Here is a 55,689-nt window from a genome sequence, read left to right as displayed (position 1 = left end):
TCGCCGCCACCCGCGACAGCGGTCAGCAGCTCATCGGCCGTGGGCGTCTGAACGAGCGGCGCGTCGTGGTTGCGCTCGACCTCGGCGGCGAACGGCGCGCGGGCGACCAGACCCTTCAGGGCGGTGCGCTCGGCGGCCGAGAGGCCCGACAGCGGGTCCCACTCCTCGCCCTCCACGACACCGAGGCGCTCGCGCAGCTCGGCGATCTGCGAGGGGGTCATCAGGCCGGCGTGGTTGTCCTTGTGCCCCTGGAACGGCAGGCGCAGGCCCTTGACGGTGTAGGCGATGAAGAAGCGTGGCCGGTCGTCCTGACCCGCCTTCTCGAAGGCCTCCAGCAGGGTCTCCAGGCAGTGGCCGCCCAGCTCGGTCATCAGCTCGGCAAGGTCGACGTCCTTGTAGGACGCGATCAGGGCGAGGGTCTTGGGACTGTCGGCCAGGTCGGCGTTCAACCGTTCGCGCCAGGCCGCGCCGCCCTGGTAGCTCAGCGCCGCGAACAGGTCGTTCGGCGCCGTCTCGATCCAGTCGTGCAGCTTGTCGCCGCCCGGCTTGGCGAAGGCCTCGCGCTGGCGCTTGGACCACTTCAGCGTCTCGACCTGCCAGCCGGCGGCCTCGAAGATCTCGCCATAGCGGGTGAACATCCGGTCCTGGGTGGTCGCGTCCAGGCTCTGGCGGTTGTAGTCGACGATCCACCAGGTGTTGCGGATGTCGTGCTTGCAGGCCTCGATCAAGGCCTCGTAGATGTTGCCCTCGTCCAGCTCGGCGTCGCCCAGCAGCGAGATCATCCGTCCCATCTTCTCGGGCTTCACCGAGCCGCGGGCGGCCAGGTAGTCCTGGGCCAGCGAGGCGAAAGCGGTCATGGCCACGCCTAAGCCCACCGAACCGGTCGAGAAGTCGACGTCGTCCACGTCCTTGGTGCGCGAGGGATAGGACTGAGCCCCCCCCATCGCCCGGAACCGCTGCAGGTTCTCCAGGCTCTGGCGGCCGAACAGATGCTGGATGGCGTGGAAGATCGGGCTGGCGTGCGGCTTGACCGCCACCCGGTCCTGCGGCCGCAGCGCCTTCATGTAGAGGGCGGTCATGATCGTGGCGCACGAGGCGCTGGACGCCTGGTGCCCGCCGACCTTCAGGCCGTCGCGGCTCTCGCGGAGATGGTTGGCGTTGTGGATGGTCCACGCCGCCAACCAGAGAATCCGTTCCTCGAGACGGCGCAGCAGAGCGATTTCCTGCCGCTTGGCCGTCAGAGAGCCGTCAGCCATGCTTCCTCACCGGTTTATGCCGGTGAGGTTTGCCCCTCACCGCTCTTTTCCCGGGCTTCATACTCTTCGATCTGCCGGGCCGTCCACTCCGGCGACTTCGTGAAGCGCGCCAGAAGGTCATAGAACACCGGAACGATGAAGAGCGTCAGCAGGGTCGCGAAGATCGAGCCGGTGAAGATCACCGCGCCGATCGTCTGGCGGCTGCCCGCGCCCGCCCCTGCCCACAACATGAGCGGCAGGGCGCCCATGGCGGCCGAGATCGAGGTCATGATGATCGGACGCAGGCGCAGGGCCGAGGCCTCGATCACCGCCTCACGCACGGTCAGGCCCTCGTCGCGCAGCTGGTTGGCGAACTCGACGATCAGGATGCCGTTCTTGGTGGCGATGCCGACCAGGATGATCAGGCCGATCTGGCTGTAGGTGTTGATGGTCGAGCCCATCACCAGCAGGCCGAACAGGCCGCCCAGCGCCGCCAGCGGCACGGTCAGCATGATCACGGCCGGGTGGATCCAGCTTTCGAACTGCGCGGCCAGCACCAGGAACACCAGCAGCAGGGCCAGGCCGAAGGCGATGGCGATGCCGCCCGAGCCTTCGAGATAGTCCTTGGCCTGGCCGCCCCACTTGATGCTGATGCCCGGCGTCGGACGCTGGTCGGCTTCATCGCGGAGGAAGCGCACGGCGTCCTCGACAGTGTAGCCGGGGTTCAGCTGGGTGGTCAGGGTCACCGAGCGCAGGCGATCGACGCGCGGACGATCCGGAGTGTCGCCGCGCAGCTGCGTGGTCACCACGGTCGACAGCGGCACCAGCGCGCCCGAATTGGTGCGCACCTGCAGCTGGTTCAGGTCCGCGACGCTGCGGCGCTGGTCCAGGTTGGTCTGCAGGATGACGTCGTATTCCTGGCCGTTCTTGATGTAGGTCGTGGCCTTGCGCGAACCGAACATGGTTTCGAGGGCCCGGCCGATCGACTGGGCCGAGACGCCCAGGGTGGCGGCCTTATCCTGGTCGATCTGCACCAACAGGCGCGGCGAAGTGGGCTCGTAGTCCAGGCGCGGACGCGAGAAGCCCGGATTGCCTTGGGCGTCATCCAGGATCGGCTTCAGCCAGTTGGCCAGCTGGACATAGTCGTTGCCCACCGCGATCAGGTCGACATTGGTGCCGCCGCCCCCACCGCCGCCACCGCCACGCTGGAAGGGCCCCCGCACGCTGGCGATGGCCCGGACGCTGGTGATCTTGGAGAGGTCCTTGTTCAGCTCGGCGGCGACCTGGTCGGCGGTCTTCTTCCGCTCGCCCCACGGCTTCATGACCACGACGCTGCTGCCGCTGTTGAACGAGTTGCCCCCGAAGCGCGGGATGGTCAGCAGGATGCGCTCGGCGACACCCTCCTTGCGGTACCGATCGACGATCTTCTCGACCTTCAGGCCGATGCCCTCGATGTAGTCGTAGCCCGCGCCTTCCGGCCCGTTGATCGCCACGTCCACCCGGCCGCGGTCCTCCGGCGGCACCAGCTCCTTGGGCAGGCTGACGAACAGCAGCGCCGCGAAGGCGGCCAGGATCACGACCATGCCGCCGGCGATCGCCGCCGACCAGCCGCCCAGGATGCTCTCCAGCGAGGCGCGGTATGAGTTCTTCAGCGTGTCCATGGCGCCATCGACGCGCTTGGCCAGCCAGCCCTCGCCATGCGCGGGCTTCAGCAGCTTGGACGCCATCATCGGCGACAGCGACAGGGCCAGCAGGGCCGAGAAGCCGACGGCGGCGGCGATGGCCACGGCCAGTTCGACGAACAGACGGCCGATATAGCCGGGCAGGAACATCAGCGGCGCGAACACCGAGATCAGCACGATGGTGGTGGCCACGACGGCGAAGAACACCTGGCGGGTGCCGCGCTCGGCGGCCACCAGGGCCGGCTCGCCCTCGTCCACGCGACGCTGGATGTTCTCGACCACGACGATGGCGTCATCGACGACCAGGCCGACGGCCAGCACCAGGGCCAGCAGGGTCAGCAGGTTCAGCGAGAAGCCCAGCGGGGCCAGGACGATGAAGGTCGACAGGATACAGATCGGCGCGACGATCGAGGGGATCAGCGCCGAACGCCAGCTGCCCAGGAAGATCAGGTTGACCAGCACGACCAGGCCGATCGACATGCCCATGGTGATCCACACCTCGTGGATGGCCTCGGCGGTGAACACCGAGTTGTCCACGGCCACGACCATCTTGGTGCCGGGCGGCAGGCTCTCGTTGATGGTCGCCACTTCCTTGCGGACGGCTTCCGAGATGGCGACGTCGTTGGCCTGCGATTGGCGGGTCAGGCCGATGCCGACCTGGTCCACGCTGTTGCCGCGGAACAGGCGCCGGCGCTCGTCCGCGCCCTCCTCGATCCGGGCCACGTCACCCAGGCGCAGCACGAAGCCCGAAGCGTCGGCCGACCGCAGCGGCAGGCGGGCGAAGTCCTCGGGCTTGGCGTAGCTGCGGGCCACGCGGATGGTGAAGTCCTTGGCGTCGCTTTCCAGCGAGCCGGCCGGCAGTTCCAGGTTCTGCGAATTGAGGGCGTTCTCGACGTCGTCCACCGAGACGCCGCGCGCGGCCATCTGGTTGGCGTCCAGCCAGATCCGCATGGCGTAGATCTTGGCCCCGAACAGGTTGGCCTGGGCCACGCCGTCGATGGTCGACATCCGCTCGACCAGGTAGCGGTCAGCGTAGTCGGCCAGCTGCAGCGGATCCAGCGTGGTCGAGGTCAGGTTCAGGATGATGATCGGCGAGGCGTCGGCATTGGCCTTGGCGATCTGCGGCGGGTCGGCCTGGTCGGGCAGGTTGGCCGTCACCCGGCTGACGGCGTCGCGCACGTCGTTGGCGGCCGCGTCCAGGTCGCGGTCGAGATTGAAGGTGATGGTGATCTGCGAGCGGCCGTCGCGGCTGCTGGAGTTCACGCGATCGATGCCCTGGATGCCGGCCACCTGGCGCTCGATCACCTGGGTGATGCGCTCTTCGATGACTTCGGCCGAGGCCCCGCGATAGGTGGTCGAGACCGACACCACGGGCGGATCGACACTGGGCAGCTCACGGATCGGCAGCGACGTATAGGCCGCCAGGCCGATGACGCAGAGGATGATCGCCGCGACCGCGGCGAATACGGGACGACGGACGGAAAGGTCGGACAGCATCAGCCGGCCTTGCCTTCGGTCTTCTTGCCTTCGCCCTTATGGCCCTCGCCTTCGCCCTTCTTGTCGCCGGGCTTGCCCTTGCCGCCGCCGACGGCCGCGCCGTCCTGGATGCGGTTCAGGCCGTCGGCGACGATCTTGTCGCCCTTCTTGAGGCCGGTGCGAATCTCGATGAAACCGCCCTCGCTGAGGCCGGTGTCGACATCGGTGCGGCGAGCGATCAGGCCCTTGGGGCCCTTGGCGATGCGGAACACCGAGGCTTGGTTGCCTTCGAACTGCACGGCCGCCTCCGGCACCGCGATGCCGTTGCGCGTGCCCTGGTCGATGGAGACCTTGACCAGCATGCCGGGTTTCAGGCGGCCACCGGCGTTCGGGAACTCGGCGCGGGCCTTGAGGGCGCGGGTGGTCGGGTCGATGCGGGTGTCGATCTGGGCGATCTTGCCCTGGAAGGTCTCGCCCGGCAGTGCGTCGGGACGCGCGGCGATCGGCAGGCCGATGCGCAGCGTCTGCAGATAGCGGTCAGGCACGGCGAAATCGACACGGATGACCGAGGCGTCGTCCAGGCTGACGATCGGCGTGCCGGCGGCGATCAGCATGCCCGGCGCGACGTCCGAAATGCCCACGCGGCCCGCGAACGGCGCGCGCAGCACGCGGTCCAGCTTCTGGGCGTTGGCGGTGCCCACGGCCGCCTTGGCGACATCGAGCGCCGCCAGATATTGCTCGGCCGTGGCGCGCGGGGCGATGCCCTTGTCGGCCAGGGTCTTCCAGCGGGCATAGTCGCGCTCGGCCTGGGCCAGGCGCGCCTTGGCTTCCGAGATGCCGGCGTCCTCCTGATCGGCCTTCAGCTCGACGAGCACCTGGCCCTTGCGCACGGCTTCGCCGTCCGAGAAATGCACCGCCGTGATCAGCTCGGGCGTGTTCGACGTGATGGTCACCGACTGACGGCCCTTGGCCGCGCCCAGCACTTCGATGCGGTCCACGAACGGACGCTCGCCGACCACCATCTGCGAGACATTGGTCGCACGACCGCCGCCGCCCGCCTTGTTGGGGTCCTTGTTGCCGAAAGCCAGCTTCAAGCCGCCCACAACCAGCATCACGACAACGGCGACCAGGGCCACCACGAGGAAGAAGTGCCTACGGATCAAAGAACGGCTCCAGCGCGCCGGGAGGAGTCGGCGGAATTCGGCGAAGATATGACCGCAGCCTAAAGCGACGTCCAGTGACAGCCGGATGACCGTGTGTTGCAAAGCTGAAACAAGCTACAGCCTGCGCCACACAGCGAGTACGACACCGCGATCTCGGGTTGTCTCTCGCCCCACGGGCGTATCGCGCCAGCCGGCCTGCGCGCTCCAGCCCCCGAAGGCGCGGACGATGGAGAGCTCGCTCTTCAGCCAGCGCGAACGCACGGGGCTGCGGTCGGCCTGGCCGGCATAGGTCTGGGCCAGGATCAGCCACTTTCTCGCGGGCCTGACCCCAAGGGTGGCGTCGATGCGCGTTTCGTCGGCAAGGCCCTGGCGCTTCAACCGCGCGGCCTCCAGATCGACGAACACCTCGCGCCCTTTCCACGAGGCCGATCGGCCGTAGAGGACCCGTGCTTCCAGATCCAGGCTCCCCTGCCCTGGCGCGGCATAGCCGGCGTTGCGGCCGACCCCGGCCTCGCCCGCGCCCAGATAGACGGCCAGGGACGAGCGGTCGTCCCTATGCGCCGCCCAGCGCAGGCCCAGCTCGATCGGTCCGCGTCCGGAATAGTCCACCCACTTGTCGTGGCCACGTGTGACGCCGGCCTTGGCCTGCAGGGTCAGGCGCGGCGTCAGGCCATGCTCGACGAACACCGACAGGGTCTCGTCACGGCGCGGGTCGATGGCGACGAGGACGCCGTCCGGGTCATAGCCCTGCCTGGCGTCGGACCGCTCGTACTTGGCGATCGCCTGGGTGCGACCCGGCGCCATCGGCCAGGCTCCCGCTCGCGCCACGCCGGCGTCCAGGCACGAAAAAGCCTCCGCGATCGCCAGGACCGCGACGGCTCTCGTGACGACGGAATAGGCGCCTAGTCCGCGTAGCCGGGCAGCTCGCGGTCCAGCTTGCGCAGGCAACCCGGCCAAGCCAGGCCGCCGATCATGCCCATGCCCATGCCGGTCTGCTTGCGCACCTCGTCCTGGGCCCCGTCGGGCGCCAGCAGGACGTTGTCGCGACCGATCGAAAGCGCCATCACCTGCTGCGCGCACGCCCGCTCCAGGAAGAACATCCCCAACCAGCACTCGGCCGCCGTGCTGCCCACCGACAGCGTGCCGTGGTTGCGCAACATCATCAGCCTCTTGGTCTCGCCCAGGTCGGCCACCAGCCGTTCCCGCTCGTCCAAGTTGAGAGCAATGCCTTCATAGTCGTGATAGGCGAGCTGAGGCAAGACGATTAGCGCGTGCTGGGTCAGCGGCAGCAGGCCCTCGGCGTGCGCCGAGACCGCCACGCCCTGGTCGCTGTGCAGGTGCATGACGAAGTGGGCGTCCTCGCGCGCGGCGTGGATGGCCGAGTGGATCGTGAAGCCCGCCGGATTGATGAAGTACGGCGTCTTGTCGACGACATTGCCTTCCAGATCGACCTTGACCAGGCACGAGGCGGTCATCTCGCCGAAGAACATGCCGTACGGGTTGATCAGGAAGTGATGCTCGGGTCCCGGCACGCGGGCCGAGATGTGGGTGAAGATCATGTCGTCCCAGCCGTGCAGGGCCACGAGACGATAGAGGGCGGCGAGATCGACGCGCGCCTGCCACTCGGCTTCGCTGACCTTGCCCTTGAGGGACGTGATGGGCAGAGCACCGTCGGCCATGGTGAGCCTCCCTAGGTTATCATTGTTGACTTAGCGTCGCGCCGGGGCGTTCCAGCGTCAAGAGGGCCTTTGATCGGCCTCATCGCTTGCCAACCGCCCGCCGCCGTCGGACCGTCCCCGCGAACACGGGGGAATCGAGACCGATGCTGACGCTGCTGGGCGTGGCGGTGATCGTGCTGGGCTTCGCCCTGCGCTTCAATCCGCTGCTGGTCGTCATCGCCGCCGCCCTGACCTCGGGGCTGGCCGCCGGCCTCGCGCCGCTGGAGGTGCTGGCCGCCTTCGGCAAGGCGTTCAACACCAACCGCTACGTCACGGTCGCCTGGCTGGTGCTGCCGGCCATCGGCGTGCTGGAGCGCGCGGGCCTCAAGGAGCAGGCCCGCCGGGCGATCCAGAGCCTGACGGCCGCGACGGCGGGGCGGCTTCTGATCGTCTACCTCCTGATCCGCCAGCTGACCGCGGCGATGGGCCTGCCCACGATCGCCGGCCACGCCCAGACGGTCCGCCCGCTGGTCGCGCCGATGGCCGAGGCCGTGGCCGAGCCCCACCTCCAAGGCCCACAGGCCGCGGACCGCCGCGAGAAGGTCAAGGCGATGAGCGCGGCCACCGACAATGTCGGCCTGTTCTTCGGCGAGGACATCTTCCTGGCCATCGGCTCGATCCTGCTGATCGTCGGCTTCCTGGACCAGAGCGGCATTACGGTGGAGCCCCTGCATCTGTCGATGTGGGCCATCCCGTCGGCCATCGCCGCCTTCTTCATCCACGGCGCGCGGCTGCTGCTGTTCGACCGCGCCCTCGCCCAAAGCGCCAGTGGGCCGGAGGCCGAACAATGATCGGCCTGCCGCTCGTCTACCTGCTGGCCGGCCTGATGTTCGGCGCCTTCGCCGTGCTGAGCGCGCTCGACCGCGAGAACAAGAAGCGCTTCGGCAACGCCGCCTTCTGGGGCCTGTTCGCCTTGAGCTTCCTGTTCGGCGACCATTTCGGCGACCTGGGCAACGGCTTCCTGGCGGTGGCCCTGGCCCTGATCGCCGGGACGGGCCAGCTGGGCGTCGGCGCGCCGAAAACCACCTCGCCCACAGAACGCGAGAGCCTGGCGGCGACCTATGGCGCGCGGCTGTTCATCCCGGCCCTGGTCATCCCGGTGCTGGTGTTGGTCGGGACCCTGGTGTTCAAGCGCCTGACGCTGCACGGCGCGCCGCTGGTCGATCCCAAGCAGGCGACGCTGGTTTCCCTGGCCCTGGCCGCCGTCGTCGCGGCGATCCTGGCCCAGGTGATGTTCCGCCAGCCGGCCTCGGCGCCGCTGCAGGAAGGCCGCCGCCTGATGGACTTGGTCGGCTGGGCCGCCCTCTTGCCCCAGATGCTGGCCGCCCTGGGCGCGGTCTTCGCCCTGGCCGGGGTCGGCAAGACCATCGGCGAGCTGGCGGTGATGATCACGCCCGTGGACAGCCGTTTCGCCGCCGTGGCCGCCTACTGCCTAGGCATGGCCGTGTTCACGGTGATGATGGGCAACGCCTTCGCGGCCTTCCCGGTGATGACCGGCGGCATCGCCCTGCCCCTGGTCATCGGCCGTTTCGGCGGCGATCCGGCCGTGGTCTGCGCCATCGGCATGCTGTCGGGCTTCTGCGGCACGTTGCTGACCCCACTGGCGGCCAATTTCAACCTTGTGCCGGCCGCGCTCCTGCAGTTGAAGGACCGCTACGGCGTGATCCGCGCCCAGGCGCCGACGGCGATCCTGATGTTGCTTGTGAACGTGGTCCTGATGAACGCCCTGGCTTTTCATAAATGAGCCTCGCCCGCTCCACCGCCTCGCGCTTCGCCAAGATCGCCCTGGGCCACCTGACCCGCGAGTATCCGAACAAGCTGGACCACGTGATGGCGGGGCCGGACGACGTCCGCTCGCCGCGTGACCTGCACCCGATTTTCTATGGCAGCTTCGACTGGCACTCGTGCGTGCACGGCTACTGGCTGCTGGCCACCCTGCTGCGCCTGCGCCCCGAGATGCCGGAGGCTGATCAGATCATCGCCCTGTTCGACGACGCCTTCACGGCCGAAAAGGTTGGCGCCGAGACCGCCTACGCCAACCGCCCCGAGAGCCGCGGCTTCGAGCGCCCCTATGGCTGGGCCTGGAGCCTGATGCTGCAGGCCGAACTGCTGCGCCACCGGCAGCGCCCCTGGGCTGGCGTCCATGCGCCCCTGGCCGCCGCCTTCAAGGCCCGCTTCGACGCCTTTCTGCCGATCGCCGACTACCCGGTCCGTACCGGCACCCACTACAACACCGCCTTCGCCCTGGTGCTGGCGACCGAGTACGCGGTGATGACCGACGACCAGGCTTTCTTCGACCTGATGCAGAACCGCGCCATCCTTTGGTACGGCCAGGACGCCGCCTGCCAGGGTTGGGAGCCGTCCGGCGACGACTTCCTCTCGCCCGCCCTGATCGAGGCCGAGGCCATGCGCCGCCTGCTGCCGCGCGAGAGCTTCGACATCTGGTTCCCGCGCTTCCTGCCGGACCTGGCCGAGAAACAGCCCGCCACCCTGTTCTCGCCCGCCCGGGTCAGCGACCGCACCGACGGCAAGATCGCCCACCTGGACGGCCTGAACCTGTCGCGGGCCTGGTGCTGGCGGCTGCTGGCCGGGGCCATGCCCGAGGAGGATCCGGCCAAGCCGCTGGCCGTCAACGCCGCCCTCGCCCACTTGGCCACGGCCATCCCGCACATCGCCGGCGACTATATGGGCGAGCACTGGCTGGCCACCTTCGCCCTGCTGGCGCTGGAGAACGGCTAGACTTAAGGGCGCGGCGCGACCGTCCGCCCACTGTTTACATTCCTTGACAATGAACCCGAAGCGGCTCGCGTTAAGGAAGTTCTCGCGTCCAGCGAAGGGCGCGAGTCGCAGACAGGGAGCTGTCGTCATGCCCGACGCCGCCCGTATCGAGATCGCCCCAGAAACCGACGGCTGGGTCGTCTCCGAAGATGGCCGCCCGACCGGCCTCTTCGACAATCGCGAAACCGCCTACAAGCGCGCGCTGGACCTGTGCGGCGCCCTGTTCGAGCGCGGCGTGCGCTCGCGGGTCTATGAGCTGCCGGCGGCGGCCTGAGCCACCTTTACAATCCTTGACAATGTTCCGCCCACGTTAGGGCTAACATTTTCATCAGGGACTGATTTGTCGCAACCCTGGGAAGGCGCGACTTGCGGGAGCCACATCATGGCCCAGACGACGCGTAACCACCTGCGTAACGAAGTCCGGACGTTCCTGATCGTCAGCGCCGGCGCCTTCGCGCTGGGCCTCGCCATCGGTTTTGGCGTGATGGGCTTCCACTAGCCCCCGATCAGTCGTCGCGACCGCCGCTCTTCATCAGGCGCGCCTTGTCGCGCGCCCAGTCGCGGGCCGCTTCGGTCTCGCGCTTGTCGTGGTTCTTCTTGCCCTTCGCCAGGCCGATCTCCAGCTTGGCCAGGCCCTTGTCATTCCAATAGAGCTTCAGCGGAATCATCGTGCGACCGTCGCGCTGCACGGCGCCGATCAGCTTGTCGATCTGCTTGCGATGCAGCAGCAGCTTCCGGTGCCGGCGCGGCTCGTGATTGAAGCGGTTGGCGTGGCCGTAGGGCGGGATGTCGGCGTTGATCAGCTTGATCTCGCGCCCTTCGACCGAAGCGTAGGACTCAGCGATATTAGCCCGGCCGACGCGCAAGCTCTTCACCTCGGTGCCGGTCAGCATGATGCCGGCCTCGAAGACCTCCTCGATGAAGTAGTCGTACCGGGCGCGCCGGTTCTCCGCGATCGGCTTGGTCATTACGACAGGCCAGCCTCGCGCATGGCTTCCAGGATCGTGGGACGCACGGCTTCGGCGCAGGTGGTGATCGGCAGGCGCGCCTCGTCCGAGCACAGGCCAAGGTGGGCCATGGCGAACTTGGTCGGAGCCGGCGAGCTGTCCAGGAACAGCGCCTTGTGCAGGCGCACCAGGCGATCCTGCCAGTAGAGCGCGGTTTCCCACTGGCCGGCCATGCAGGCGTTCATGAAGGCCGCGCAGGCGTCCGGGGCGACGTTCGAGGTCACCGAGATCACGCCGTGTCCGCCGTGGGCCATGTAGCCCAGGGCCGAGGGGTCGTCGCCGGTCAGCAGCACCCAGTCAGGGCCGCACAGCAGGCGCTGCATGCTGATGCGGGTCAGGTCGCCCGTGGCGTCCTTGATGCCGACGATGTTGGGCAGCTTCGAAAGGCGCGCCAGGGTCTCGTTGGAGATGTCGACGCCCGTGCGGCCCGGCACGTTGTAGACGAACACCGGCAGCTCCACGGCGTCGTTGATCGCCTTGTAGTGCTGGTACATGCCTTCTTGGCTGGGGCGATTGTAGTACGGCGTCACCACCAGGCAGGCGTCGGCGCCGACGGCCTTGGCGTGGGCGGCCAGCTCGACGGCCTCGGCGGTCGAGTTGCTGCCGGCGCCCGCGATCACCGGCACGCGGCCGGCGGCGGTCTTCACGCACAGCTCGACGACGCGCTTGTGCTCGTCGTGCGACAGGGTCGAGGTCTCGCCGGTGGTGCCGACCGGCACCAGGCCGTGGACGCCGCCCGAAATCTGGCGCTCGACCAGGGCCACGAACGCTTTTTCGTCCACCTCACCGTCGCGGAACGGCGTGACGAGGGCCGGAATGACGCCCTTGAAGTGAGACTGGACCATGACCTGCAAATTGCCGTGAGGAGACGCCGCGGGTGTTGCGGCAGGAGAATGGGGGCGGACAATATGTCCGTGTCCCATGGCGCCGCAACCGGCGCTTGGGAGCAGTTGCGGATTTGATGGCGGAAAGCAGCGCGGTCAAGCCCTGGGAACAGGACTTTAAACCCTATTGAGGCCTGAATCGTCGCATAGGGCCTCGCGTGAGATTCGAGTACAAGGCCCTTCGGGGTCGGTTGATGGAGAGCGTTTTGGCTTCAGTGATGCGTCGGATTCTGCTCGGTGGAGCTTGCATCGTGGCCGTGGTCGGGGCGGCGGACGCCCAGACGACGACGGGCTATGCGACCTCGTATTCGAGCCAGCCCGGCCTGATCACCACCCCGCCGACCGCCATCCCCGGCGCGCTGTCCGACACCGACAGCGCCAACCTGCAGACCGCCCTGGCGGCCGCCAAGCGCGGTGACGTCTCGGGCGCGCGCATGGCCATGGACAGCCTGCAGGACCCGGTCGCCAAGAAGATCGCCCAATGGGCCCTGATCGACAGCAACGCCGAGGCGATGAGCTTCTTCGAGCTGGACGCCGCCCGCCGCGATCTGGCCGGCTGGCCGCGCGGCGCCCGCCGCGACGCCGCCGCCGAGAAGGCCCTGTCGACCTCGGGCCTGGATCCGGCCCGCATCATCGCCTGGTTCGGCGGCGCTCAACCGGCCACCGCCGACGGCGCCATGGCCCTGGCCAGCGCCTGGCAGGCCACGGGCCGCACCCAGGACGCCACCAACCTGATCCGCCGCACCTTCCGCGACAAGGTGTTCGAGGCCGACGCCCAGCGCAGCATGATCGCCCGCTTCGGCGGCATGCTGACGGCCGACGACTACGCCCGCCGCGCCGATATCCTGTTGTACGGCCAGCAGGGCCCAGCGGCGCGCGACATGGTCGCCATGCTGTCGGAGACCGGTCAGGCCACGGCCCGCGTGCGCATGGCCTACCGGTCGAACTCGGCTAACGCCAACGCGCTCTACAACAATCTGACGCCCGACCTGCAGGCCTCGCCCGGCGTGGTGTTCGAGCGCGCGGCCTATCTGCGCCGCGCCGGCATGGACACCCTGGCTCTGCCGATGGTGGTCAACTTCCCGGTCCCGCCGACCGAGGAAGCCTCGACCGTCATCTGGAAGGAGCGCAAGCAGCTGATCGTCTCGGCCCTGAAGGCCGGCAACAGCACCGGCGCCTATGCGGCCGCCGACAACACCCAGGCCCTGGCCCCGGCCGACATCGCCGAGAGCGAGTTCTACGCCGGCTGGATCGCCCTGACCCGCCTGCGCAATCCCGACGCGGCCGCCGCCCACTTCGCCCAGATCGCCGCCGTCGGCGCCTCGCCGATCACGCGCGGTCGCGCCCTCTATTGGCAGGGCCGCGCCGCCGAGGCGCAAGGCGACCCGATCGCCGCCCAGACCTTCTACGCCGAGGGCGCGCGCCACATCACCACCTTCTACGGCCAGTTGGCCGCCGAGAAGGCGGGGCTGAAGGAACTGCGCCTGGAGCGTGATCCGGTCATCACCCAGGCCGACCGCGCCCGCTTCTACGGCCGCGAACAGATCCGCGCCGCGCGCATCCTGGCCGACACCGGCAACCGCGACCTGTTCCGCAGCCTCGTCCTCTATATCGACGACACCCTGCCCAACGCCGAGGAAAGCGCCCTGCTGGTCGATCTGGCTCGCGGCTATGGCGACCAGGACCTGGCCATGCGCGCCGTCCGCACGGCCGCCCAACGCGGCTTCATCCTGCCCGAGCGCGGCTATCCGCTGCTGGACCACCACTTCACGCCCGGCGCCGGCGCGGCGGAGACGGCCTTCGTCTATTCGATCTCGCGCCAGGAGAGCAATTTCGACCCCGCCGCCCGTTCGGGCGTGGGCGCGCGCGGCATGATGCAGCTGATGCCGGCCACCGCCGCCATCGTCGCGCGCAAGCTGGGCGAGGCCCATTCGGTCGAACGGCTGGGTGACGCGCCGTACAACATGCGCCTGGGCTCGGTGTATCTGGGCGACATGGTCCGCAGCTTCAGCGGCTCGTACATCATGGCGGCCGCCGCCTATAACGCCGGCCCGGGCCGTCCGGCCCAGTGGGCGGGCCTGTGCGGCGACCCGCGCGGCGCGACCACGGACCCGCTCGACTTCATCGAGTGCATCCCGTTCTCCGAGACCCGCAACTACGTGATGCGGACCCTGGAGACGACCATGGTCTACCGCGCCCGCCTGAACGGCGGGGTGAGCCCGCTGACCCTGTCGTCGGACCTGAAGCGCGGCGGCTACGTGTACTCGCCGTCGGTCGCGGCGGCGGATACGGCGGTCACCCAGCCCTAGGCTCGGCGGGCCGCCAGCACCGGCCCCGCCGAGGTCTCGACCAACTCGCCGTCCAGCCGGAACACGCGGCCCAGGACCTCCCGCGACAGCGCCTCGCGCGGCGGCCCTTCGGCGACGATGCGGCCGTGATCGACCACCACGATGCGGTCGCAGGACCGGGCGGCCAGGCCAAGATCGTGCAGCGTCACCACCACGCCCGCGCCCTTGGCGGCCTCGGCGCGCAGCAGATCGAGCGTCAGCAGCTGGGCGTCGGGATCAAGGCCCGCCACCGGCTCGTCAGCGACCAGCAGAGGCGCTCGGGTAGCCAAGAGGCGCGCCAGCAGCACCCTCGCCCGCTCACCGCCGGACATGTCCAGCACACCGCGATCGGCCAGCTCGGCCGCGCCGACGCGGGCCAGGCAGTCCAGCGCCAGGGCGTCGGCCGCCTCGTCGGCGAGGTCGGTCGCGCCGAGGGCCGCGACCATGCGGGCCGGCAGATTCCAGGCCACGCGGCGGTCTTGCGGCAGATAGCCGACCAGCTTGGCGCGCGCGTCGGGCTTCATCTCGGCCAGGGTCTTGCCCGAAAGCCGCGCCTCGCCGGCCGAGATCGGCAGCAAGCCCAAGCCCGCGCGCAACAGGCTGGTCTTGCCCGCGCCATTGGGACCAACGACGCCGACCACCTCGCCGGCCGCGACGGCCAGGGACACGGTCTCCAGCACCGTCTTGCGGCCTTGCCGGGCGATGACGCCCTCGAGGGTCCAGAGCGCGCTCACGACCGCCAGCTCCGCGAGGCCCGCCAGGCCAACAGGGCGAAGGCCGGCGCGCCGAACAGGGCCGTGACCACGCCCAGCTTCAGCTCCTGCTCGGTCGGGATCAGGCGGGCGGCCAGATCGGCCAGCACCAGCAGCAGCGCTCCCGCCAAGGCCGAGGGCCACAGGATGCGCTTGGGGTCGTCCTTGACCAGCGCCCGCACCAGATGCGGCGCGGCCAGGCCGACGAAGCCGATCACGCCCGCCGCCGCCACGCCCGCGCCCGTCAGCAGGGCCGAGCCGGCCACCGCATAGACCCGCAGGCGCGCCATCGGCAGGCCCGACATCCGCGCGGCCTCCTCGCCCAGGGTCAGCATCCGCAGCCCCTGCCCGGCCCGCAGGCACAGCGCCGCGCCGATCGCCATCGGGACAAGGGCCCGCAAGGCGTCATGCCAGTCGCGGTTCTCGACCGAGCCCATCAGCCAGGCCAGGATCTCGGCCGTCGCCACCGGCGAAGGCGAGAGGTTGAACACCAGCGCCGTCAGGGCGCCGCCGAACGCCGACAGGGCCACGCCGAACAAGATCAGCGCCTCGGGCTCGCGGAAGCGCGCGGCCAGCACCACGACCATGCCCCCGGCGACCAGGGCTCCGGCCAGGGCCGACAGCTCGATCGCGCCGGGCAGCACCGCCAGGCCCGCGGAGATCGCCACGGCCGCGCCCAGGCCCGACACCGCCGAGACGCCCAGCACGCCCGGATCGGCCAGCGGATTGCGCAGCAGCCCCTGCATGGTCGCGCCCGACAGGCCCAGGGCCGCGCCGACCAGGGCGGCGACGGCCACGCGGGGCGCGCGGATGGTCCACAGCACCTCGCCCGGGGGCGAGGCTGGATGGCTCAAGCCTTGCGCGTACTGGGCCAGCGTGAACGGCGTCTCGCCCAGCGACACGGCCACGATCGCCGCCAGCGCCAGGACCAGCAACATCAGGAGACAGAGGCGCAGCAGGCTCATCGCGCCGCCTCGGCCAGGGCCAACGAGCCGTCAGCGGCGAACCAGCCGGCGCAGCCGACCACCTTGGCCGGCAAGTCGGCGACGGTCCGGGTCTTGATCGCATCGCGCAGCGCCGCATGGCGGCCGGGTCCCCAGCGATCGGAACCGGCGCGGGCCAGGTCGAACAGGCCCAGCACCACCGCCGCCGGCGGGGTCATCACCATCCGTTCCAGCGACACCGGCGCGAAGTACGGGCTTGTCGTGGCGTTGGCATAGCCCGCCGCCTTCAGCATGGCGTCGACCAGGGTGTTGGAGCCGGCCGTATAGCCGCCGGGCGTCAGGTAGAGCGCCGAGCGTCCCCGCCCCGCCCCGGCCGAGCGGGCCAGCTTGGCGTCCATCTGCGCGATCAGCGCCTCCCCCTGCGGCTTGCGATCCAGCGCCGTGGCCACCTTGCGGATATTGCCGCGCACGCCCTCGAAGTCGGCCGCGTCGTCCAGCGCCACGGTCGCCACGCCCTTGCCTTGCAGCGCCTTGGCGAGCCGCGCGTCGCCGCCCCACAGTCGCACCACGACCTGGGGCCTGGCCGCCACCAGGCTCTCGAACGTCGCCCGCCGCAGCGGCAGGCCCTCGGCCGAGGCGCCTATGTAGCTGTCGGGCGAGACGGCGCGGTGCGAGAGCCCGACGATGGCCTCGCGCGGCGCCAGGGCCAGCACGTACTGGTCGGCGCAGGAGTCGAGCGACATCACGCGCGGCCCCGCCAGCGCGGCTGCAGGGACAAGCGTCATCGCCGCCAGAAGCGCGCACAAGGCCTTGGCGGCGCTCATGAAATCAGTCCGTGACCAGGCCGTACAGCAGACCGTCCAGCATGATCTTCATCAGCTCCTCGGCGTCGGACCAGCCGCGCGAGGGCTTGGTGATCAGCAGCGACACCAAGCCGTGGCAGCCGCTCCACAGCACCTCGGCGGCCTGCACGGCCGAACCCGAGCGCAAGCGCCCCTGGGCGGCGATCTGGTGCACCGGCTCGCTGAACTTCTCGAAGCAGCGATCGCCCAGCGCCAGCACGTCGGCGGTCTTTTCGGCCGAGATGTGGTCGCCGGTGCTGCAGAACACCAGCTGGTAGGTGTTGGGATTGTCGAGGGCGAACTTCATGTACGCCTCCAGCATCACGCGCACGCGCGACACCGGGTCGATCGGCTGGGCCGCGATCTCGGTGTTCAGCTCCAGCAGACGCTCGATGGCGTCATTGCTGATCTCCAGCAGGATCTGGTCCTTGTCGCGGAAGTGCATGTAGAGCGCCGTCGACGACACCCCCACCGCATCGGCGATCTTGCGGATCGTCGCGCCGGCATAGCCCTCGGCGATGAAGATCTTCTCGGCCGCCGCCAGGATCTCGCCCCGGCGCAAGTGCCCGTCGCCCTTGGGCTTTCGGGCGGACTTGTGAGGCTTTTTCAGAACGACCGTCACGGACTTGGCTTCCCCTGCATTTCCCCGCTCCGACACTAAACGGGAATCACCCAGCCGTCGCAAGAACGTGCGTGCCAGGAGAATTTCCGAAAAGCCCGGCCTCGCGCGCGCGAGAAAACAGCCCAAAACGTGCATTTTTGCCGATTGACACCTTCAGGTTGAGATTCGTTTATCGGCGCCGTTGAGGGCGAGCGGCGTATCCAGGGGCATCCATGGCGCGTGAAGACAGACGGCTGGAACCGGCGTTCGCGCCGGCGTGCGGACCTGTGTCCGAAGGACTGGGCGCAGGGCGGCTCGAACAGGCGACCGCCGCTCCGACCGGGCGCGATGGCGCACACCGAACCCTGTCGCACGGCCAGGCGGCCTGCGTCGCCGTCGCGGGCCTGCTGGCCGCGATCGGCGTGGCGCTCTCACCATCCGGCGCCCTGACCGTGGCGCATCACCTGTTCTTCGCCGTCTTCCTGCTGGGCGGGCTGACACGGCTGGCGGCGGCCTGTACGCCACTGCCGCCGATCATCGCGCCGCCGCTGGCCGACGTGGACCTGCCGACCTACACGATCATCGCCCCGCTCTATCGCGAGGCCGAGGTCCTGGCCGAACTGGTCCAGAACCTGGCGGCGCTGGACTATCCGCGCGATCGCCTGCAGGCGCTGATCGTGCTGGAGGCCGACGACGACCTCACCCAGGCGGCCGCGCGCGCCCTGGACCTGCCCGCCTTCGTCCAGGTGCTGATCGCGCCACCCGGAACGCCGAAGACCAAGCCCCGCGCCTGTAACCACGCCCTGGACCGGGCGCGCGGCGAGCTGGTGGTGATCTACGACGCCGAGGACATGCCCGATCCGGGCCAGCTGCGCGAAGCCGCCGCAAGGTTCGCCGCGTCGGACGCGCGGCTGGCCTGCCTGCAGGCGCCGCTGCGGATCGAGGACCCCGGCTTCTCGCTGTTCCTGCCCAGCCAGTTCCGGCTGGAATACGCGGCCCATTTCGAGGTGCTGCTGCCGGCCCTGGCCCGCTGGGGCCTGGCCTTTCCGCTGGGCGGGACCAGCAATCACTTCAAGACCGCCACCTTGCGCGAGATCGGCGGGTGGGACGCCTACAACGTCACCGAGGATGCGGACATCGGCTTCCGCCTGGCGGCCGCCGGTTATCGGCTAGGCGTAATCGAACGACCGACCTGGGAGACCGCCCCGACGACTTGGGGACAATGGCTTCCGCAGCGGGCGCGCTGGATCAAGGGGCATATGCAGACGCTGGCGGTCAGTCTGCGCGGCCCGGTCCCGCGCCAGCCACGCAATGCTGTAGCCCTGGTGCTGACCCTGGCCCAGTCGGTGGCCTCCTCGCACCTGCATGGGCCGGTGATGGCCGTCGCCATTGTACTGGCGGCGATCGATTTCGCCCCAGACTTCCGGTTCAGCATCCCGCCCTGGGATTTCCTGCTCTACGTCCTGGGCTGGAGTTCGGCCGCCGTCGCCGGGGCGCGCGGCGTGATGCGCGCCGGCGCCCAGCCCAAGTCGCTGCATCTGTTCGGCATGGCCGGTTATTGGCTGCTGCAGAGCCTGGCGGCGATGAAGGCGCTCTACCAGTTCGTCACCGCGCCGCACCGCTGGGACAAGACCCAGCACGCCCCTCGCTCTGGACCACCCGGCCCCTAAAGCGGTATGGGCGGGCGATGGCACCGAAGATCGCTCCCACCCCTCTCGTCATGCGCACCACCGGCTGGGCCGACTACGCCCTGCTGGACAGCGGCCACGGCAAGAAGCTGGAGCGTTACGGCCGCTACACCGTCGTGCGCCCCGAGCCGCAGTGTTTCTGGGCCCCGCGCCTGGACCAGAAGATCTGGGACAACGCCGACGCGGTCTTCGACCCCACCGACGAGGACGAGGCCGGCCGCTGGCGCTTCAAGGGCAAGCCGATCGAGAAGTTCGATCTGGCCTGGGGCGGCGCCAAGTTCCACGGCCAGTTCACGCCGTTCCGGCACCTGGCCTTCTTCCCCGAGCAGGCGGCCAACTGGGCCTGGCAGGACGAGCGTGTCCGGGCGCTGTGCGCCGGCTCCGGCCCGCAGCCCAAGATCCTGAACCTGTTCGGCTATACGGGCGTGGCCTCGCTGGTCTGCGCCGCCGCCGGCGCGGCCGTCACCCATGTGGACGCCTCCAAGAAGTCGGTCGGCTTCGCGCGCGAGAACGCCGCCTTCGCCGGCCTGGCCGACAAGCCCATCCGCTGGATCGTCGAGGACGCTCGCAAGTTCGTGGCCCGCGAGGTCCGGCGTGGCAACAAGTACGACGGCATCATCCTGGACCCGCCCAAGTTCGGCCGCGGCGCCGACGGCGAGGTCTGGCGCCTGTTCGAGGACCTCTCGGCCCTGACCAAGGACTGCGCCGCCCTGCTCTCGGACGACGCCTCGTTCCTGCTGATGAACGCCTATGCCGCCCGCGTCTCGGGCGCGGCGATGTCGGGCCTGCTGGCCCAGGAGCTGGACGGCCGAGCCGGCGTCATCGACTGGGGCGAGCTGTCGTTGGTCGAGGAAAAGGGCGACCGCCAGATCGGCCTGTCGTTCTTCGCCCGCTGGTCGTCGGAGGCCTGATAATGAACGCCCCCAACCAAGCAAAGACCGTCACCTCCCTGACCAACAACACGGTGAAAGCCGTCCGCGCCCTGCACATGCGCAAGGAGCGCGAGGAGAGCGGCCTGTTCCTGGCCGAAGGCCTGAAGATCGTCATCGAGGCGATCGACTGCGGCCACGCGCCCAAGATCGTCATGTACGGCCCCGACGCCGCCGACCACCCGATGCTGAAGAAGGCCGTCGCGTCCTGCCTGAAGGCTGGCGGCGAGGTCATCGAGGTCAATCGCGAGATCCTCGAGAAGGTCTCGCGCCGCGACAACCCGCAAGCCGTGGTCGCGGTCTTCAAGCAGGTCTACACGCCCCTGTCGGCCATCGTCCCCGAGAGCGCGCCGTGCTGGGTGGCCATGCAGGCCGTCCGCGATCCGGGCAACCTGGGCACGGTCATCCGCACCGCCGACGCGGCCGGCTGCGGCGGGGTGATCCTGGTCGGCGACTGCGTCGATCCCTACTCCGTCGAGGGCGTTCGGGCGACCATGGGCTCGATCTTCGCCGTGAAGATCGCCAAGGCCACCATCCCCGAGTTCCTGGCCTGGCGCGAGACCTGGCCCGGCAGCGTGGTCGGCACCCTGCTGACCGCCACGGTCGACCACAAGAGCGCCGACTATGTGAAGCCGTCGCTGATCCTGATGGGCAACGAGCAGCAGGGCCTGCCGCCTGAACTGGCCGCGGCCTGCGACGTCAACGTCAAGATCCCGATGCGCGGCCGCGCCGACAGCCTGAACCTGTCGGTGGCCACCGGGATCATGATCTACACGGTCACGGGGTAGAACGATGAAGCCGAGACTGCTGACCGGCGCCCTGCTGGCGCTCATCCTCTCGGCTCCGGCCTTCGCCAACGACACCTCGGCCGAGCTGGCGGCCGGCGGGCTGGTGATCACCAAGAACGACGCCATCGAGATGCGGTCCGAAGACCTGTTCATCTCGCAGGAGGCGGTGCGGGTCACCTACAGCTTCGTCAACACCAGCGGTCGCGACGTCACCATCCGCGTGGCCTTCCCGATGCCCGACCTGGGCGGGCCGGACATGTTCAAGAGCGACGTCTCGGTCCCGGTCGATGCCCCCGCCAACATCCTGGCCTTCGCAACCACCGCCGACGGCAAGCCGGTCAAGACCGAGCTGGAGCAGAAGGCCCTGGTCGACGGCGTCGACCGCACCGCCTGGCTCATCGCCAACCACATCCCGCTGGCCGTGCACCAGGGCGCGGCCTTGGAAGCGATCGCGAAACTGCCCAAGGCCAAGCGCGACGAGGCCCTCAAGCTTGGCCTGATCGACGAAGAGGGCGAGACGGTCTGGGTCCTGCGCTCGACCTATCACTGGATGCAGACCTTCCCGGCCGGCAAGCCCGTGACCATCCAGCACCGCTACACGCCCTCGGTCGGGGCCACGGTCGGCACGATGCTGGGACTGGGCAAGGACAGCGACGCCGAGACGGCCAGGAAGTACTGCGTCGATCCCTCGATCCAGACCACCGTGGCCCGCAGCGTCCGCAAGGGCGAAAGCCCGCGCTACACCGAGCACTGGATCGAATATGTCCTGGTCACCGGCGGCAACTGGAAGAAGCCGATCGGCGACTTCCGCCTGACGGTGGACAAGGGCGCGGCCTCCACGCTGGTCAGCTTCTGCGGTGACGGGGTCCGCAAGACCGGCCCCACCCGCTTCGAGATGCGCAAGACCAACTGGCGGCCGGAAAAGGACCTGTCGATCCTCTTCCTGAAGCCGTACGGCGACTAGCTACTTGGCGGCCGGCTTGGGCGGCTCGGCGATGCCGGCTTCCTTGGCCAGCGCCTCGAACTTTGTCGCATCGACATATTCGCCCAGCTTGGTGAAGTTCTGGGTGACGGCGGGATCGCCCATCAGGCCGCGCATGGCCACCTGGCCCAGGACGCCGAACGACTGCTCGATCGCCGACGGGCCTTCGTACTTCAGGGCCTCGACCGTCTCCTTGCGGCAACTGGTGATCAACAGCCGCTCCATCAGGCCCGAGGCCTTGCGGGTGATCGCCTCGCGCTGCGGCTCGGTCATGCTGGCATAGGCCTTCACCGACGGGTGGGCGCTCATCGCCGCGAACACCCAGACCACCAGGTCCGACTGGTCCTGCGGCGTGGCCGAGCGCACCAGGCACTTGGACATCTCGTCCGTATAGACGCCCGCATGGGCCAGGCCGGGCGCGCAGACGGCGGCGGCCATGGCGAAAGACATCAGAAAGCGACGCATGACGATACGAGTCCCCGGAGCCCGCGGAATCCCAATCCGCAACCTCTAGTCACACTGGATACGCTCGTAGGCAAGACCGCTCTCGCTCACGTCCCGCGCGGCTTGGCCCGCGTCGTCGGGGCGGTGTTAGCCGGGTCGTCCGGCCAGACGTGGCGGGGATAGCGGCCCTTCATCTCGACCTTCACCTCGCGCCAGGAACCCTTCCAGAAGCCGGGCAGGTCGCGGGTGATCTGGATCGGCTTGTGGCCCGGCGACAGCAGCGACAGCACCAACGGCACCTTGCCGCCGGCGATGCTGGGATGCTTGGTCAGGCCGAACAGCTCCTGCACGCGGATGTCGATGCGCGGGCCGGCCTCGGCGGCGTAGTCGATGGCCACGGTGGTGCCGGTCGGGGCCGTGAAGCGGGCCGGCAGCATGGCGTCGATCTTCTGCTGCAGGTCCCAGGGGACGAGCGACCGGATCGCGCCGTCCAGGCTGCTCTCATCGACGCTGGCCAGCGAGGAGCGGCCCTGCAGCAGAGGCTCCAGCCATTCGTCGAGGCGCGCGATCAGGGCGGCGTCGGACAGGTCGGGCCAGGCCGCCTCGTCCAGCGCCCGCAGGAAGGCGACCCGGTCGCGGAAGCCTTCGACGCCCTTCCCTAGCCGCAGGCCTGACAAACCGTCGGCGCGGACCTGGTCCATCAGCGCGCCGGCGATCATCGCCGGGTCCGGATTCTCGATCAGTCGCTCTTCCAGCACCAGCCGGCCCAGGCGCAACAGACGCTTGGCGCGGACCTTGCCGCCGGCGGTCTCCAGGCGGTCCTCGGCGACCAGGCGGTCGGCGAAGGTCTCGCGCAGGTCGGCCTCATCGACGGCGGCGGCCAGCAGGATACGGTCGCGGCTATCGCCGCCGCCCAGTTCGCCGACAGCCAGCCAGGCCTCGCGGGCCAGCGGATCGGTCGGCTCCAGATAGACGCCGCGCCCGCCGGCCAGCTGGAACTCCCCAGGCTTGCCCCGCGCCTTGGCCACCCGTTCGGGATAGGCCTCGGCCAGCATCAGGCCGGTTTCCAGCACCTTGGCGCCGGATGGACGGCCCGCCGCGCGGCTCCAGCGCTCGACCAGGGCCATGGCGTCGCGGCTTCTCGGCGAACGATCGCGGTGCAGGTTTTCCAGCCGTCGGCGCAGGTCGATATCCTTGCCGCCCAGCCCCTGCTCGGTCAGCACGGCGGCGATCTCGGCGGCCTCGCGCGCCTGGCCCGAAGCGGCGGCGCGCACGACCATGTGGGCCAGGCGCGGCGGCAGCGGCATCTCGGCCAGGGCCTTGCCGTGAGGGGTGAGATCGCCCTGCCCGTCCAGCGCCTGGATACGAGTCAGCAAGGTGCGCGCTTCGGCGAAGGCGGCCGCCGGCGGCGGGTCCAGGAAGGTCAGGCCCGACGGATCGCGCGAGCCCCAGCGAGCCAGGTCCAAGGCCAGGCGCGAGAGGTCCGCCTCCAGAATCTCGGGCCGCGCGAAGGCCGGCAGCGACCGGGTCTCGGGCTCGTCCCACAGGCGGTAGCAGACGCCGGGCTCGGTGCGGCCGGCGCGGCCCCGGCGCTGGTCGGCGGCGGCGCGGCTGACGCGGACGGTCTCCAGCCGCGTGATGCCCGAGGCTGGATCATAGCGCGGCACGCGGGCCTGGCCGGCGTCGATGACCACGCGGACGCCCTCGATGGTCAAGCTGGTCTCGGCGATCGAGGTGGCCAGCACCACCTTGCGGCGGCCGGCGGGCGCGGCCGAGATCGCCCGGTCCTGCACGGCCGGTTCCAGGGCGCCGTACAGCGGGGCGACATCGACGTCGGGCCGACGCAGGCGCTCGTTCAGCCAGCTCTCGGCGCGGCGGATCTCGCCCTGCCCTGGCAGGAAGACGAGGATCGAGCCGGTCTCCTCGGCCAGAGCCCGCTCGACGGCGCGGCCGACGCGCTCCTCCAGCCGCTGGCGCTCATCGCGGCCGAGATAGCGGGTGTCGACCGGGAACATCCGGCCTTCGCTCTCGACCACGGGCGCATCGGCCAGCAGCGAGGAGATCCGCGCCCCATCCAGCGTCGCCGACATGATCAGCAGCCGCAGGTCGTCGCGCAGCACGCTCTGGACGTCCCGGGCGAACGCCAGGCCCAGGTCAGCGTCCAGGCTGCGCTCATGGAACTCGTCGAACAGCACGGCGGCGACGCCGTCCAGGCCCGGATCGTCGAGAATCATCCGTGTGAAGACGCCTTCGGTGACCACTTCGATGCGGGTCCTGGCGGAAACCTTGGACTGCAGGCGCACCCGGAAGCCGACCGTCTCGCCGACGACCTCGCCCAGATTCGCCGCCATGCGCGAGGCGGCGGCGCGCGCGGCTAGGCGGCGGGGCTCCAGCACGATGATCTTGCGGCCCTGGACCCACGACTCGTCCAGCAGCGCCAAGGGAACGGCCGTGGTCTTGCCCGCGCCGGGCGGCGCGACGAGAACGGCGGTCTCCCGTTCGGCAAGGGCGCCTTTCAGCGCCGGAAGGGCCTCGAAAATGGGCAACATCGCGCCCGCTTTAGCGGTCGGGCCGCCCGCAGCCAAGCACCGCTGGACTAGTCAGGACGCGGGAGAACATTTACGCGCATCCGCGGCTCCACCTTGACCCCATGCTCATAAACGGGTCACGGTCCGCAAAATTTTCTAAAGGCGACCCCCGGGGGGAGTCTTGCCTAATCAGGAGGAACTATGTGGCGCGTTAAATCGCTTGATGCGATCCTAGCGACGGCTGAGAAAAAATCCCTTCACCGCTCGCTTGGTCCCGTGCAGCTGACGCTGCTGGGTGTCGGCGCGATCATCGGTACGGGTATCTTCGTTCTGACCGCCGCCGCCGCCCAGAAAGCCGGTCCCGGCATGGTCTGGAGCTTCGTGATCGCCGGCGCCGTCTGCGCCTTCGCCGCGCTCTGCTACTCCGAACTGGCCTCGATGGTCCCCGTCTCGGGCTCGGCCTACACCTATTCCTACGCCGTCATGGGCGAACTGCTGGCCTGGATGGTCGGCTGGGCGCTGATCCTGGAATACGCGGTCGCCGCCAGCGCCGTGTCGGCCGGCTGGTCCGGCTACTTCCTCGGGCTGATCGAGAACGCGCTAGGGTTCCACTGGCCCGACCTGCTCCGACAAGGTCCGACCTGGTCGATGAACGGCTTCATGCCGGCCGCGGACTTCAGCCACGGCATCGTCAACGTCCCGGCCATCATCGTGGCCCTGGCCGTGACCGCCCTGCTGGTTCTCGGCACCACCGAAAGCGCCCGCGTCAACGCGATCCTGGTGGCCATCAAGGTCACCGCCCTGACCGTGTTCATCGTCATGGCCCTGCCCGTCCTGAAGACCGGCAACTTCTCGCCCTTCACCCCGAACGGCTGGTTCGGCCCGGCCGGCACCACCGGCATGGGCGTGGTCGGCGCCGCCGCCTCGATCTTCTTCGCTTACGTGGGCTTCGACGCCGTCTCGACGGCCGCCGAAGAGACCAAGAACCCGCAGCGCAACGTGCCGATCGGTCTGATCGGCTCGCTGGCCCTCTGCACGATCTTCTACCTGCTGGTCGCGGCCGGCGCGATCGGCGCCGTCGGCGCCCAGCCGGTGCTCGGCGCGGACGGTTCGGCCGTCCAGCCCGGCTCGGCCGCCTTCACCGCCGCCTGCGCCCTGGCCGCCAACAAGGAAGCCCTGGTCTGCTCGAACGAGGCCCTGGCCCACGTCCTGCGCCAGATCAACTTCCCGGTCCTGGGCAACCTGCTGGGCCTGGCCGCCAACCTGGCCCTGCCCTCGGTCATCCTGATGATGATCTACGGCCAGACCCGCATCTTCTTCGTCATGGCCCGCGACGGCCTGCTGCCGGAGAAGCTCGCGACCATCCACCCGAAGTTCAAGACGCCGCACATCGTGACCATCTTCACGGGCGTGTTCGTCGCCGTGGCCGCCGCGTTCTTCCCGGTCGGTCAGCTGGCCGACATCTCGAACTCGGGCACCCTGTTCGCCTTCTTCATGGTGGCGATCGCGGTGATGGTGCTGCGCAAGAAGGATCCGGACCGTCACCGTCCGTTCCGCACGCCGTTCGTGTGGGTCGTGGCTCCGATCGCCCTGATCGGCTGCGCGGTGCTGTACTTCAACCTGCCGTTCGAAGCGATGATGGTCCTGCCCGTCTGGGGCGCGCTGGGCCTGGTGATCTACTTCGCCTACGGCTTCCGCAAGAGCCACGTCGGCCGCGGCCTGCGCGGCGAAGTGCACGAACTGGACGACGACGCTCCGCCCACCGGCATCCCCGGCGCGGAATGATCTTGATCTGCGGCCGCTAGGCTTTAGGTCAAAGAGGGCGGGCGCTTCGGCTCCCGCCCTTTTCTTTTGGAAGGTCGCTCCATGTCGATGCCCATCGCCGCCGTGATCGCGCCGGTCACGCCGCTGCAGCAGAACTGCACGATCGTCTGGTGCACCAAGACCATGAAGGCCGCCGTCATCGATCCGGGCGGCGAGATCGACCGTCTGCTCAAGGCCCTGGCCGACAAGGGCCTGACGCTTGAGAAGATCTGGATCACCCACGGCCACATGGACCACGCCGGTGGCGCCGCCGAGCTGAAGGTCCGCACCGGCGTGCCGATCGAGGGCCCGCACCAGGACGACCAGTTCTGGATCGACCAGATCCAGCAGTCCGGCGAGATGTACGGCATGCCCGAGGCGCGGATCTTCGTGACCGACCGCTGGCTGACCGACGGCGACACCGTCACCCTGGGCGAGACCGAGTTCGAGGTCTTCCACTGTCCCGGCCATACGCCCGGCCACGTGGTGTTCTTCCACCGCGAGACCAAGTTCGCCCAGGTCGGCGACGTGCTGTTCCAGGGCTCGATCGGGCGGACGGACTTCCCGCGCGGCAACCACCAGGACCTGATCGACTCGATCACCCAGAAACTGTGGCCGCTGGGCGAGGACGTCCGCTTCGTGCCGGGCCATGGGCCGATGTCGACCTTCGGGGCCGAGCGCCGCAACAATCCGTTCGTCGCCGACCGGGTGGTGGCGGCTATGCAGTCGCAGGGCGAGGCCTATCAGGCTCCGAAGAACCATTCGCCAGGCTGAGGAGATCCGGCCCGTTCAAGGGGGGAAGTACGGGCCGGATCTCTTGCCGTCGGTGCGTCGGGTGGGGGATGACGCGCCGCTGGTGCGACGTTGGATCGCATGACCGGGTTGCGTCGCTGTTGCAGGCGTGAAATCTGAGCGTGACGGGGACGTGACAGGAAAATCACATGGAAAACCTCCAAAGCACTGTCCAGAGCGACGCCGACACCCAGAGAGGGGCCGCTCCACGCATCCTGATCGTCGATGACGATCCGGGCATCCGCGACGTCGTCTCGGATTTCCTCAGCCGCCACGGCTACGCCGTCGAGACGGCCCAGGACGCCCGCACCATGGAACAGGTGCTGGCGCGCGGTCCGATCGACCTGATCGTGCTGGACATCATGCTGCCCGGCGAGGACGGCCTGGCCATCTGTCGCCGCCTGTCGTCGGCCAATGACGGACCGGCGATCATCATGCTCTCGGCCATGGGCGAGGACACCGACCGCATCGTTGGCCTGGAACTGGGCGCCGACGACTACCTGCCCAAGCCCTGCAATCCGCGTGAGCTGCTGGCTCGCGTCCGCGCCGTGCTGCGCCGCCGCCAGGAGCCGCGCACGGTCGATGACGCCATGGGCGCGGCCTGCGAGTTCGCCGGCTGGCGCCTGGATCTCGTCCGCCGCGAACTGCGCTCGCCGCAGTCGGTGGTGGTCAACCTTTCCAGCGGCGAATTCTCGCTGCTGCGCGCCTTCGTCGAACGGCCTCAGCGGGTCCTGACCCGCGACCAGCTGCTGGACTTGGCTCGCGGCCGCGACAGCGACGCCTATGACCGCGCCATAGACGTCCAGATCAGCCGTCTGCGCCGCAAGCTGGACGACGGCGGCGGCAGCGAGCTGATCCGCACGATCCGCAGCGAAGGCTACATGTTCACCGCCAAGGTCGTGCGCACCCCATGACCCTGTTCCGGCGCGGCGCGCCGCTGTTCGTCCAGGCCCTGGGGCTGGTGATCGTCACCCTGGTGGCGGCCCAGTTGATCGCCATCGCGGTCATCTTCACCCTGCCGCCGCCGCCGCCCGAGTTCTATCGCTCCAGCGAGATCGCGCGCGCCCTGAAGACCGGCCAGCCCGTGCAGCCGCGCGACGGCCGCCTGCTGGTGGTCAAGCAACGCGTCACCCTGCACGCCATGGGCCAGGACACGCCGCGGCGCGTCGACTTCAAGTTGGATATCAGCCGCGCCGTCGACGTGCCGGTGAACCGCATCGAGCTGCAGATCGACAACGGTCCGCGCTTCTTCGTGCGCCGCACGCCGGTGACGCCGCCCAAGCCCGATGGCCCGCCGCGCGGTCCAGGGACCCGCGAACCGTTCGCCCGCGAAGGCGGCGGCCCCGGAGGCCCGGGCGGTCCGCCCGGCGCGCGCGGCAAGGGCGGCGACGAACCGCTGATCTTCGGCGACTTCAAGCTGGGCGTGCGCCAGAGCGACGGCCGCTGGCTGGTGGTCGAGCCCAAGCCGACCTTCCGCTTCGACAGCTGGCAGCAACGGGTGCTGCTGATCCTGATCCTGTCGGTGATCGCCGTGACGCCGCTGGCCTGGCTGTTCGCCCGCCGCCTGGCCCAGCCGATCACCGCCTTCGCCGACGCCGCCGAACGCCTGGGCAAGGACCCCCGCACCCCGCCGCTCAGCATCAGCGGCTCTGGCGAGGTGGTCGCCGCCGCCGCCGCCTTCAACATGATGCAGGAACGCCTGCGCCGTTACGTCGAGGACCGCACCGCCATGGTCGGGGCCATCGCCCACGACCTGCGCACGCCCCTGACCCGTCTGAAGTTCCGCATCGAGGCCGTGCCCGACGACATCCGGCCCAAGCTGGCGGCGGACATCGACCAGATGGAGGCGATGATCGCCGCCACCCTGGGCTTCGTGCGCGACACCCAGCGCCCGGCCGAACGCACCAAGCTTGAGCTCTCCTCCCTGGTGGAGAGCGTCATCGACGAGGCCGCCGAGACGGGCGGCGACGCCACGGTCGAGCGGACCGAGAAGACCGTGATCGAAGGCGATCCCGTGGCCCTCAAGCGCCTGGTCGCCAACCTGGTGGAGAACGCGCTCAAATACGGCGTGCGGGCCCGGGGCCGAGTCTATGCCGAGGACCACATGGCGATCATCGAGGTCGACGACGACGGTCCTGGCATCCCCTCCGGCGAGCTGGAGCGGGTGTTCGAGCCCTTCTATCGCGGCGAACCCTCGCGCAACCGCGAGACGGGCGGCAACGGCCTGGGCCTGGCGGTCGTCCGCTCCCTGGCCCGCGCCCATGGCGGCGACGTCACCCTGGCCAACCGTCCCGGTGGCGGGCTGCGGGCCTGCGTGCGGTTGCCGGCCTAAGCAATTACGGCGGAAACGGACGGATTTGTTGCGGCGCCGCAAGCCGGGACGCCGGGCCTGACATCGCCGGGACATCCGGCTCGGCTTCAAAGCTTGGCTGGATGGAGATTTCCCGAATGATGCTTCGCTCGCTTGGCCTGACCGCCGTCCTCGCCGCCACCCTGGCCGCCTGCGCCAGCGCGCCGCCGGAGCGTCCCGAAGGTCATCGCGGTCCCGGCGGACGGGGCGGCCCGCCCGGCGAAGGCGGTGCGCCGCCGATGTCCAACCTGCCGCAGCTGTTCATCAGCCCGGCCGGCGAGCCTTTCCGCGCTCCGCCCGGCGCGCCCTACCCGATCGCCGACTGGTTCGCCGGGGCCGACGCCAATCATGACGGCGCCCTGAGCCGCGACGAGTTCGTGGCCGACTCCGTGCGCTTCTTCGGCGTGGTGGACGCCGACCACAACGGGGTCATCGACGGCTTCGAGGTCGCCGCCTACGAACAGCACATCGCCCCCGAGATCATCGGCGGCGCGGCCCCTGGATCGATGCGGCGCGGTCCGCGCGGCCTGGGCGGCGGTCAGGACGGCCCCGACGATCGCGAGGACCAGATGGCCGTGGGCCGGCGCAAGGAGACGACCAACGTCCTGCAGGGCGCCTCGCTGTTTGGCCTGATCGCCGAGCCGGAACCGGTCATGGCCGCCGACGGCAATTTCGATCGCCGCATCACCAAGGACGAGGCCATCAAGGCGGCCAAGACGCGCTTTGCCCTCCTCGACACCGACAAGGACGGCCTGCTGAAGCTGGCCGAGCTGCCCAAGACCCCGGTCCAGGGCGGTCTCCGCCCCGGCGCGGGCAAGGGCGGCGGCAAGGGCGGTCAGATGGGCGGCCGTGGGCGTGGCGGCGGCGGTCGTCGGGGCGGCGGCGGCGGCATGCCGCGCGGCTAGCCGCCGACCAGGCTGGCGATGATGTTGATGCCCAGCGCCAGGATGGCGGTGTTGTAGAAATAGGCGGCGGCCGCGTGGGCGGTCACCAGCTTGCGCAGCTTCGAGGTCAGGATGCTGTTGTCCGAGACCTGGAAGGTCGCGCCGACGCTGAAGGCCAGATAGGCGAAGTCCATGTAGCTGGTCGGCGGCTCGCCCGGGAACCCGATGCCCGGCTTGCTCTTGCCGTCGCCGAAATTGCGGTGGGCGTAGTGCAGCACGAAGGCCGACTGCAGCACCAGCCATGACAGCACCAAAGTCGCGCCCGCGCAGACGGTGACGAAAGCCTTGGCGTCACCTCCGGAGTGCTTGGCGGCGATCATGGCGTCGACCACCGCCCACAGGCTGGCGGCGATGGCGGCCAGCACGATCAGCAGCAGGACCGGAACCCCCTCGTCCTCCTGAGCGGCGCGCGAGCGGACCTCGGCCTCGTCGGCCTTCAGAAACAGCGCCCACGTGGTCAGCAGATAGACCAGCGCCGCGGCGTCCCAGCCCAGCAGAAGGTGCGCCGCATGGGGCGCGCCCAAATATTTCGCCGTCAGCCACACAGCGATTCCAGCGCCTTGCGCGGCGGCTAGACGCCAGTGCGACGCGGCGCGATCGACCATGTGTTTGGTCTTGCGAGCCATTCTCCGGCGACTCCTCAAACGGGGACAAGTCCCTGTGCGGTGTAATTAGTGCGAACTCACGGTGAACCGAAAGCCCGTTCGCTGGTTACTTCACCGGAACGCGCAGGAAACGACGCCAGTGACCGACCCAGACACCCCGCCTCCGCCCGAGCCCAAATCGCCCGAGTACGAGCCCGGTGTCGTCCCCGTCGAGGAGCCCCCCACCTCGCCGCCGGTCGATCCAGGGGACGACCGTCCCTATGACGCCTGACCCTTGCTCGTGCCGCCTGTGACCAGACTTAGGAGCCCCACATGGACACCGATAGCGAACGTCCCCGCGGTCGTCGCGGTTTCGCCGCCATGGATCCGGAACGCCGCCGGGAGATCGCCAGGAAGGGCGGAGCTAGCGTGCCCAGTGAAAAGCGCAGCTTCGCCAAGGATCGGGATCTCGCGGCCAACGCCGGCCGCAAAGGCGGATCTTCTTCACGCGGCGGTCGCCCCGGCGAACGCGTACTGTAGAAGTTGATCGACCCACGAACTTGACGCGCCGGTCCCGAATTCTCGGAACCGGCGCGTTTTCGTGCGTCTAAGAGCAGGCCGGTCCCGAATTCTCGGAACCGGATTTTGTCGTGCGTGGGCGTTAACGCGCCCCCCGTCAGGCGGTGAGCGCGTAGACCGCGAAGGTCGGGTCCTCGCTGACCCAGCGCTGAGCGACGGTCCAGCCGGCGCGGCGAGCGATCTCTTCGAACGCCTCGGGCCGGTACTTGTGCGAGTTCTCGGTGTGGATGGTTTCACCGGCAGCGAACCGGAAGCCGTAGTCGCCGACCATGACGATCTGGTCGCGCGTGCTTTCCAGATGCATCTCGATGCGGCTGTCCTCGGCGTTCCACACCGCCTTATGGGCGAAGGCGGCCGGATCGAAGTTGCCGCCCAGTTCACGGTTGATGTGGACGAGGACGTTGCGGTTGAACGCCGCCGTCACGCCTTGAGCGTCGTCATAGGCCGGGATCAGCACCGCAGGGTCCTTGGCGACGTCGGCCCCGACGATGAACAGCGAATCCTCGCCTAGCAGGACTCTGGCCTGGCGCAGCACGGCCTCGGCCTCATCGGGCGCGAAGTTGCCGATCGTCGAGCCGGGGAAGAAGCCGACGGGCGTATGGCCCTTGGCGCCGTCGGGCAGGTTGATGGCCTGGGTGAAGTCCTCGACCAGCGGCGCGACCGCCAGGTTCGGATAGTCCTGACGCAGGCTGGCGGCGGCCTCGTCCAGGGCCGAGGGGCTGATGTCGATCGGCGCGTAGACGGCGATCTGCGGGGCGGCGTCCAGCACGATGCGGGTCTTGGTGCTGGCCCCGCTGCCGAACTCGACCAGCACGGCGTTGTCAGGAATGCGGGCGGCGATCTCCGGTGCGATCTGGCGTAGCAGCGCCGTCTCGGTGCGGGTCAGGTAGTATTCCGGCAGCTCGCAGATCGCCTCGAACAGGCGCGAGCCCTCGGCGTCGTAGAAGTACTTGGCCGACAGGGTCTTGGGCGTGGCCGAAAGGCCCGACACCACCTCGTCCAGGAACCGGTTGCCGGGCGTCACCGCCGACAGGCGATCATCGTCGGCCAAGCGCACGCCGCCGAACATCCAGCGGCTGCCGGGCGTGAAGAAGTTGCGATAGGTCGAGCGCGCATGGCCGGGGGGCGTGGCCTCGCAGCCGCCGCGCAGCACCATCTGGCTGACCATGAACTTGCCATTGTACTCGCCCAATGCGCCCGGCCCCGGCTTGAAGCCCGGATAGGCGCTGTAGGCGCTGGCGGTCCACTGCCAGGCCGCGCCGCACAGCTGGCGCAGGGCCGACGAGACTCCGGTCGCGGTGGCGGCGGCTTCCCATTCGGCCTCGGTCGGCAGACGACGGCCGGCCCAGGCGGCGTAGGCGGCCGCCTCGTAGTAGCTGACATGGACGACCGGCGCGTTCGGATCGACCGGATGGCGGCCGCGCAGGGTCATGGTGGTCCAGGCGCCGGTCTCGTCGCGTCGCCAGTAGCCCGGGGCGTCCCAGCCCTCCTCATTGACCTTGGCCCAGCCTTCGGAGAGCCACAGGTCGGCGCGGCCATAGCCGCCGGCCTCGATGAAGGCCAGCCACTCGCCGTTGGTCACCAGGCGGTCGGACAGACGGAACGGCGCGACATAGGTCTTGTGGCGCGGCCGCTCGTTGTCGAAGGCGAAGCCGCTTTCGCAGGCCCCGATCTCGACCAGGCCGCCCGCGAAGCGGTGGAAGCGCTGCGGACCCGCGTCCGGGCGCGGCGTCACGGGGCCGGCCTGATAGGCCGGGCTCAGCGGCGACTGGGCGAAGAGGTGCAGGATGTCCATGAGGATCAGCTCCTGATGCTGCTCCTCGTGGTTCAGGCCCAGCTCCAGCCGCTCGCGGATCTCCGGCGTCAGCGGGCCGGCCAGCAGGCGCGTCATGGCCGCATCGACATGAGCGCGATAGGCGCCAACTTCCTGGGCCGAGGGCCGGGTCAGCAGACCGCGCTGCGGGCGGGGCTGCCGGGGACCGACAGCTTCGTAGTACGAGTTGAAAAGATAGCCGAAGCGCTCGTCATGCACCGCGTAGCCGGGCAGATACGGCGTCAGCAGGAAGGTCTCGAAGAACCAGGTCGTATGCCCCCGGTGCCACTTGGCCGGGCTGGCGTCGGGCATCGACTGGGCGGACTGGTCCTCGGGCGACAGCGGCGCGGCCAGCATCTCGGTGCGACGCCGGACCTGGCGATAGAGGTTGGTCAGAACGTCCGCCGAGGCGTCGGCGAAATCCATCGCGGGCTGTTCGTCCGGGATCATGGTGGCTCCTGCGAGCTAAAGCGGCGCTGGGCCAAGGCCCCAGTCGTCGTCAACGTTCCGAGAACTTCGGTGTTCCACCCCGTCGTGACAACCACATGGGACCTCGCATGCTGCCACGCTATGGCAGCAGCCCGTCCGCAAGCTTGAACGCAGCTGCCTCAACCGGACAAATTTTTTGACTGTGGGCTAGAGGGAGATCGCTCGCGGGAACGTCTACCAAACGGAGGACGCCAACTAGCCCCTTACGGTTGGTGCGCCTGCCGGTCGGGGAATTGAGCAGCTCCGACCGGCGCAACTCCCCTTCCCTTTGCCTCTAGTCCTTCAGCGGCGCGTCCAGCAGGCCGCTCAGCACGCCTTGCAGCACCTCCGTGGCGCGCTTGGGCGACAGGTCCTGGTCGCGGCGCAGGCGGTGCCAGGCGTCGAAGCTGAGCAGCATGTCCATGGCCTCGAAGCGCATGCGGTCCTTGGCCAACTCCGGCGGCAGCTGCAGACGCAGGATCTCGCGCGAAATCTGCACCATCTTGGCGTTCTCGACGGCCAGGGCGGGCGACTGGAAGCGGTGGACCTCCGAGGCGCGCTTGAACGGTCCGATCTTCTCGTAGGCCCAGCCCCGGCGCTCGACCAGTTCCAGCACCCGATCGCGCCAGGTCTCGCCCTTGAACGGCGTATGGACCAGGGCCATCAGCTCGGTCTCGATCACCGCCGACATCTCGCGATACAGGCTGTCCAGGTCGTTGAAGTGGCGGAAGACCGTGCGCAGGCCGACATCAGCGCGGGCGGCGACCAGTTCGGCGGCGGGCGAGACGTCGCCTTCGCGCACCAGATCCAGCATGGCCTGGACGATGCGGGCGCGACTGTCCTGCGAGCGCTTGCGACGGCCGTCGATCGCCGCCTCAGGATTGGCGTCCGCTCCCGAACGAAGATTACGCACGACGGAACTCACGGCCCTCGGCCCTCCCACCCAGGACCCTTGATTAGACCCGTGGCGCGCCGACCACCACCTCAAAGCTTCAGGAGGTCGAGCCGGTTGGACCATTTGATCTCGGACGAACCCGCGGGCAACGTGGCGAAGTCCCCGTCGCGGCCCACCTTCATCGGCCCACCGAAGATCTCGCGCGAGCGGCCCAGGAACGGCCCCTCCAGGGCGCGGACCGGCAGCGGCGGGATGATGTGATAGAACAGCACCGCCTTGACCCCCGCCGTCTTGGCCTCGCCGGCCACCGTCTCCGGCGCGGTGTGGTAGCTGAGGATATCGTGGAAGATGTGGGCGTAGTTGCTGCGCCCCGCCTTCTCCGCAACCTCCTGCTGGATGGCCACCAGGTTCGGCGACAAGCCCTCGTGGACCAGCAGGTCGACGCCCTTGGACGCCTTGACCAGCCGATCGGACGGCCCGGTGTCGCCGCTGATCACGGCGGTGCGGCCCTTGTACTCGAAGCGATAGGCCACGGCCGGATGGACCGGGTCGTGTTTGACCGGGAAGGCCCAGACCTTCAGGCCGGGCTTCTCCAGCACCAGCAGGTCGGGCCCGTTCGGATCGGCCGTGAATTCGTGCGCGACGCCGCCGAAGCCCGAGGGCGGCATGACCGCCTCGCCGTGGTGGGCGATCCGGTAGCCGCGATCCAGGGTGTAGGCGTCGGTGAAGCCCTTCACGACCTCGGCCAGGCCTGGCGGCCCATAGAGCGGCAGCGGCGCGTGCGTGGCCCCGCCACCCCAGCGCTGCAGCATCAGCTCGCCCAGGTCGGCGATGTGGTCGGAGTGGTAGTGGGTGACGAAGGCCGCGGTCAGCCGGGGCGGCGGCAGGTTCATCAGCAGCAGATTGCGGGTAGAGCCCGAGCCGGAATCGACGACGAACAGGTCCTTGCCCGCCACCACCGCCACGCAGGGTCCCGCCCGGTTGGGGTCGGGCATCGGCGCGCCGGAGCCGCAGAGGCCAACGTGCAGCCCGTCCGGCAACTCGGCCAGGGGATCGGTCGCCAGGGCCTCCTGATAGACCCGACGCATCCCCGCCTCGGCGATGTGAGCACGGAACAGCCACGCCAGACCCAGGGCGACGATGGCCACGCACGCCACGGCGCCCAGCCCGATCCAAACCTTGCGCATGCGTCCCTCCCAGAACTTGACCCGAAGGCTTCATAATGACACTCATAATGTCAATATAAATCCGCCGGACCACTGGCGACGGGAGATCACGATGGACGTGTTGCGGACGCCGGACGAACGGTTCGAGGGCTTGGCCGACTGGCCCTTCGCCCCGCGCTACACCCCCATCGTGGACGCCGACGGAACCCAGCTGCGCATCCACCATGTCGATGAGGGCCCCCAAGACCAGCGGCCGATCCTGCTGATGCACGGCGAGCCGTCGTGGGCCTATCTGTACCGCAAGGTGATCGCCGACCTCTCCGCGCGCGGCCGGCGGGCGATCGCGCCCGACCTCATCGGCTTTGGCCGTTCCGACAAGCCGGCCGCGCGCGACGACTACACCTATGAGCGGCACGTGGCCTGGATGAGCGACTGGCTGGTCCGCAACGAGCTGACCGACATCGTCCTGTTCTGCCAGGACTGGGGCGGCCTGATCGGCCTGCGCCTGGTGGCGGCCTTCCCCGAGCGGTTCGCGGCCGTGGTGGTCTCCAACACCGGTCTGCCGGTCGGTTCGGGCAAGAGCGCCGGCTTCGAGGCCTGGCTGAACTTCAGCCAGAACGCGCCGGAGCTGCCGATCGGCTTCATCCTCAATGGCGGCACGGCGCGCGATCTCTCCGACGCCGAGCGCGCGGCCTATGATGCGCCCTATCCCGACGAGACCTACAAGGCCGGCGCACGGATATTCCCGGCCCTGGTGCCGATCACGCTCGAGCACGCCTCGGTGGCCGAGAACAAGGCCGCCTGGACGGTGCTGGAGACCTTCGACAAGCCGTTCGTCACCGCCTTCAGCGACGCCGACCCGATCACCCGCGGCGGCGAGGCGGTGTTCCAGTCGCGCGTCCCCGGGGCCAAGACCGTGGCCCACACCACGCTGAAGGGCGGCCATTTCATCCAGGAGGACAGCCCGTCGGAGATCGCGGCGTTGCTGGACGACCTGGTCGCCAAGCTGGCCTAACGCTCGCGATAGACCGTCCGGAACCCGATGTGCAAGGCCCCGCCATCGGGTGGTCCGGGCGTGCGGGCGGCCGGGCGATAGCGGAAGCAGAAGTCGTCGGCGCACAGGAACGAGCCGCCCTTGATCACGTGCTTGGGCGTGTTTGGCTCGTCGGGGTCGAGGGCGCGGACCTGCGGCGGCCCGCCGGTCTCGATGACGTTGGCCGGCTCCAGGCCCGGCTTGAACCAGTCCTTGGTCCACTCCCAGACATTGCCGGCCATGTCCACGAGGCCGTAGCCGTTGGGCGGATAGCAGCCGACCGGCGCGGGCTGCGCCTTGTAGCCGTCGGTCCCCAGATCCTGGGCCGGGAACACGCCCTGCCAGGTGTTGGCCCGCGGATGCTGGGGGTCCTGAGGCTGGTCGCCCCAGGCGTAGCGCTTGCCCACCAGACCGCCCCGCGCGGCGTATTCCCACTCGGCCTCGGTCGGCAGATCGCGGCCCAGCCACTGGGCGTAGGCCATGGCGTCTTCCCAGGCGATGTGGACCACCGGCCAGGCCTCGCGACCCTTGATGCTGGAACGCGGCCCCTCCGGGTGACGCCAGTCCGCGCCGGGGATCACCCGCCACCATTGCGAGGGATCGTCCGACCTCGCCGCCTTCGCCCCCACGAAGACAAGCGAGGCCGGACGCCGCTGCGCCGCCGACAACTGGGCGTAGCGCGCGGGGTCGAGCGGTCGCTCGGCCAGGGTGCGGTATCCCGTGGCCTCGACGAACCGCGCGAAGGCGGCGTTGGTGACTTCCGTGCGGTCGATCCAGAACGGCGCGACCTTGACGACCTGAGGAGGTCCCTCCTCCGCCCGCATCGCCGCCGCGCCCATGGCGAAGTCGCCGCCGGCGATCTTGATCATGCCGGCCGTGCGGTGAACGGGATCGGCTATGGGCAAACCCGTCAGACAAGCCTTCGGCGCCGGCTTGCAAGCCGCCAACGCCAGAAGCATCAGGACCGGAAGCGCCCTCAATTGTCCCAATAGACGTACTCGTCGCTGGCCTTGGCCTTCTGGCCGCCCGGATGGTCGATATAGAAGGCCCCGGAGATCAGCGAGGGCCAGGCGGGCTTGGCCATCTGGCCGTCCAGCTGCGCCAGCGTCGCCTGCAACTCGCGAAGCTTGTCCGGCCGCGTCTTGGACAGATCGTGGCGCTCGGTCGGGTCGGTATTGAGGTCGAACAGCCAGACCTTGTTCGGCTCCTGGGCGACCTGCAGCTTCCAGCCGCCGGCCATCACCGTCTTGTAGCGGCCCGAGCGCCAGTACATGGCCTTGTGCGGGTCGCCGGCGGCCTTGCCCTTCACGAACGGCACGAGATCGACGCCATCGATGACCCGGTCCTTGGGCGAGGTCGCGCCGGCCGCGCCGGCGGCGGTGGCGAAGATGTCCACGTGGCCCACCGGGCTGCGATAGACCGCCCCCGCCGGCAGCTGGCCGGGCCAGCGCAGCAGGAACGGCACGTGGATGCCGCCCTCGAAGAAGGTCGCTTTCCAACCGCGATACGGCCGGTTGATGTCGGGCAGGCCGATATAGTTCGCGCCGCCGTTGTCGGAGGTGAAGATCACCAGGGTGTTGTCGTCCAGGCCCTTGTCCTTCAGCGCCTGCAGCACCCGGCCGATGTTGCGGTCCAGGTTGCGGACCATGGCCGCATAGACCCGCAGGCGGTGATCCTTGATCTGGCTCAGCGCATCATAGTCGGCCTTGGGCGCCTGCAGCGGCGTGTGGACAGCGTTGTAGGCCAGGTACAGGAAGAACGGCCGGTTCCTGTTGGCGTCGATCGACTTGATGGCCTCGTCCGTCAGGTAGTCGGTCATGTAGCTGGACGGGTGGAACATCTTGCTGCCGTTGTACTGCACGGCATAAGGCAGAGCGCCCCACAGGAACTTGTCGATCGGATCCCAGTCCTGGCGGGACTCCTCGACCGACGGATCGCCGACCGGCGCGAACAGCGAGGCGCCGGCCATGAAGCCCAGGCTCTCGTCGAAGCCCTGATCCTCGGGCCGCGAGCCCTTGACCCCGCCCAGGTGCCACTTGCCCAGGTGGACGGTGTGGTAGCCGCGCGTCTTCAGGGCCTCGGCGATGGTGATCTCGGTGGAGGGCACCGCCTCGGTGCTGTCATCCTTGGGCGTGTTCTTCACCTCGTCCTTGTTGAAGTGCGAGGGGTGCATGGGATCGCCCTGATGGCCGCCGACCACGCGTGAGAACGCGACCGGCGTGGGCGTGAACTCGAAGCCGAAGCGGGTGGCGTAGCGGCCCGTCATGATCGCCGCGCGCGACGGGGCGCAGGTGGCGTTGCCGGCATAGCCGTTGGCGAAGGTGACGCCCTGGTGGGCGATGGAGTCGATGGCCGGGGTCGGCACCGTCCCACCCGCGACGCCGCCGCCGTTCAGGGTGATGTCGTTGTAGCCGAGGTCGTCGGCCAGGATGAACACCACGTTCGGCGGCCGCTGGCCCGCCGGAGTCGCAACGGGCCCCTGGGCCCAGGTCACCGCGTGGTTGGCCTCGATCTTCGGTTGCCGGGATTTGGCGATGGCGATGATCAGGTCGAAGCGGAAATGCCATGCCGCCGCGCCGGCCGCGACCAGCACCACGACGATCCCCACGAGCGGTTTCCAGGCCTTCACGCGCGCCTCCTTCTTATCGTTGCGCGGAGCATATATTGACATTCATCGTGCCGCTAGATGTCATGTCCCCGACAGTTCGGAGACAACCCCCATGTCCCTGCGCACCCAGATCATGCGAAGCGTCACCACCGCCCTGACCAGTCCGGCTCGCCGCCGGATAGCCCGGGACATGGCCGCCGTCTCCGCCCGCCTGCGCGGCGAACGCCCGACCGTCCGCTATTTCCACCAGGCCGACGATCCCTATTCGCATCTGGCCGTGCAGATGCTGCCCCGCTTGCGGGCCCGCTATGGCGTGGAGGTCGAGCCCTGTCTCGTTCCGCCGCCTGAGGACTCGGCCGCCCCCGACCGCGAGCGCCTGCGCGCCTATGGCCTGCGCGACGCCGCCCGCCTGGCCCGCGCCCGGGGCCTGGGCTTTCCCGCCTATGCCAAACTGCCCTCGGACGAGGACGTGCGGCGCTTGCAGGCCGTGCTGGCCGACGCGTTGGAACGCGGCCTGTTCGAGGACGTAGCCTCGGCGGCCGGCGCGGCCCTATGGTCGGGCGACACCAAGACCCTGGCCGGCATGGCCGCCTGGGCCAGCGGCCAGGAGCCGGACCAGTGCGCCCTATTGCTGAGCGCCGGCCAGCAGCGCCGCGCCCGATTGGGCCACTATCTGGGCGGCATGTTCCACTTCGAGGGCGAGTGGTTCTGGAGCGTCGATCGCCTGGGTCATCTGGAAGCCCGTCTCGCCGCCCGGGGCCTTGACCGCGAACCCGGGACACCGCCACTGGCTCCGTCCCTGGAGCCGAGCCTGGCCGCATCGGCCGGCCCTGGCCCGACGATCGAGGCCTGGTTCTCGTTCCGCAGCCCCTACTCCTGGTTGGTCCTGCCGCGTATCCGTCAACTGGCGGAGGCCCATGGCGCGAAGCTGAAGCTGCGGCCGATCCTGCCGATGGTCATGCGAGGCCTGGCCGTACCGCGCGTGAAGACCCTCTACATCGCGCTCGACTGCAAGCGCGAGGCCGAGCGCCTTGGCCTGCCGTTCGGCAAGATCGTCGATCCCGTCGGCGCCGGGGCCGAGCGAGCGCTGGCGGTGCTGCACCACGCGATCGACCTGGGCCTTGGGGAAGCGTTCGCCGAGTCGGGCCTGAAGGCCGCCTTCGCCGACGGCCTGGCCCTGGCCGAGGATGACGGCCTCTACGCCGCCGCCCGCCGCGCCGGCCTCAACGACGCCCAGACCGCCACCGCCCTGGCCGACGACAGCTGGCGCGACCGCGTGGAGCGCAATCGCTCCGCCCTGCTGGACGCCGGCCTGTGGGGAGCGCCCAGCTTCCGGGTGTTGGGCCATGAGGCGCACTGGGGCCAGGACCGCCTCTGGATGCTGGAAGACGATATCCGCGCTGCCATGGCCCCGCCGAAGACCCCCAATTTCGTCTATGCGCCGAACGGATTGTCCGGATAGACCGACGAACCCTTGGCGGCTTCGGTCAGCTCAGCCCGGCCGCAGATCTCCAGCGCCGTCAGGGCGTAGATCAGGGCGCTGTCGGCCAGGTCCTTCGGCGTCGGCCGCCAACGCTTCGGGCCCGTGGTGATGGCCGGCACGCGGTGCATGTTGAAGACGTTGTGGTCGCGCCACATGCTGGAATAGACCGGATTGGCGCGGGCGACGGGTTGGCCCAGGCCCAGGCGCGTGGCGCGGTCCACCGCCCCGACCAGCGGCGCGACCTCGGCCGCGTCGGCTTCAAAGCCGTGCCGCACCACGACCGGCTCGACCTCGACCCGCCCGACACCGGCCGCGCGGACCATGGCCTCCAGGGCATGCTGCACGTCGGCGGCCTTCTGGCGTGGGTTGAGGCCGACCTCCAGATAGAGGCTGACCACCTCGGTCCCGTCGCCGAACTGGAACGGCACGCCGCCCCGGATGGCGCACAGCTGCACCTTGGGCTCGGCGATCCCGCCGGCGCTCTCGTAGCGGCTCTTGGCCTCCCACTCCCGGGTCCAGGCGTGGATCGCGTCGGTCAACTTGCCGACGCGGTAGATCGGGTTCGGATGGTCGCTGGCCGCCTCGGGATGACGCAGCATGGGCGTGAAAGTCCCCTCGCCCCAAAGCCTTAGCCGGAACACCGCATAGCCGCAGCCGACGCTGGTCCAGCCGAAGTCGCAGCCCTCGGCGGCGATGGCGTAGTCGGGCGCGACACCACCATGGTGGAACAGGTAGTGGGCGCCGATATCCTTGCCGAGATACGCAAGCCCGCGATGCTCCTCGATCGGCTCGGGTCCGATCTCGCCAGGACAGGCGGTCAGGTACATCTTGCCGGCCAGGCCATAGCCGGCGGTCTTCAGCGCCTTGGCGGCGATCAGGAAGCAGCTCATCGGCCCGCGATCATTGGCGATCGGATAGCCGCGCAGCTCGCCGTCCTCCAGCCAGCAGCGCTCCCACTCCGGATCGGCCAGGGTGGCGGGGCTGTACTTGTGGACGTCGAGGTCGGGATCGCGGGTCGGGCTTTCGGTGTCGAGATGAGCGGTGAACAGCAGGTTCTTGCCGGTCCCCAGCCCGCCAGAGGTCCCGATGACGTTGAACCGGTCCTCGGTCGCCCCGACCTTGCGCGGCGAGAAGCCCTCGCGGGCCATCCAGTCATGGACGAACTGGCCGGCTTCGCGCTCCTGGCCCGAGCGGCTGGGGATGTTGCCCAGGGTCAGGGCCAGTTCGGTCAGCTCGCTCTCGTCGATGGCGGCGGCGATGGCCTCGCGATCAGCTTGCGTGACCACTAGGCGCTCCAGACGCCGACGACGCTGGCCGTGTCGGTCAGGATCGCGGTGTTGAGGTCCAGCATCTTCAGCGCCGTCGCGTGCAGGTCGGGCTCATAGGCCGCGCAGGCGTCGGCGGCGATGAAGACGTGGAAGTCGTGGTTGAAGGCGTCCTTGGCCGTGTCGGCGACGCAGCACTCGGTGGTCAGGCCGGCGATCACCAGGGTGTCGACCTCCAGGGCCTTCAACTGGACGTCGATGTCGGTATCCCAGAACGGGCTGTAGCGGGTCTTGCGGAAGATAAGCTCGTCCGACTGGGGTTGAGGCCCCACGAAGGCGCTGCCCGGCGCGCCGGCGCGGCAGAGCGCCGGGCTGGCCTCGGGATCGGCGCCGCGCCGGCGCATCCGCTCGTCCCAGACGTCGGAGTCGGTTTCCGGCGTCGTGAACAGTCCCACGAACACCACCGGGACATCCGCCGCCCGCGCGGCCTCGGCCAGGCGCTGCGCCGCCGCCAGGGCCGCCGGCACGGTCGAGAGGTCCAGCCCCCACTGACCGGTCAGCCCTTCGGGCAAGGCGAAGTCGACCTGCATGTCGATGATCACCAGCGCCGTGCGGTCGGGCGCGATCCAATGCTCGAGGTTCATGCGAACGCCGAACGCAACTGCGGCAGGATTTCGGAGCCGAACATGGCCAGGCCCTCCACATAGTCGGGGAAGATCAGCATCAGACCGTCAAGCTCGCACTCGGTCATGAAGCTTTCCACCTGCTCGCGACAGGTGGCGGGCGAACCGATCATGGTCTCGGTCATGAACGCGCCCTGCTTCTCGGCCGCGCCTTGCAGCCTGTCGGCCGGCACGCCCCAGCTGGACAGCATCGACAGGATCGCCCCCATGTCCGCGCCCTCGGCATAGCGCGTGGCCAGGGCCTGCGCCGCCGCGTCGGTCTCCGCATGGATGATCGTGCACATGGCGTAGGTGCGGACGCTCTTGCCCAGCTCGGCCGCCATCCGTTTGGCCCGGCGCGAGGCCTCGCGATGCTCGGCGCGCGAGCGGCCGCCGATGAAGCAGGCGTCGGCGTGGCGCACCGAGAACTGGAAGCCGCGATCCGACATCCCCGCGCAGATCAGCTCGGGACGCGGCTTGGCCAGGGGCTTGGGCTTGGACTGACAGTCCTTCATCGTGAAGTACGCGCCGGCGAAGTCGACGCTGTCCTCGGCCCACAGGCGCTTGACGATGGTCGTCCACTCCTCGGCCAGAGCGTAGCGGTCATCGTGGGACAGCGAATCGTCCCAGGCGCTCATCTGGTCGAACTCGGCCTTGAAGGCCCCGGCGACGATATTCAGCCCGGCTCGGCCGCCGCTGATATGGTCCAGGGTGGCGATCATCTTGGCGGCCACCGCCGGGTTTTGCAGCAGCGGGTGGACCGTCGCCCAGATGCGGACGTTCGTCGTAGCCTCGGCGATGGCGGCCATCAGGGTCACCGACTCGAGCGAGGTCCCCCAGTGGTCGGTCTCGCCGCCGAAGCCGCGGAACTTGCCCATCGACATCACGAAATCCAGCCCCGCCTGGTCGGCGACCACCGCGGCGGCGCGGTTCTGGGCATAGAGGCCGTCGAGCACCGGCGTGGCCTTGGACACGATCCAGCCGCCGTTGGCCACCGGCAGGAAGACGCCGAAATCCTTGTGCTGGGCGGGGCGATCGAACATGGCGCGGATCATCACGCGCTTCGGCGCCTCAAACAACCGCGCTTGACGCAGCGTCCGCAAGCGCCATCTGCACGCGACATATGTGCGCGCCGGGCCTTCTGCGGAAAACAAAGGCCTTGGGCGAACGGCGACCTGGGACTATCCATTCCCCAAATGCTCACCCAGACCGATGGCGCCTCCGCCGTCCCCCCGACCGAAAGCGCCGCTGAACGCGCCCGCAACCGCCGCCGCAAGCCGGTCCGGCGGCTGCGCCTCGTGCTGGCCGTGTTCGCCGTCGGCGTCAGCGCCGCCGTGATCGCCCAGGCCGCGTGGAACAGCTTCGCCTCCAACAAGCTGCAGACCCAGGCCGCCGCCTCGCCGCTGGTGCTGGACAAGCCGCGCTTCACCGGCGTGCTGAAGGACGGCCGTCCGTTCCTGATCACCGCGACCAGCGCCGAGCGCGATCCCAAGGACGAGAACCTGGTCCACCTGGTCTCGCCCGTCCTGGTGCGCGGCTACGGCCAGCCCAATTCCAGCCAGGCGGTGGCCAAGTCGGGCCTCTATCGCGAGACCGAGAACACCCTGCTGCTGACCGACGAGGTCAAGATCACCAGCGCCGAGGGCTACGACTTCGACGCCCCGCGCGCCCTGATCAACATGAAGACGGGTGAAGTCAGCGGCGATGCCGGCATCGCCGGTAGCGGTCCCAAGGGCAGCACCCAGGCCAACGCCTACAGCGTGACCGACAAGGGCGACCGGGTGAAGCTGCAAGGCCGCGTCCACACCCGGCTGGAGCGCAAGCCCTGACGTGGCCACCGCCAAACGCGTCTGCTTCCTCTACATCGCGCAACACCATCAGGTCTGGCACAGCCTGTCGGTGGCCGTCGCCATGGCCAGACGCTGGCCGGCCATCAAGGTCGAGATCGCCACGACCACGCCTGACCTGCTCGAATACGCCGAAAGCCTGGTCGCCGAGCTGGGCGGCGCGGCGATCGAGTTCGTGCTGCTGCCGCCGGCGTGGCTGCGCCGCTTCAGCAATGGCGCGCCGCCCAAGGCCCCGATGCTGATCGCCAACGCTCGTCGCCTGGCGCGCTACGACGCGGTGATCACCCCCGAACGCACCACCGCCCTGCTCCGCCGTCTCGGCGTGCGCCACCCGCTGCTGGTCTACACCCAGCACGGCGCCGGCGACCGCGAGGGTCCGTTCGAGCCGCGCCTGAAGGTCTTCGACCTGGTCATGGCCGCCGGCCGCAAGCAGCGCGACCGCATGTTGCACGAGGGCTGGGTCACCGACGACACCTGCGCCATGGTCGGTTATCCCAAGTTCGACCTGGTCGACGACCTGCCCCAGCGCGCCGTTCCGCAGTTCGACCGTCCGGGTCCGGTGGTGCTGTACAACCCGCACTTCCACGCCACGCTGGGCTCCTGGCCCAAGTGGGGCAAGCGGGTGCTGGAGTTCTTCGCGGCCAACGACCGCTACAACCTGATCTTCGCCCCGCACATCCGCCTGTTCGAGACCGCCTCCACCGAGGAGCGCGCCGCGTTCAAGGCCTTCGCCGAGCACCCGCGCATCCATGTCGACCTGGGCGGCCCGGCGGCGGCGGACATGACCTACACCAAGGCCGCCGACCTCTATCTGGGCGACGTCTCAAGCCAGATCTACGAGTTCCTGCGCACGCCCAAGCCGTGCCTGTTCCTCAACAGCAGCGACGCGTCCTGGTGCGGCGATCCCAGCTTCCACCACTGGCTGTACGGCCCGGTGCTGGAGACCATCGAGCGGCTGGGCGAGGCCCTGGACGAGGCCTTCGCCACCCACGACAACTACCGCGAGGCCCAGGTCTGGGGCATCGACGAGACGTTCGACGTCAGCAACGTCCCGGCCTCGGTGCGCGCGGCCCGCGCCATCGTCGACAAGCTGGAGCGCGTGGCATGACCGACGCGCCTGAAAAGCCGCCGCAGAATCCGCTGGCGCACGTCCTGCGCAACGCCGGCGAGCTGCTGAGCGGCCGGATCGTCAACGCCATCGTCGGCCTGGCCTATATCGCCCTGACCGCCCGCAGCCTCGGCAAGGAGCTGATGGGCGTGGTCGTGCTGATCAACGCCTTCGCGCAGTTCCTGGGCGAGGTGGCGCACTTCCAGTCCTGGCAGACCCTGATCACCTACGGCACCACGCCGGCCCTGGAGAATGACCGACCCAAGTTCCATCAGGTGCTGCGCCTGTCGCTGCTGCTGGACGGGATCAGCGGCGTGCTGGGCGTGGCCCTGGGCGTGCTGGGCTCGTGGTTCTTCTGGCGCGAGCTGCAGTGGCCCGCGGACATGAGCGGCTATGGCGCGCTCTACGCCCTGTCGATCGGGGTGATGACCTCGGCCACGGGCGTGGGGCTGCTGCGCCTGTTCGATCGCTTCCGCTATCTGGCCGGCCAGCAGGCGGTCAGCTCGTTCGTGCGAATGATCGGCTGCGGGATCTGCGCCCTGGCCGGCGCCAAGATCGAATGGTTCCTGGCCGCCTGGGCGGCCGGCACCTTCGCCTCGTTCTTCTACATCGCCGCCATCGCGGCCTGGGACCTGAACAGGCGCGGCCTGCTGAAAGGCTTCACCCTGATGGGCCCGACCAGTCAGGGTCTGCCTGGCGTCTGGCGCTTCGCCATGGCCACCAACTTCTCCAGCACCATCGACGTCGGCTTCACCCACGTGCTGACCCTGGTGGTCGGGGCCATGCTGGGCCCCGTGCAAGCGGCCTACTGGCGGATCGGCAAGCAGGTGGCCGACGGCATGGCCAAGCCAGCGCGCCTGATGGTGCCCGCCCTCTATCCCGAGCTGGCCAAGATGCGCGCCACGGGCGGACAGCAGGCGATGACCAAGCTGGCCGTACAGATCGGCCTGATCGGCGGCGGCGCGGCCGCCCTGCTGCTGCTGGTCAGCCTGGTGGCCGGCAAGTGGATTCTGGAAATCGTGATGGGCAAGGCGTTCGGCGACGCCTCTGGAGTCATGAACTGGCAGGTGGCCGCCGCGGCCATCGCCATCCTGTCCCTGCCGTTGGAGCCCATGCTTGTCTCGATGCGCGCCGCCGGCGCGGCCCTGGCCGTGCGCCTGGTGGTGGTTGTCGCCTATCTGGCGGCCCTCGTTCCCCTCATCAACACGTACGGCCTGACCGGCGCGGGCGCCGCGCTGGTTGCGTCCGCTTTGGCGATGGCCGTTGGCATGTATTTCATGGCGCGTCACAGGCTCGCCCGACTCGCGGCGGAAGAAAGCTCCGCGCGCACCGACAAAGACGATGAAAGACTATCCTATGATCACCCCCACGGCGTCTGACCGCACCGTTCGGTTCGCCGACTTCCCGACCCTGACCCAGGCTCTCGATTTCGCCGCGACCGGCGAGACGGGGATCAACCTGTATTCGCTGCGCGGCGAGCTGGTCGAAGCCCTGCCCTACGCCAAGCTGCGCGAGGAGGCCCTGGCGCTGGCCCGCCGCCTGCTGGCCACGGGCGCCAAGGTCGGCGACAGCGTGGCCCTGCTGGCCGAGACCGACGGTGACTTCGTCCGCGCTTTCTTCGCCTGCCAATATGCCGGCCTGTTGCCCGCGCCGATGGCCCTGCCGACCCCGCTGGGCGGCCGCGCGGCCTATATCGAGCAGATCAAGAACCTGGCGACGTCCGCGAAGGCGAAGATCCTGATCGGCCCCGTCGGCCTGAAAGACTGGGTGGCCGAGATCGGCGAGGCCGCGGGCCTGGAATTCGCCGGCGTCCTGGCCGACCTGCCGGAAGACGGCGGCGCGCAGCTGCCGACCATCACCCCGGAAGACCCCTGCTACCTGCAGTTCTCGTCGGGCAGCACCCGCACTCCAACCGGTGTCCTGGTGCTGCACAAGGCCCTGATGGCCAATTGCGTGGCGATCACCCGCGACGGCCTGCAGGTCGTGCCGGAAGACCGCGCCATCTCGTGGCTGCCGCTCTATCACGACATGGGCCTGATCGGCTTCCTGCTGGCCCCGCTGAGCTGCCAGATGACGGTCGACCTGCTGCCCACCGGCGCGTTCGTGCGCCGCCCGCTGCTGTGGATCGACCTGATCGGCCGCAATGGCGCGACGATCGCCTACAGCCCGACCTTCGGCTACGAGCTTTGCGCCCGCCGCGTGCAGGGCCAGCCGCTGGACAATTACGACCTCTCGCGCTGGCGCAACGCCGGCCTGGGCGGCGACATGATCCGCATGCCGCCGCTGAAGGCCTTCGTCGAGGCCTTCGAGCCGGCCGGCTTCTCGCCCAAGGCCTTCGTGGCCAGCTACGGCATGGCCGAAGCGACCTTGGCCCTGTCTATGGCCCCGCTGGGCAAGGGCCTGCGCGCCGAGACCCTGGACGTCGAGCGCCTGGAGCGTGACAACCTGGCCGTCGATGCGCCGGAAGGCTCGGACCGCGCCCGCGACTTCGCCCGCTGCGGCCCGGCCCTGCCCGACCACTTCCTGGAAGTCCGCGACGAAAGCGGCGCGGTCCTGCCCGAGCGCGGCGTCGGCCGCATCTTCGCCAAGGGCCCCTCGATCATGAGCGCCTACTTCGCCAACCCGGAGGAGAGCGCCCGCGTGCTGTCGGCCGACGGCTGGCTGGACACCGGCGACATCGGCTTCAAGATCGAGGACGAGATCGTCATCACGGGTCGCGCCAAGGACCTGATCATCCTCAACGGCCGCAACATCTGGCCGCAGGACCTGGAATGGACCGCCGATCACGAGATCGACGGCCTGCGCAGCGGCGACGTCTGCGCCTTCGCCATCCCCGCAGAGCCGGAAGACCAGATCGTGGTCCTGGTCCAGGCGCGCGGCGGCGACGCCGACACCCGCGCGGCCCTGGTCGAGCAGGTCGCCACCCTGCTGCGCACCCGCCACGGCGTCGAGGCCAAGGTGAAGCTGGTCGGCGCTCACGCCCTGCCCCAGACCTCGTCGGGCAAGCTGAGCCGTTCGAAGGCCAAGACGGCGTACTTGGCAGGGACCTACGGCGAGTAAAATGGCCGGGGTCGTCGCCGTCACCGGAGCCACGGGCTTCCTGGGCCGCCATCTGGTCCGCGCCCTGGCCCAGGACGGCTGGAGGCCCCGCGTGCTGGTGCGTCGCGACCCGATCCACTCTCTGTGGCGCGACTTCGAAGTCGAGATCGTCGCCGGCGACCTGAAAACGCCGGGCGCACTGGATCGCCTGTGCCAGGGGGCCGAGGTCGTCATCCACGTGGCCGGCCTGATCAAGGCCCCCTCGCTGGACGGTTTCAACGCCGTCAACCGCGACGGGGCCAAGGCCGCCGCCCTGGCCGCAAAGGCCGCGGGCTCACGGTTCATCCTGGTGTCCAGCCTCGCGGCGCGCGAACCCCAGCTGTCGAACTACGCCGCCAGCAAGCGCGCGGGCGAGGACGCGGTGCGCGAAGCCTACCCTTCCGCCCTGATCGTGCGGCCGCCGGCCATCTACGGTCCGGGCGACACCGAGACCCTGGCGCTGTTCGAACTGGCGGCCAAAAGCCCAGTCCTGCCGGTGCTGTCGCCCGACACCCGGATCGCCATGATCCACGTCCAGGACGCCGCGGCCAAGCTGGTCGCCTTCTGCCGCAGGCCGGTCTCGGGCCTTGTAGAGCTGTCGGATGTGCGGCGCGACGGTTACACTTGGTCAGAAATCATGACTTCGGCGGGTTCGGTGATGAATCGGACGCCTCGCCTGATCAGGTTGCCCGATAGCGCCCTGCTGCTGGGCGGAATCCTAGCGGATGCTTGGTCTTTCGCCTCGAAAACTCCGTCGGTATTCGGTTTAGGCAAAGCTAGGGAGTTGCTTCACGGCGATTGGTCCCTATCTAGCGCTCCGATGTCGGAGGGAGTACCCAGCGTATTCGGACTGGCCGACGGCTTCTTGCACACCGTCGATTGGTATCGAGAACAGGGGTGGTTACCCAAAAACATCACCGCCTAGTTCAAATATGGCGGAAATCTGACAGACTAGCCGTTACAGTAGTGTCACGGGTGGGGCTCCCGGAGGTTTGATTTAGAATGGAAACGGTGACGGATCTCAGCTTGCGCGAGATCGGGGTGGCGGCGAGCAAGGTTCTGGGGCGACCTGTAGAGGTTCGTGCAGAGTCGCATATCGGCCGTGATCTCGCCGTAGACTCTCTAGCCCTGATGAACATCATCATGGAGCTCGAAGACACCTTCGACATCTCCATTCCTCTTGATCGCCTGGCCTCTGTCGAGACCGCCGGTGATCTTTCCAAACTGATCAATGATCTCCGGACTAGGGCTTAACTAATGGGGCTATTCGATAAGCACCTGGCCTATCGCGAAGCGTACAAGGCCATCCAGCAAGCCGGCGCCGACCCGTTCAAGGTTCGCTTCGACGCCGTGACCTCGCCGACCGAAGGCGTCGTCGAGGGCCGCAAGACCATCCTGCTGGGCACCAACAACTACCTGGGCCTGACCTTCGACCAGCAGGCGATCGACGCCTCGGTGAAGGCCGTCCAGGAGCGCGGCACCGGCACGACCGGCTCACGCATCGCCAACGGTTCGTTCGAGGCTCACGTCGAACTGGAAACCGAACTGGCCAAGTTCTACGGCCGCAAGCACGCCATGGTCTTCACGACCGGCTACCAGGCCAATCTGGGCGTGCTGTCGACCCTGGTGGGTCGCGGCGACCACCTGATCCTCGACGCCGACAGCCACGCCTCGATCTATGACGGCTCGCGCCTGGGCCATGCCGAGGTCATCCGCTTCCGCCACAACGACCCCGAAGACCTGGCCAAGCGCCTGCGTCGCCTGGGCGATGCGCCGGGCGAACGCCTGATCGTGGTCGAAGGCGTCTATTCGATGATCGGCGACGTCGCGCCGCTGAAGGAAATCGCCGCCGTGAAGCGCGAGCTGGGCGGCTACCTGCTGGTCGACGAAGCCCACTCGATGGGCGTGCTGGGCGCCACGGGCCGCGGCCTGGCCGAAGCGGCTGGCGTGGAAGACGATGTCGATTTCATCGTCGGCACCTTCTCCAAGAGCCTCGGCGCCATCGGCGGCTTCTGCGTCTCGAACATGGACGACTTCGACGTCATGCGCGTCGTCTGCCGCCCCTACATGTTCACCGCCTCGCTGCCGCCGGCCGTGGTCGCCTCGACCATCACCGCCCTGCGCCGCATGGTCGAGCAGCCTGAGCTGCGCGACCGCCTCAACAACAACGCCAAGCGCCTGTACGACGGCCTGACCGCCATGGGCTTCCACACCGGCCCGACGGCCAGCCCGGTGGTCGCCACGACCATCCCGGACCAGGAACGCGCCATCGCCATGTGGAACGGCCTGCTGCAAGCCGGCGTCTACCTGAACCTGGCCCTGCCGCCCGCCACGCCCGACAGCCGTCCGCTGCTGCGCGCCAGCGTCAGCGCCGCCCACACCGACGAGCAGATCGACGCCGTCCTCAGCGCCTTCGCCGAAATCGGCGCGGCCCTGGGCGTCATCGAGCCCCTTAAGCGCGCCCGCGCCTGAGAACGCTGTCATAGCTAAAACGAAGACGCCCGGACCTCACGGTCCGGGCGTTTTTGTTTGTGGCCTAGGCCGCCTTGCGGCGGCTCTTCCAGACCTTCAGCAGCACGCCGGGCGCCGCCAGGACGGGATGGCGCTCCCGCCAGGGCGTCACTTCCACCGGCACGCCTGTATGGCGCTCGATCTTCCAGGCGGCGTAACGGGCCGCGCCCTGGAAGGTGAAGGACGCCTTGATCAGCCGCGCCGCGTTCAGCGGCTTGCCCAGCAATTTACGTGGCAGCCACTCACGACGCACGCGCGCCCGCTGGCCTTCGCCCATCGCCCTGCCCTCGTCGTTCCAGACGGCTTCCATGACGTGGTCGTAGCGCTGGGGATCGAAAGTCAGGATCGAGACCTCGCGGCCGGCCTTCTCGACCCGTAGCTCGGCCTTGTAGGTCTCACGGAACAACGCGGTCCACAGGTCGAGCGGCGCGCCGTCGGCGGGGCCCAGAGCCCGGGCGTAACGAGCGGCCGTGCGGCAGGCGTCCGTGACCGCGTCGATCACCGTCTCGCGCGCGCCGCCGTCAGCGGCCCAGATCAGCGCGCAGGGCTGGACGAAACGAGCCCACAGCGTGGTGTCGTAGTCGCCGCCGCTGGTGGTCTTGCGGAACTGGCTGAGCGTCATCGACGCAACCTTGGCCCGCAACACCTGCCCGTCATGGCTGAATTCGTGGTAGCTGACGTCCGGCCACAGGATGCGCGTGAAGAACCCACGCCACCCCTCGGGCGGCCTCTCGGTCAGGACGTAGTAGTCGAGCACGCCGGACAGGTCGCCGGTCCGCAGGATCGAACCGTAGAACAGCACCGCCTGGGCGCCTGGGAAGATCGTCGTCAGGTGCTCTGCGAAGGCGGTGATCGGCGCGGGGGTCGGCGTGGAGAGCTCGGCCGCGACAAGGTCGCGAAGGCTGCTCATCCGACCAGGAACCGCAGAGACGGCCCAAGACCGATGGTCAGGTCGCCGCCCTCATAGACCTCGCCGTCCAGCACGAACGGCGCGCCGCCGGCCAGGGCGATCTGGTGCGGATCGCGGCGGCGATAGCCCAGGCCTTCCAGCTGCGGCTCGGCCTTGCCGCTCAGCACCATCGGCAGGGCCTTCAGCAGGCGGCGCGGCGGGGCGTCGACGTCCAGCAGCTTGAACCCCTCGCGCGGCGCGCCGAAGGGCTTGAGACCAAACGGCAGGCGCTTGAGCGCGGTCGCCACGATGGCGAAGCGCTCGTCGCCGGGTTGGGCCTCGCCGTCGATGGACAGCTTGGCCGGCACGCCTTCGCGCCACTCGGCCTTGGCCCCGCCGAAGACCGCGCCCGCGGCCGCCGTCACGATCGTCACGGCCACGGCCAGGTTGTGGAAGAAGCCGACCTTGTGGGCCTTCTGGGCCAGGTTGGTGGCCTTCACCATGGCCCCGACGCCGAAGAAGAAGCCCTGCATGCACGGCCGGTCATCGGCCCAGCTCACCCGAAGCGGCGGCCGCTCCTTGATGCGCGGATCGACCTGGCGAGCGGCGATCAGGACTTCCTCGAGCCGCCAGTCGTCGGGGGCGCCCAGGTCGATGGCCAGGACGTTGGTCTTGCCCGACGGCAACACAGCCAGCAGCGGCAAGTCCTCGCCGAAGGTGTGGGGCAGCAGGCTGATGACGTCGCGCACCGTGCCGTCGCCGCCGTCGATGATCAGCAAGTCCAGGCCTTCGCGGGCGAAGGTCTCCAGCTCGGCGCGCAGGGCGTCGCGGCCAAAGGGCTCGACAAGCCGCACGCCCGCGGGCGGCGGACCGGGCGGATGCACCCGGTTGCCGTGGCTCTTTGGATTGCGAACAACCCCGATGCGCGTCATTTCGACAGCCAAGACTGGATTGAGCCCTTCGGTGCGGCCAGACCCTGAAGAATCTGCACGGCGTGTACGATCAAGCACACTGCGGTCCAAATCGCCACCAGCGTGAAGCCGACATCGGGACGACCGACGAGCGCAGAGCCCGTCAAGAGGATGAGGTTCGGGTTCCGGCGGGCCGTGATCAGGCGGAAGAAGCTGTCGAACGGCCGCCAGGCGTGGACCTCCAGCTTGAAGAGGCTGAGGAAGATCCCCTCCTCCACGCGCTGCAGCACATAGCCGGCGATGACGATCGCCAAGCTGATCTCGGCGTACGGGATCGATTGGCCGACGGCGTAGACCCCGACGAACCAGGCCCACCACCAGAAGGGCGGGTGCACCAGGTCGATGCCATGGTCGAAGACGTTGCCCCACTTGGACGAGGTCAGGGTCACCCGGGCCAGCTTTCCGTCGACCGTGTCGAGGAAGGTCATGATCCAGGCGCAGACCAGGCCCCAGCCGAAGTGGCCGGTCCAGAACAGGTACATGGCCGCCAGCACCAGCAGGAAGCCGATGCCGGTCACCTGGTTCGGAGTCATCTTGGCGATGGCGCACCAGCGGGTGACGATCCGCGCCGGCGTCGGCCAGACATACTTGGTGACGAGGTCGGTGACGCCCTTGTACGAGCCCTGGAACAGGCGCGCCTCGACGGCGCGGACGATTTCCGGCGTCAGGCGCTCCAGCACCGGCGGCTCGCGCTTGCGCAGAGCGCTGTTGTAGGCCGAACCCAGCTCCAGCGCGCTCAGGCGGGTCAGGCGCGGGTCCAGGCCCGACGGATCTTGGCCGGCGTGCAGCGCCTCGGTGGCGGCATAGGCCAGCTCGGCCGGCGCATGGACGGCCACGGCGCGGCCGGCGTCATCGACCAGCACCGCGCCTTCGCGGCCGGCCAGGGCCTTGATCAGCGACTCGTCGAACACCCAGCCGGCATCGACCGCCACCACCGCGTGCGACAGGTCCACGGCCGGCGTCTCGACCAGACCCACGCGACGATAGATGCGCGACAGGCGCTCGCCCGAGGTCATGCCCCAGATGCGCGCCCGGCTCTCGCCGACGGTCAAGGCACGCGGGCCAGCCGGTGCGACGTTTTGAATTTCACCACTCAAAGACAGATATACCCCTTGAAACCCGAGCCGATTGATAAGCAGCTTCGGCTGCTTCGACCAGAACGACCCGAACCGTCTTGTCCATATACCGCATCGCCCACCTCTCCGACCCCCACCTGCCGCCGCCGCCGGGCGCGTTCGGGTGGAAGGACGTCTTCACCAAGCGGCTGCTGAGTCGCATCGCCTGGCGCAAGAAGCGCAAGGTCCACCAGCCTCAAGTGCTGGCGGCCCTGATCGCCGACGTGCAAGCCGCCGGCCCCGATCATGTGGTGATCAGCGGCGATCTCACCAACTTTGCTTCGCGTACGGAAATCGCCGCCGCGACCAAGTGGCTGGAATCCTTGGGCTCGCCGAAGGACTTCACCGTCAGCCCCGGCAACCATGACGCTCTTGCCGGAAAAGGTGGGCCCGGCTCGGGCGGCGATGAACGCTTCACTCCCTGGGCGCCCTGGCTGGGCGACAAGGGCGAGACCCAGTTCCCGCAGGTGCGGGTGCGCGGCCCGGTGGCGATCTTCAACCTGTGCTCGGGCTGGCCGACCGCTCCGCTGCTGGCCACGGGCCGCCTGGGCGAGGAACAACTGCAACGCCTGGACGCGATCCTGGCCGACCCGGCCTACAAGGACCTCTTCCGACTCGTCGTGCTGCATCACGCGCCGCAGAAGGGCGCGGTCTCGCGCCGCAAAGCGCTGGACGACCAGGAAGCCTTACGTGCGGTGTTGGCCAGGCACGGGGTCGATGTCGTGATCTACGGCCACGCCCACGAGGGCCAATTCGGCGCTGTGCCAGGCCCAGGCGGCGCGGCGATCCCGGTGCTGGGCGTCCCGTCCGCCTCCGTGGGCCCGCGCGGCCACTCGCCGGCCCGCTGGCACATGTTCGAGATCGAGGCCAAGCCGGACGGCGGCCACCATGTCCGGATCGTCGTGCGGGGTGTCGAGGCCGGCCAGGCGGGCCTGGTCGAGCTGGGCCGCCTCAACC

The 55,689-nt window shown here is 69.1% G+C and carries 52 protein-coding genes (2 of these 52 running past the window's edge); 27 read left to right on the top strand and 25 right to left on the bottom strand.

The window, feature by feature from the left end:
• The 5 genes from AC07YH_RS07780 to AC07YH_RS07760 form a co-directional block, all read right to left on the bottom strand.
• Positions 1-1,256, bottom strand: the 5' portion of a protein-coding gene (locus AC07YH_RS07780; RefSeq protein ID WP_494746424.1) for a thiamine pyrophosphate-binding protein. The gene continues 1,099 nt to the left of window position 1, outside the view; only the first 1,256 of its 2,355 coding nucleotides appear in the window; the start codon lies at positions 1,254-1,256; its stop codon lies beyond the left edge, outside the window.
• A gap of 14 nt (positions 1,257-1,270) precedes the next feature.
• On the bottom strand, positions 1,271-4,414 hold the full coding sequence (locus AC07YH_RS07775) for an efflux RND transporter permease subunit (RefSeq protein WP_494746423.1): 3,144 nt from the start codon (positions 4,412-4,414) through the stop codon (positions 1,271-1,273).
• Complete coding sequence (locus AC07YH_RS07770) at positions 4,414-5,556, bottom strand: efflux RND transporter periplasmic adaptor subunit (RefSeq protein WP_494746422.1); 1,143 nt, start codon at positions 5,554-5,556, stop codon at positions 4,414-4,416. The genes AC07YH_RS07775 and AC07YH_RS07770 overlap by 1 nt, the downstream gene beginning before the upstream one ends.
• Positions 5,557-5,670: 114 nt before the next feature.
• Complete coding sequence (locus AC07YH_RS07765) at positions 5,671-6,360, bottom strand: hypothetical protein (protein ID WP_494746421.1); 690 nt, start codon at positions 6,358-6,360, stop codon at positions 5,671-5,673.
• A 98-nt stretch (positions 6,361-6,458) separates the two neighbouring features.
• The gene (locus AC07YH_RS07760) at positions 6,459-7,235 is read right to left on the bottom strand and encodes a class II aldolase/adducin family protein (protein ID WP_494746420.1); all 777 of its coding nucleotides are present in this window, start codon (positions 7,233-7,235) and stop codon (positions 6,459-6,461) included.
• Positions 7,236-7,378: 143 nt separating this feature from the next.
• Between AC07YH_RS07760 and AC07YH_RS07755 the strand changes: the two genes are divergently transcribed.
• The 5 genes from AC07YH_RS07755 to AC07YH_RS07735 all read left to right on the top strand — a co-directional run bounded on the left by AC07YH_RS07755 (position 7,379) and on the right by AC07YH_RS07735 (position 10,551).
• Positions 7,379-8,065, top strand: coding sequence for a DUF969 domain-containing protein (locus AC07YH_RS07755; protein WP_494746419.1), 687 nt, complete (start codon positions 7,379-7,381; stop codon positions 8,063-8,065).
• Positions 8,062-9,018: a DUF979 domain-containing protein gene (locus tag AC07YH_RS07750; RefSeq protein ID WP_494746418.1), complete on the top strand. Its 957-nt coding sequence runs from the start codon at positions 8,062-8,064 to the stop codon at positions 9,016-9,018. Before AC07YH_RS07755 ends, AC07YH_RS07750 begins: the two co-directional genes overlap by 4 nt.
• A complete protein-coding gene (locus AC07YH_RS07745; RefSeq protein ID WP_494746417.1) occupies positions 9,015-10,013 on the top strand; it encodes a DUF2891 domain-containing protein in 999 nt (332 codons plus the stop codon). Before AC07YH_RS07750 ends, AC07YH_RS07745 begins: the two co-directional genes overlap by 4 nt.
• 127 nt (positions 10,014-10,140) lie before the next feature.
• Positions 10,141-10,326, top strand: coding sequence for a hypothetical protein (locus tag AC07YH_RS07740; protein WP_494746416.1), 186 nt, complete (start codon positions 10,141-10,143; stop codon positions 10,324-10,326).
• A 108-nt stretch (positions 10,327-10,434) separates the two neighbouring features.
• The gene (locus tag AC07YH_RS07735) at positions 10,435-10,551 is read left to right on the top strand and encodes a hypothetical protein (protein WP_494746415.1); all 117 of its coding nucleotides are present in this window, start codon (positions 10,435-10,437) and stop codon (positions 10,549-10,551) included.
• 7 nt (positions 10,552-10,558) lie between these two features.
• Here the strand turns inward: AC07YH_RS07735 and smpB are convergent, their stop codons facing one another.
• Positions 10,559-11,020 carry an SsrA-binding protein SmpB gene (smpB, locus tag AC07YH_RS07730; RefSeq protein WP_494746414.1) on the bottom strand — a complete coding sequence of 154 codons (462 nt, stop codon included), beginning with the start codon at positions 11,018-11,020 and terminating at the stop codon, positions 10,559-10,561.
• On the bottom strand, positions 11,020-11,904 hold the full coding sequence (gene dapA / locus AC07YH_RS07725) for a 4-hydroxy-tetrahydrodipicolinate synthase (RefSeq protein WP_494746413.1): 885 nt from the start codon (positions 11,902-11,904) through the stop codon (positions 11,020-11,022). The genes smpB and dapA overlap by 1 nt, the downstream gene beginning before the upstream one ends.
• Positions 11,905-12,149: 245 nt before the next feature.
• Here dapA and AC07YH_RS07720 point away from each other — a divergent pair, with 245 nt between their 5' ends.
• On the top strand, positions 12,150-14,252 hold the full coding sequence (locus AC07YH_RS07720; RefSeq protein ID WP_494746412.1) for a lytic transglycosylase domain-containing protein: 2,103 nt from the start codon (positions 12,150-12,152) through the stop codon (positions 14,250-14,252).
• Here AC07YH_RS07720 and AC07YH_RS07715 read toward each other — a convergent pair.
• Genes AC07YH_RS07715 through AC07YH_RS07700 form a run of 4 tightly spaced genes read right to left on the bottom strand, consistent with a single transcriptional unit; the run spans position 14,249 to position 17,430 of the window.
• Positions 14,249-15,004, bottom strand: a complete 756-nt coding sequence (locus AC07YH_RS07715; RefSeq protein ID WP_494746411.1) for an ABC transporter ATP-binding protein — start codon at positions 15,002-15,004, stop codon at positions 14,249-14,251. The genes AC07YH_RS07720 and AC07YH_RS07715 overlap by 4 nt on opposite strands.
• On the bottom strand, positions 15,001-15,987 hold the full coding sequence (locus AC07YH_RS07710; RefSeq protein ID WP_494746410.1) for a FecCD family ABC transporter permease: 987 nt from the start codon (positions 15,985-15,987) through the stop codon (positions 15,001-15,003). Before AC07YH_RS07710 ends, AC07YH_RS07715 begins: the two co-directional genes overlap by 4 nt.
• A complete protein-coding gene (locus AC07YH_RS07705; RefSeq protein WP_494746409.1) occupies positions 15,984-16,790 on the bottom strand; it encodes an ABC transporter substrate-binding protein in 807 nt (268 codons plus the stop codon). The genes AC07YH_RS07710 and AC07YH_RS07705 overlap by 4 nt, the downstream gene beginning before the upstream one ends.
• 4 nt (positions 16,791-16,794) lie before the next feature.
• Positions 16,795-17,430 (bottom strand): TetR/AcrR family transcriptional regulator, encoded by a 636-nt coding sequence (locus tag AC07YH_RS07700; RefSeq protein ID WP_494746408.1) that lies wholly within the window; start codon positions 17,428-17,430, stop codon positions 16,795-16,797.
• A 212-nt stretch (positions 17,431-17,642) separates the two neighbouring features.
• Between AC07YH_RS07700 and AC07YH_RS07695 the strand changes: the two genes are divergently transcribed.
• From AC07YH_RS07695 to AC07YH_RS07680, 4 genes are read left to right on the top strand one after another with little or no spacing between them, the layout of a single operon-like run.
• Positions 17,643-19,079, top strand: a complete 1,437-nt coding sequence (locus tag AC07YH_RS07695; protein WP_494746407.1) for a glycosyltransferase — start codon at positions 17,643-17,645, stop codon at positions 19,077-19,079.
• Positions 19,080-19,096: 17 nt separating this feature from the next.
• The gene (locus AC07YH_RS07690; RefSeq protein WP_494746406.1) at positions 19,097-20,008 is read left to right on the top strand and encodes an RsmD family RNA methyltransferase; all 912 of its coding nucleotides are present in this window, start codon (positions 19,097-19,099) and stop codon (positions 20,006-20,008) included.
• 2 nt (positions 20,009-20,010) lie between these two features.
• Positions 20,011-20,814, top strand: a complete 804-nt coding sequence (locus AC07YH_RS07685; RefSeq protein WP_494746405.1) for a TrmH family RNA methyltransferase — start codon at positions 20,011-20,013, stop codon at positions 20,812-20,814.
• Between the two features lie 4 nt (positions 20,815-20,818).
• A complete protein-coding gene (locus AC07YH_RS07680; RefSeq protein ID WP_494746404.1) occupies positions 20,819-21,778 on the top strand; it encodes a DUF4424 domain-containing protein in 960 nt (319 codons plus the stop codon).
• Here AC07YH_RS07680 and AC07YH_RS07675 read toward each other — a convergent pair whose 3' ends face one another.
• Together AC07YH_RS07675 and hrpB are read right to left on the bottom strand one after the other, a co-directional pair.
• Positions 21,779-22,261 (bottom strand): hypothetical protein, encoded by a 483-nt coding sequence (locus AC07YH_RS07675; protein WP_494746403.1) that lies wholly within the window; start codon positions 22,259-22,261, stop codon positions 21,779-21,781. It lies immediately after the preceding gene.
• 86 nt (positions 22,262-22,347) lie between these two features.
• On the bottom strand, positions 22,348-24,789 hold the full coding sequence (gene hrpB / locus AC07YH_RS07670) for an ATP-dependent helicase HrpB (protein ID WP_494746402.1): 2,442 nt from the start codon (positions 24,787-24,789) through the stop codon (positions 22,348-22,350).
• A gap of 180 nt (positions 24,790-24,969) precedes the next feature.
• Here hrpB and AC07YH_RS07665 point away from each other — a divergent pair, with 180 nt between their 5' ends.
• The 5 genes from AC07YH_RS07665 to AC07YH_RS07645 all read left to right on the top strand — a co-directional run bounded on the left by AC07YH_RS07665 (position 24,970) and on the right by AC07YH_RS07645 (position 30,618).
• Positions 24,970-26,553, top strand: coding sequence for an amino acid permease (locus AC07YH_RS07665; RefSeq protein WP_494746401.1), 1,584 nt, complete (start codon positions 24,970-24,972; stop codon positions 26,551-26,553).
• Positions 26,554-26,634: 81 nt separating this feature from the next.
• Entirely contained in the window at positions 26,635-27,345 is a 711-nt protein-coding gene (locus AC07YH_RS07660; protein WP_494746400.1) for an MBL fold metallo-hydrolase, read from the top strand.
• A 167-nt stretch (positions 27,346-27,512) separates the two neighbouring features.
• Positions 27,513-28,277, top strand: coding sequence for a response regulator (locus AC07YH_RS07655; protein WP_494746399.1), 765 nt, complete (start codon positions 27,513-27,515; stop codon positions 28,275-28,277).
• The gene (locus AC07YH_RS07650; protein WP_494746398.1) at positions 28,274-29,695 is read left to right on the top strand and encodes an ATP-binding protein; all 1,422 of its coding nucleotides are present in this window, start codon (positions 28,274-28,276) and stop codon (positions 29,693-29,695) included. Before AC07YH_RS07655 ends, AC07YH_RS07650 begins: the two co-directional genes overlap by 4 nt.
• A gap of 119 nt (positions 29,696-29,814) precedes the next feature.
• A complete protein-coding gene (locus AC07YH_RS07645) occupies positions 29,815-30,618 on the top strand; it encodes an EF-hand domain-containing protein (RefSeq protein ID WP_494746397.1) in 804 nt (267 codons plus the stop codon).
• Here AC07YH_RS07645 and AC07YH_RS07640 read toward each other — a convergent pair.
• Positions 30,615-31,283 carry a DUF1345 domain-containing protein gene (locus AC07YH_RS07640; protein ID WP_494746396.1) on the bottom strand — a complete coding sequence of 223 codons (669 nt, stop codon included), beginning with the start codon at positions 31,281-31,283 and terminating at the stop codon, positions 30,615-30,617. The two genes, AC07YH_RS07645 and AC07YH_RS07640, sit on opposite strands and share 4 nt — an antisense overlap.
• Positions 31,284-31,401: 118 nt before the next feature.
• On the opposite strand from AC07YH_RS07640, the gene AC07YH_RS07635 reads away from it, so the two are divergent.
• Both AC07YH_RS07635 and AC07YH_RS07630 read left to right on the top strand, forming a co-directional pair.
• Entirely contained in the window at positions 31,402-31,533 is a 132-nt protein-coding gene (locus AC07YH_RS07635) for a hypothetical protein (RefSeq protein ID WP_494746395.1), read from the top strand.
• A 41-nt stretch (positions 31,534-31,574) separates the two neighbouring features.
• Positions 31,575-31,781 carry a con-10 family general stress protein gene (locus AC07YH_RS07630; protein WP_354070737.1) on the top strand — a complete coding sequence of 69 codons (207 nt, stop codon included), beginning with the start codon at positions 31,575-31,577 and terminating at the stop codon, positions 31,779-31,781.
• Positions 31,782-31,917: 136 nt separating this feature from the next.
• Here the strand turns inward: AC07YH_RS07630 and egtB are convergent, their stop codons facing one another.
• The 3 genes from egtB to AC07YH_RS07615 form a co-directional block, all read right to left on the bottom strand.
• Positions 31,918-34,083, bottom strand: a complete 2,166-nt coding sequence (gene egtB, locus AC07YH_RS07625; protein WP_494746394.1) for an ergothioneine biosynthesis protein EgtB — start codon at positions 34,081-34,083, stop codon at positions 31,918-31,920.
• A gap of 313 nt (positions 34,084-34,396) precedes the next feature.
• Positions 34,397-35,026 (bottom strand): TetR/AcrR family transcriptional regulator, encoded by a 630-nt coding sequence (locus tag AC07YH_RS07620; protein WP_494746393.1) that lies wholly within the window; start codon positions 35,024-35,026, stop codon positions 34,397-34,399.
• A 59-nt stretch (positions 35,027-35,085) separates the two neighbouring features.
• The gene (locus AC07YH_RS07615) at positions 35,086-36,183 is read right to left on the bottom strand and encodes an MBL fold metallo-hydrolase (protein WP_494746392.1); all 1,098 of its coding nucleotides are present in this window, start codon (positions 36,181-36,183) and stop codon (positions 35,086-35,088) included.
• A 91-nt stretch (positions 36,184-36,274) separates the two neighbouring features.
• Between AC07YH_RS07615 and AC07YH_RS07610 the strand changes: the two genes are divergently transcribed.
• Positions 36,275-37,177 (top strand): haloalkane dehalogenase, encoded by a 903-nt coding sequence (locus tag AC07YH_RS07610; protein ID WP_494746391.1) that lies wholly within the window; start codon positions 36,275-36,277, stop codon positions 37,175-37,177.
• Here the strand turns inward: AC07YH_RS07610 and AC07YH_RS07605 are convergent.
• Together AC07YH_RS07605 and AC07YH_RS07600 are read right to left on the bottom strand one after the other, a co-directional pair.
• Positions 37,174-38,184 carry a formylglycine-generating enzyme family protein gene (locus AC07YH_RS07605; protein ID WP_494746390.1) on the bottom strand — a complete coding sequence of 337 codons (1,011 nt, stop codon included), beginning with the start codon at positions 38,182-38,184 and terminating at the stop codon, positions 37,174-37,176. The two genes, AC07YH_RS07610 and AC07YH_RS07605, sit on opposite strands and share 4 nt — an antisense overlap.
• Positions 38,172-39,824, bottom strand: coding sequence for a sulfatase-like hydrolase/transferase (locus tag AC07YH_RS07600; RefSeq protein WP_494746389.1), 1,653 nt, complete (start codon positions 39,822-39,824; stop codon positions 38,172-38,174). Before AC07YH_RS07600 ends, AC07YH_RS07605 begins: the two co-directional genes overlap by 13 nt.
• A 91-nt stretch (positions 39,825-39,915) precedes the next feature.
• On the opposite strand from AC07YH_RS07600, the gene AC07YH_RS07595 reads away from it, so the two are divergent.
• Complete coding sequence (locus tag AC07YH_RS07595) at positions 39,916-41,265, top strand: DsbA family protein (protein WP_494746388.1); 1,350 nt, start codon at positions 39,916-39,918, stop codon at positions 41,263-41,265.
• Here AC07YH_RS07595 and AC07YH_RS07590 read toward each other — a convergent pair.
• The 3 genes from AC07YH_RS07590 to AC07YH_RS07580 are packed head-to-tail and all read right to left on the bottom strand — an operon-like array spanning position 41,238 to position 44,256.
• On the bottom strand, positions 41,238-42,572 hold the full coding sequence (locus AC07YH_RS07590; RefSeq protein ID WP_494746387.1) for a zinc-binding metallopeptidase family protein: 1,335 nt from the start codon (positions 42,570-42,572) through the stop codon (positions 41,238-41,240). The genes AC07YH_RS07595 and AC07YH_RS07590 overlap by 28 nt on opposite strands.
• Positions 42,572-43,195, bottom strand: coding sequence for a cysteine hydrolase family protein (locus AC07YH_RS07585; RefSeq protein ID WP_494746386.1), 624 nt, complete (start codon positions 43,193-43,195; stop codon positions 42,572-42,574). Before AC07YH_RS07585 ends, AC07YH_RS07590 begins: the two co-directional genes overlap by 1 nt.
• On the bottom strand, positions 43,192-44,256 hold the full coding sequence (locus AC07YH_RS07580; protein ID WP_494746555.1) for an LLM class flavin-dependent oxidoreductase: 1,065 nt from the start codon (positions 44,254-44,256) through the stop codon (positions 43,192-43,194). The genes AC07YH_RS07585 and AC07YH_RS07580 overlap by 4 nt, the downstream gene beginning before the upstream one ends.
• A gap of 153 nt (positions 44,257-44,409) precedes the next feature.
• Between AC07YH_RS07580 and lptC the strand changes: the two genes are divergently transcribed.
• The 7 genes from lptC to spt all read left to right on the top strand — a co-directional run bounded on the left by lptC (position 44,410) and on the right by spt (position 51,718).
• Entirely contained in the window at positions 44,410-45,042 is a 633-nt protein-coding gene (lptC, locus tag AC07YH_RS07575; RefSeq protein WP_494746385.1) for an LPS export ABC transporter periplasmic protein LptC, read from the top strand.
• A gap of 1 nt (position 45,043) precedes the next feature.
• Entirely contained in the window at positions 45,044-46,168 is a 1,125-nt protein-coding gene (locus tag AC07YH_RS07570; RefSeq protein ID WP_494746384.1) for a CDP-glycerol glycerophosphotransferase family protein, read from the top strand.
• Entirely contained in the window at positions 46,165-47,547 is a 1,383-nt protein-coding gene (locus AC07YH_RS07565) for a lipopolysaccharide biosynthesis protein (protein ID WP_494746383.1), read from the top strand. Before AC07YH_RS07570 ends, AC07YH_RS07565 begins: the two co-directional genes overlap by 4 nt.
• Entirely contained in the window at positions 47,510-49,228 is a 1,719-nt protein-coding gene (locus AC07YH_RS07560) for a fatty acyl-AMP ligase (RefSeq protein WP_494746382.1), read from the top strand. The genes AC07YH_RS07565 and AC07YH_RS07560 overlap by 38 nt, the downstream gene beginning before the upstream one ends.
• Position 49,229: 1 nt before the next feature.
• Positions 49,230-50,171 (top strand): ceramide reductase, encoded by a 942-nt coding sequence (gene cerR, locus AC07YH_RS07555; protein WP_494746381.1) that lies wholly within the window; start codon positions 49,230-49,232, stop codon positions 50,169-50,171.
• 77 nt (positions 50,172-50,248) lie between these two features.
• A complete protein-coding gene (locus AC07YH_RS07550) occupies positions 50,249-50,500 on the top strand; it encodes an acyl carrier protein (protein ID WP_013079816.1) in 252 nt (83 codons plus the stop codon).
• 3 nt (positions 50,501-50,503) lie between these two features.
• Positions 50,504-51,718, top strand: a complete 1,215-nt coding sequence (gene spt / locus AC07YH_RS07545; protein WP_494746380.1) for a serine palmitoyltransferase — start codon at positions 50,504-50,506, stop codon at positions 51,716-51,718.
• Between the two features lie 64 nt (positions 51,719-51,782).
• Here spt and AC07YH_RS07540 read toward each other — a convergent pair whose 3' ends face one another.
• From AC07YH_RS07540 to AC07YH_RS07530, 3 genes are read right to left on the bottom strand one after another with little or no spacing between them, the layout of a single operon-like run.
• Positions 51,783-52,667: a hypothetical protein gene (locus tag AC07YH_RS07540; protein ID WP_494746379.1), complete on the bottom strand. Its 885-nt coding sequence runs from the start codon at positions 52,665-52,667 to the stop codon at positions 51,783-51,785.
• Positions 52,664-53,656, bottom strand: a complete 993-nt coding sequence (locus AC07YH_RS07535; protein ID WP_494746378.1) for a diacylglycerol/lipid kinase family protein — start codon at positions 53,654-53,656, stop codon at positions 52,664-52,666. Before AC07YH_RS07535 ends, AC07YH_RS07540 begins: the two co-directional genes overlap by 4 nt.
• A complete protein-coding gene (locus tag AC07YH_RS07530; protein ID WP_494746554.1) occupies positions 53,575-54,633 on the bottom strand; it encodes a CDP-alcohol phosphatidyltransferase family protein in 1,059 nt (352 codons plus the stop codon). Before AC07YH_RS07530 ends, AC07YH_RS07535 begins: the two co-directional genes overlap by 82 nt.
• 158 nt (positions 54,634-54,791) lie before the next feature.
• Between AC07YH_RS07530 and AC07YH_RS07525 the strand changes: the two genes are divergently transcribed.
• Positions 54,792-55,689, top strand: the 5' portion of a protein-coding gene (locus tag AC07YH_RS07525; RefSeq protein WP_494746377.1) for a metallophosphoesterase family protein. The gene runs 17 nt beyond the window's last position; 898 of the gene's 915 nt are visible here — the first part of the coding sequence; it begins with the start codon at positions 54,792-54,794; the stop codon falls past the right edge of the window.

The organism is Caulobacter sp. GW456-12-1-14-TSB4, from assembly GCF_059424195.1.
Note: the sequence above shows the minus strand (reverse complement) of the source record. Positions and strands in the feature narration are given on the sequence as shown.

Bases quoted from the DNA above. Each gene is read 5' to 3' on its own strand.
- AC07YH_RS07775 (WP_494746423.1), bottom strand. From the start codon at position 4,414: ATGCTGTCCGACCTTTCCGTCCGTCGTCCCGTATTCGCCGCGGTCGCG.
- AC07YH_RS07765 (WP_494746421.1), bottom strand. From the start codon at position 6,360: ATGGCGCCGGGTCGCACCCAGGCGATCGCCAAGTACGAGCGGTCCGAC.
- AC07YH_RS07760 (WP_494746420.1), bottom strand. From the start codon at position 7,235: ATGGCCGACGGTGCTCTGCCCATCACGTCCCTCAAGGGCAAGGTCAGC.
- AC07YH_RS07755 (WP_494746419.1), top strand. From the start codon at position 7,379: ATGCTGACGCTGCTGGGCGTGGCGGTGATCGTGCTGGGCTTCGCCCTG.
- AC07YH_RS07750 (WP_494746418.1), top strand. From the start codon at position 8,062: ATGATCGGCCTGCCGCTCGTCTACCTGCTGGCCGGCCTGATGTTCGGC.
- AC07YH_RS07745 (WP_494746417.1), top strand. From the start codon at position 9,015: ATGAGCCTCGCCCGCTCCACCGCCTCGCGCTTCGCCAAGATCGCCCTG.
- AC07YH_RS07740 (WP_494746416.1), top strand. From the start codon at position 10,141: ATGCCCGACGCCGCCCGTATCGAGATCGCCCCAGAAACCGACGGCTGG.
- AC07YH_RS07735 (WP_494746415.1), top strand. From the start codon at position 10,435: ATGGCCCAGACGACGCGTAACCACCTGCGTAACGAAGTCCGGACGTTC.
- smpB (WP_494746414.1), bottom strand. From the start codon at position 11,020: ATGACCAAGCCGATCGCGGAGAACCGGCGCGCCCGGTACGACTACTTC.
- dapA (WP_494746413.1), bottom strand. From the start codon at position 11,904: ATGGTCCAGTCTCACTTCAAGGGCGTCATTCCGGCCCTCGTCACGCCG.
- AC07YH_RS07710 (WP_494746410.1), bottom strand. From the start codon at position 15,987: ATGAGCCTGCTGCGCCTCTGTCTCCTGATGTTGCTGGTCCTGGCGCTG.
- AC07YH_RS07705 (WP_494746409.1), bottom strand. From the start codon at position 16,790: ATGAGCGCCGCCAAGGCCTTGTGCGCGCTTCTGGCGGCGATGACGCTT.
- AC07YH_RS07695 (WP_494746407.1), top strand. From the start codon at position 17,643: ATGGCGCGTGAAGACAGACGGCTGGAACCGGCGTTCGCGCCGGCGTGC.
- AC07YH_RS07690 (WP_494746406.1), top strand. From the start codon at position 19,097: ATGGCACCGAAGATCGCTCCCACCCCTCTCGTCATGCGCACCACCGGC.
- AC07YH_RS07685 (WP_494746405.1), top strand. From the start codon at position 20,011: ATGAACGCCCCCAACCAAGCAAAGACCGTCACCTCCCTGACCAACAAC.
- AC07YH_RS07680 (WP_494746404.1), top strand. From the start codon at position 20,819: ATGAAGCCGAGACTGCTGACCGGCGCCCTGCTGGCGCTCATCCTCTCG.
- AC07YH_RS07675 (WP_494746403.1), bottom strand. From the start codon at position 22,261: ATGCGTCGCTTTCTGATGTCTTTCGCCATGGCCGCCGCCGTCTGCGCG.
- hrpB (WP_494746402.1), bottom strand. From the start codon at position 24,789: ATGTTGCCCATTTTCGAGGCCCTTCCGGCGCTGAAAGGCGCCCTTGCC.
- AC07YH_RS07665 (WP_494746401.1), top strand. From the start codon at position 24,970: ATGTGGCGCGTTAAATCGCTTGATGCGATCCTAGCGACGGCTGAGAAA.
- AC07YH_RS07660 (WP_494746400.1), top strand. From the start codon at position 26,635: ATGTCGATGCCCATCGCCGCCGTGATCGCGCCGGTCACGCCGCTGCAG.
- AC07YH_RS07655 (WP_494746399.1), top strand. From the start codon at position 27,513: ATGGAAAACCTCCAAAGCACTGTCCAGAGCGACGCCGACACCCAGAGA.
- AC07YH_RS07650 (WP_494746398.1), top strand. From the start codon at position 28,274: ATGACCCTGTTCCGGCGCGGCGCGCCGCTGTTCGTCCAGGCCCTGGGG.
- AC07YH_RS07645 (WP_494746397.1), top strand. From the start codon at position 29,815: ATGCTTCGCTCGCTTGGCCTGACCGCCGTCCTCGCCGCCACCCTGGCC.
- AC07YH_RS07640 (WP_494746396.1), bottom strand. From the start codon at position 31,283: ATGGCTCGCAAGACCAAACACATGGTCGATCGCGCCGCGTCGCACTGG.
- AC07YH_RS07630 (WP_354070737.1), top strand. From the start codon at position 31,575: ATGGACACCGATAGCGAACGTCCCCGCGGTCGTCGCGGTTTCGCCGCC.
- egtB (WP_494746394.1), bottom strand. From the start codon at position 34,083: ATGATCCCGGACGAACAGCCCGCGATGGATTTCGCCGACGCCTCGGCG.
- AC07YH_RS07615 (WP_494746392.1), bottom strand. From the start codon at position 36,183: ATGCGCAAGGTTTGGATCGGGCTGGGCGCCGTGGCGTGCGTGGCCATC.
- AC07YH_RS07610 (WP_494746391.1), top strand. From the start codon at position 36,275: ATGGACGTGTTGCGGACGCCGGACGAACGGTTCGAGGGCTTGGCCGAC.
- AC07YH_RS07595 (WP_494746388.1), top strand. From the start codon at position 39,916: ATGTCCCTGCGCACCCAGATCATGCGAAGCGTCACCACCGCCCTGACC.
- AC07YH_RS07585 (WP_494746386.1), bottom strand. From the start codon at position 43,195: ATGAACCTCGAGCATTGGATCGCGCCCGACCGCACGGCGCTGGTGATC.
- AC07YH_RS07580 (WP_494746555.1), bottom strand. From the start codon at position 44,256: ATGTTCGATCGCCCCGCCCAGCACAAGGATTTCGGCGTCTTCCTGCCG.
- lptC (WP_494746385.1), top strand. From the start codon at position 44,410: ATGCTCACCCAGACCGATGGCGCCTCCGCCGTCCCCCCGACCGAAAGC.
- AC07YH_RS07565 (WP_494746383.1), top strand. From the start codon at position 46,165: ATGACCGACGCGCCTGAAAAGCCGCCGCAGAATCCGCTGGCGCACGTC.
- AC07YH_RS07560 (WP_494746382.1), top strand. From the start codon at position 47,510: ATGAAAGACTATCCTATGATCACCCCCACGGCGTCTGACCGCACCGTT.
- cerR (WP_494746381.1), top strand. From the start codon at position 49,230: ATGGCCGGGGTCGTCGCCGTCACCGGAGCCACGGGCTTCCTGGGCCGC.
- AC07YH_RS07550 (WP_013079816.1), top strand. From the start codon at position 50,249: ATGGAAACGGTGACGGATCTCAGCTTGCGCGAGATCGGGGTGGCGGCG.
- spt (WP_494746380.1), top strand. From the start codon at position 50,504: ATGGGGCTATTCGATAAGCACCTGGCCTATCGCGAAGCGTACAAGGCC.
- AC07YH_RS07540 (WP_494746379.1), bottom strand. From the start codon at position 52,667: ATGAGCAGCCTTCGCGACCTTGTCGCGGCCGAGCTCTCCACGCCGACC.
- AC07YH_RS07530 (WP_494746554.1), bottom strand. From the start codon at position 54,633: ATGACCTCGGGCGAGCGCCTGTCGCGCATCTATCGTCGCGTGGGTCTG.